Raw genomic sequence first — 57,185 nt, forward strand, 5'->3', positions numbered from 1 at the left:
AGGTGTCTACTTTTTTAGGGGCAATCCAGTAAGCTAGCCTCCATGGCATTCACCACAGCGTTACCGTGGTTGAGTGGATCACGGTACAAGGCAATCGGCCATGGAGGCAATGGGTGGTTACAGCGTATGGCGCTGCCCTAGCGCGGCCAAATAGCGCTGATAGGCCCCTTCATAGGCGGCCACACGCTCGGCATCAGGCTCCGCCAGCGAGGCCGCATCCAGATGCACCAGGCGCTCGCAGAGCGATGCTAGGCTAACGCCCTCGGGCTGTAGATCGCACCAGGCCGCTTGAATGGCTGCCCCTAGCGCGGCGGCATCGGTAATCTCGGGGCAAATCCCCTGGGTGTTGGTAATATCAGCGACCATTTGCCGCCACACCGGGCTTTTCGCCCCGCCGCCAATCAGTCGAATCTGGCTGGTGCCCGCGGCTAGCTCGCCTAGCAGCTCCAGCCCATAGCGTAGGCCAAAGGTCGCGCCCTCCATCACGCCTCGACAGAGGTTGGCCTGGGTCATATTCAGGCTGGTCAACCCGAGAAAATCGCCGGTGGCATCGGGCAGCATGGGCACCCGTTCGCCGTTGAAGAACGGCAGCACGGTGACGCCCTCGGCACCAATCGGGGCGCTGGCGACCTGTTCGCCAAAGGTAGCCAAGTCCAACCCAAACAGCTCACGCACGCGAGTCGTTGCCGAGGTCACGTTCATGGTACAGATCAGCGGCAGCCACCCCCCGTGGCTGGCGCAAAAATTCGCCACCATGGCGCTGTCACACACCACCGAATTAGGTGAGTAAGCACACACCGTGCCGGAAGTGCCCAAACTGAGCGTGACCAGCCCATGGGTAATATTGCCGGTGCCAATCGCCCCCATCATGTTGTCGCCACCGCCCGAGGAGACCACCCCGTTATCGCCTAGCCCCAGCTCCTGAGCCACTAACGGGCGCACGCGGCCAGCGGGTTCATGGGCGTCAATGATCCGAGGCAGTACACGGTCAGGGTCGAGCTCCGGCGCAATGGCAGCAAACACCTCTTTCTGCCAGCACTGGGCGCGGGTATCAAAGTAACCGGTGCCCGAGGCGTCGCCTGCCTCGGTAACCCGTTCGCCAGTCAGCCAGAAATTCAGGTAGTCATGGGGCAGCAAGAGCGTAGCAATACGCTGGTAGGCATCCGGTTGATGCTCGCGTAGCCAGGCCACTTTTGAGGCGGTATAGCCCGTTTGCAGCACCAGGCCCAGCTTCTCCAGGCAGCCCGCCTCGCCCCCCAGCGTTTCCACCAACGCGCTATTTTGAGCGCTGGTTTCGGTATCGCACCACAGCTTGGCGGGATACACCGGCACGCCATCGGCATCGAGTGCCACCATGCCGTGTTGCTGGCCAGACACACCAATACCGCGCACCTGCTTGGCATCGATCCCGGCGCGCTCAATCGCTTGAAAGAACGCGCCTTTGAGCGCCGCCAGCCACTCCGCGGGTGCCTGCTCCCGGCGGCCATGCTCCCCTTCATCCAGGCGGTGCGGGCGGCTGCCTTCGCCCAGAATGACGCCCCGTTCTACATCCACCACCACGACTTTGGTACTTTGCGTACCGCAATCCACCCCGATATACATCACAACGTTCCTTTGGACGCGACCAGAGCCTCAAGAGTAGCCCGTGCGCCTCGTTCATGCAGCGACTTCAGCGCCTCCAGGTAGGCGTTAAGGAAGCGAGGCTGGTCCACCAAGTCGCCAAACAGCTCGCGGTTTTCCACGAAGGCCGCTGGATGGGTGCGGTTATTGGCGGCAATGGCCATTAACGGCTCGCGCAAACGGTCCACGATCTCCATGGTCTGACCCTGCTCATTGACCCCTTCGGCGTAGCGTGCCCAGCTGGCCACCACGGCGGCGCTGCGCTCAATCTCACCACCCTGGGCAAGCTGCTGGCGAATCACCGGCAGTAACCATTTAGGAATGCGATCCGAGCTTTCGGCGCACAGCCGCGCCAAGGTGTCTCTGATTTGCGGGTTCGCAAAGCGTTCAATCAGCGTCAGCCGGTAGGTTTCTAAATCCACCCCCGGTACGGGGGGCAGCGTCGGTGTGCCCTCTTCGCGCATGTAGCCGAGCAAGAACTCGACAAACAGCGGGTCTTGGCACACTTCATGGGCGTAGCGGTAGCCCGCCAAATAGCCAAAGTAGGTCAGCGCCTGATGGCTGGCATTGAGCAGGCGCAGCTTCATGAGTTCGTACGGCTCGACATCCTCGACAACCTGCACGCCGACCTTCTCGAACGCCGGGCGGCCCAAGGGGAAGTGATCTTCCAGCACCCACTGGGTAAAGGGCTCGCACACCACGGGCCAGGCATCTTCAACGCCAAAGCGCTGGGAGAGCTCTTCGATATCCGTGGGCGCGGTCACCGGCGTGATGCGGTCCACCATGGCGTTGGGGAACGCCACCTCAGCGGCTAGCCAGTCGCCCAGCTCCGCACTGCGGGCGCGGGCATAGGCGCTGAACATGCGCTTGGCGACATCGCCGTTGCCTTGAATGTTATCGCAGGACATCACCGTAAACGGCGCAATACCCCGTGCCCGGCGGCGTACCAGGGCTTCCACCACCAAGCCAAAGCTGGTGGAGGGGCGCTCAGGGTGGGCGAGATCGTCGCGCACCTGGGGGGCGTCCAGGTTGAATTCTCCGCACACCGGATGAAAGTTGTAGCCGCCCTCCGTAACGGTGAGCGAGACAATTTTGATGGCAGGGTCGGCCATGGTTTCGATGACCGCCTCGGGGTCTTCCGGGGCAAACAGGTAGTTCACCATGCTGCCAATCACCCGAGGCTGATACTCACCGTCAGGGTGCTTGACCACGAGGGTGTAAAGGTAGTCTTGTGCGGCGAGGGCCTGCTGCATGCGTTTGTCGCCGGGCATGACCCCCACGCCTACAATGCCCCAATCCAGCGCTTCGCCTTGGTTCATCAGCGCATCTAAGTACATCGCCTGATGGGCACGATGAAAACCACCGACGCCAATATGGACGATGCCAGGCGTCACGGCCTGACGATCATAGGTCGGCGTCTCAACCGCCGCGCTGAGGGAACCCACATTGTGGTTATTAAGCTGGGTCATCGTCACTCTCCGGGTTATTGGCTGGGCAAGCGCGTCCTAGCGCCAGCGCTGGTCAGGTGGCACGCTGCTGGTTTTTACCAGCGCGGCGTTCAGCATGTCTTTTTGGTGGGTGCGCTCAAGCGCGCCGCTGTGGTCTTGGCCCATACAGAGCCAGCGGTTCACCAACCGCTCTACGAGCACGTCATCATCGACGTCGATCATTAGCGTCCAGTCGAACAGCGCGTGCAGTGAACGCCACGGATCTTGGTTCAATAGCAGATAATTGCCTTCCACAAGCACAATGCGATGCGCGGGGGTAATTAACCGCCCACCGGCACGGGCAAGGTCCAGCGGCCGATCAAAGACCGGCACAGCCACTGGCTTATCCGCCCGACGGATGCGCATTAAATCGTGATGCAAGCCCTCCACATCGAAGGTGTGCGGCGCACCTTTCACAGGCAGCTGTTCATCGCCTAGAACGGCGTTATCGAAGTGGTAGCCATCCATCGGCACCACTGCCGCGTGCCCTGGGCGCAGTTGATTAATCGCTTCACAGAGCAGCGCGCTGCGGTAGGATTTTCCGGCCCCCGGCGGCCCCGCCAGGGCAACCATAAAGCGCGACTTGCCTTCGGCGGCATCCAGCAGTTGGTGGCTTAACGAAACAAGATCAGGGCTCATGGGCGTCTTAGCTCATCCAGTTGCCGCCATCGACGTTGAGCGTCTGGGGGACGACGTAATCGCTATCCTGGCTGGCAAGAAACACAGCGGCGCCGGTGTGATCTTCCGGCAGCCCCATGCGGCCATAGGGCACCGCCTCGCCCACCAATCGCTTTTTCTCGCCCAGCGGGCGGTTCTCAAAACGGGCAAACAGTGCATCGACCTCTTCCCACATCGGGGTATCCACCACACCGGGGGCAATGCCGTTGACGTTAATGCGGTGTTTGATCAAATCGAGCCCGCAGGACTGGGTCAGGCTAATCACGGCGGCTTTGCTGGCGCAGTAAACACTCACTATCGGTTCGCCACGCCGGCCCGCCTGAGAGGCCATATTGATAATTTTGCCTCCCTGACCTTGAGCCACCATGGCGCGGGCCACGGCCTGCAGGGTGAAAAACATGCCTTTGGTGTTCACCGCAAACTGTTTGTCGAAGCTGGCCTGGGTCACTTCCAGAACCGGCGCCATATCGAACACCGCCGCGTTATTGACCAAAATATCAATGCCACCAAAGCGCTCGGTGACGCTCTCCACCATGGCATCGATAGAGCCTTGGTCGCACACGTTCAGCACCACGCCCCTGACCCGCTCGGCGCTGGCATCCTGCTGCAGCGTGGTGAGTGCGTCTTCGATGGCCTTGGCATCGATATCGGCCACCACGACACTGGCCCCTTCGGCCAAATAGCGCTGGACAATGGCGAGTCCGATGCCACGGGCACCGCCAGTAATCACGGCACGTTTATTGAGCAGTTTCATTGTTATCTTGTCCTTGCAGATGTAATTGCCACTCGTCCACTAAGGCGCGGAGCCCGCGCATATGAGGCAAAATTCGCCAAGCACCCGCCGCGAGCAGGCGGTTTGGCTGCTCGTCGTCGATATGGCTGGCGCCCAAAAACCAATCACCCGCATGCCGGCGGCATGGGCAGCGGTAACGCCCGCCACGCTATCCTCAACCACTAGGCAGCGGCTGGGCGGGCAGCCAAGCTCATGCGCCGCCAAGCGGTAAATCGCCGGGTCCGGTTTAGGGTTATCGACCTGCTCGGCCGTGAAAATCGGCACATCGCCCAACGCCTCTTCCAACTGCGTTGTTGCAAGCGATGCCAATCCGCGGCAGCGGCGACTGTTGGAGACCACGCCCTTAGGTAAATCGAGACTACTAACGGCGTCGTGAACCCCTGCAATCGCGGTAAGTTCTCGTGCCAGACGCGCTTCTATGGCGCTATCGACCCGCTCGGAGGCATCGGGCGGCAGATGAGGGCGGCTTAACTGCGCCAAGTGCTTAAGGATGTCGGCGGTCGTCATGCCCAGGGCTTGGCTGAGCAGCGTGGGAATATCCAGATCCGGCAGCCACTGCCCAAGGTGAGTTTCCAGGGTCTCTTCTGCCAGGGCTTCGCTATCCACCAGGACGCCGTCACAATCAAAAATCAGCGCTTTCATACCTGCGCCCCTGGCGCAGCAGGCTCAGTCGCCGCACGGTTATCCTGGCGGGTCAGGCTCGCCAGCGGGTGCTGTGACAGGCTCTCTAGCGCCAATCCTTGGGCGTCGAACAGGTGAGCACGCTCCGCGGCCAAGCCAAACTGCACGGTATCGTTCACCCGATAGGCCACGTCGCCATCGGCCATGATGGTGATCAGTAGCTCGCCCATCTGCACGTACAGCGAGTTCTGCCCGCCTAAGCGCTCCAACACTTTAATCTGCCCACTCAGCGGGCCGTTTTCATCCAGCTGTAGATGCTCAGGACGAATACCCAGCTCCAGCGCTTCATCGCTGGCGAGCTGTTCACCCGCCACAGGGATCGTGCAGGGCCGCCCGCCGGGCAGGCGCACGGTGACGCCATCATCGCCAATGGACTGCTGTTCGACGCTGAAGAAATTCATCTTGGGCGAGCCGATAAAGCCTGCCACAAAGCGGTTACGCGGGTGGTGGTAGAGCGCCATGGGCGAACCCACCTGCTCCACCACGCCATCGTGTAGTACGACGATTTTATCGGCCATGGTCATGGCTTCTATCTGGTCGTGGGTCACGTAAATCATCGTGGCATCCAGCTCTTCATGCAGCCGCGCCAGCTCGATACGCATCTGCACCCGCAACGCCGCGTCTAGGTTGGAGAGCGGCTCGTCGAACAGGAAGATGATGGGGTTGCGCACAATCGCTCGGCCAATCGCCACCCGCTGGCGCTGCCCGCCGGACAGCGCTTTGGGCTTGCGATCCAGCAGCGGCTCAAGCTGAAGGATCTTGGCAGCTTCCAGCACCTTGGCGCGGCGCTCCTCTTTGGGCACCCCAGCCAAGCGCATGCTGAAGCCCATGTTGCCCTCAACGGTCATGTGCGGGTACAGCGCGTAGCTTTGAAACACCATCGCCAAACCGCGGTCGGCGGGGCCCACCTCGTTCATGCGCTTGCCATCGATGAGAATATCGCCGTCGCTGGCGCTCTCCAGGCCCGCAATCATGCGCATCAGCGTGGATTTACCGCAGCCCGAGGGGCCAACGAACACCACGAACTCACGATCGTTAACGTCGAGATCAATGCCCTTGATGACCTTGGTGTCGCCAAACTGCTTAGTAATGTTCTTGAGTTGTAAGGTTGCCATGGGGAACTCCTTTACTTGACGGCGCCAAAGGTCAGGCCGCGCACCATTTGTTTTTGGGTCATCCAGCCGAGGATTAGGATGGGGGCGATGGCCATGGTAGATGCCGCCGACAGCTTGGCCCAGAACAGCCCTTCGGGGCTTGAGAACGAGGCAATGTAGGCGGTCAACGGCGCGGCTTTCGACGAGGTGAGGTTGAGACTCCAGAACGCTTCGTTCCAGCTCAAAATCACCGAGAGCAGCCCGGTCGACGCAATCCCTGGCAGGGTCAGCGGCAGTAGCAGGAAGAACACTTCCTGCAGAGTGGAGGCACCGTCCATCCGGCCCGCTTCGAGAATGTCTTTGGGCATATCTTTAAAGAAGGTGTAGAGCATCCACACCACGATGGGCAGGTTCATCAAGGTATAAATAATGATCAGCCCGGTACGGGTGTCCAGCAGCCCGACATCGCGGAAAATCAGGTAGATAGGCACCAGAACACCCACCGGCGGCAGCATTTTGGTGGAGAGCATCCACAGTAGCGTGCCCTTGGTGCGCTTAGTGGGCAAAAAAGCCATGGCATAGGCCGAAGGAATAGCGATGAGCAGCGCTAAAAACGTAGAGCCAAACGCCACCGCGATGCTGTTCAGCGCGAAACGGGCATAGCCCGAGCGTGCCTGCACCTCCTGATAGCTTTCCAGCGTGGGCGAAAAGATAAAGCGGGGGTCGGCTATCGCCGCCGACTCGGTTTTAAAACCGGTCAGCACCATCCACAGGATAGGGAAAAAGATAATCAGCGCGATCGACCAGCCCAACAGGGTCAATACCAGTTGCCGGATGGGCAACGAGCGAGTATGTGCTGGTGCGCTATTACGATGAGTTGTCATTGAAATGCTCCCAAGACGCCCTGGTGCCGGGGTCAGTCTTCTAAGTTCTTAGCGACCATACGGACAAGGAAAATCGCGACGATATGGGCAAAAATGATGGCAATTACCCCACCCGCCGAGGCCATGCCCACATCGAAATCCAGCAGCGCTTGGATGTAGATCAAATAAGCCAAGTTGGTGGTGGCGAGCCCAGGCCCTCCGGAGGTAGTGACAAAGATCTCGGCAAAAATCGTCAGCAGGAAGATCATTTCAATCATGATCACCACGCTAATCGCCCGCTTTAGGTGCGGTAGCGTGATAAAGAAGAAAATCGCCAGCGGCCCCGCGCCATCCATCCGTGCGGCTTCCACTTGGTCTTCATCCAGCGATTGCATCGCCGTCAGCAGAATCAGTAGCGCAAACGGCAGCCACTGCCACGAGACGATGATGATGATGGAGGTCAGCGGTAGCGATGAGAACCAGTCCAGCGCAGGAAGCCCCAGCGACTGTGCTAACCACGCCAACACCCCGTTAGAGGGGTGCATCATCATGTTTTTCCATACCAGCGCGCTCACCGTTGGCATGACAAAGAAGGGAGAGATCGCCAATACGCGGGCAATGCCCGGCCCGGCAAAATCCTGTTGAAACAGAACCGCTAAGAGCGTACCGCCCACCACGGTAATCACCAGCACCCACCCCACCAGCAGCAGCGTGGTGCCCATGGCCGACCATAGCGCGGGGTCGGTCAGCAGGTACTCATAGTTTTCCAGCCCGGCGAAGCCGGTCATCTCGGGCATCAGTAAGTTGTAACGCTGGAAAGAGAACCAGATGGTCATGCCTAGGGGCACAATCATCCAGAGCAGGAGCAGCGTTACGGCGGGCGCTTGAAGCGAAAGCGTTCTCAGCCCGCCGACCGTACGGCCAGAAGCACGTGTTCTATTCATGGAAATACCTGCAAGAAAACAGACCTGCGAGAACCACCGAAAACGCCTGCCCGTGGCCGGGCAGGCGCAGGAGTGCATTAACGTTCGATGTAGCCCGCCCGCTGCATCGTGCGCTCAGTAGCACGCTGGGCGCTATCTAGCGCCTGCTCAACCGACGTATCGCCGGTCAGCGCCGCCGCAATGGTTTGGCCTACCTGAGTGCCAATCGATTGGAACTCAGGAATACCCACAAACTGCACGCCCACATAGGGGTTCGGCTCCAGGCTAGAGTCGGCGGGGTCGGCCTCTTTAATGGCGTTAAGTACGAAGCCAGCAATCGGAGCAGCTGAGGTGTACTGCTCGTTAGCGTAGGTGGATTCACGAGTACCCGGCGGTACGCTGGTCCAGCCGTTAGTCTCACCGACAAGCTCGATATACTCTTCAGAAGTAGCCCAGGTAATGAACGCTTGAGCTGCCTCTTTATGCTCAGAGGAGGCTGGGATAGCCAGTGCCCAAGACCACAGCCAGTGGGAACCTTTGGGAGTTTCCGCGATGGGCGCGGGTGCAAAGCCAAGCGTACCGGCTACGTCGGATTCGCTCTCATCGTAGAGCTTGCCTGCCGCCGAGGTAGCATCGACCCACATGGCGCAGTTACCGCGTGAGAAGAGCGCGAGGTTCTCGTTAAAGCCGTTGGAGCTGGCGCCTGGCGGGCCGTAGTTGCTGAGCAGGTCTACGTAGAACGAAATCGCGTTATTCCACGCCTCAGAGTTCAGCTCCGGGTTCCACTGCTCATCAAACCAGCGGCCGCCGAAGGTGTTCACCAGCGTCGAGACAAAGGCCATGTTCTCGCCCCAGCCCGGCTTGCCTCGCAAACAGATACCCGCAAGGCCCTCTTCGCTACCATGGAGCTGTTCGGCCCAGTCACGCACCTGTGTTCCAGGTGGGCTGCTCGGGCATCTCAATACCAGCCTGCTCAAACAGATCGGTGCGGTAATACATCATCGAGCTTTCCGCATAGAACGGCAGGGCGTGCAGCGTGCCGTCCAGGCTTAAGCCGTCGCGTACCGATGCCAGCAGGTCGTCTTCGTTGTAGTCATCGGGCAGGCTGTCAGCGGCTCAACCCAGCCCCTTTCCGCCCAAATGGGCACTTCATAAGTGCCGATGGTCATCACGTCAAACTGCCCACCGCCGGTGGCAATATCCGTGGTCATGCGCTGACGCAGCACGTTCTCCTCAAGCACCACCCAGTCCAGCGTGATATCCGGGTGCGCTTGCTCAAAGGCATCGGTCAGGCTCTGCATAATGACCATGTCATTATTGTTCACCGTCGCGACGGTGAGCTCAGTTTGAGCCTGGGCTTGACCAGCCAGCGCAATGGCAGCCGCTAGGGTCGTGACGGGCAAATGACGCGCGAGACGCATACAGCACTCCTCTTGGCAAATATTGGCATTGTTGTTGCCTTGATCTTATTGATCATCAACCGAACAAATGATCGTATGCAAGCCAAAAAAAAGCAAAGCCTGGAGCGTTAGACTTTACGCTAATTTATTCAATTACTTGCATATTGCAGCTGCGAAGCCAGCGTTCATTCAATGGCTGCAACGATATGTCTGGCCGCAATTTCCTCGGTAATCAACCCCTTCAGCCAGCCACCGCGCAGCGCGGCTAAGATGGCAGGCGCTTTATCCCGGCCACCGGCAAGCCCCACCATGAGGCGCTTCCCAAAACGCTCCAGCGGCAGGCTGGTAACACGCCGGGTAATCGAGCAATCAATCACCTCCCCACGCCGATTCAGCGGCCACCCTAGTAGCTCCCCCACCGCTTCGCGGCCCAGCAGTTCATCCAGCTCGCTTTCGCTAATGAAGTGGTCTTGGAAAAGCGTGGCTTGGCGGTCAATACGACCAATCCCGATAAAGGCAGCCTCTGACTCTCTCGCCACATCGGCAATCGCTTTGAACAAGCGCTGTGAGAGCATGGCCTCTTTTTCCGCAAGCGACTCCGCCACCACGGGGGCAGGCAACAAAAAGCGTTCTCCACCGGTTTTATCCGCCAGCACCATTACCGCATCATAACGGTTAGCGGAGCCATCCCTTGCCACGTTGCCCACCAGCGAGACAAAGCGATGCTGTGGCCGCTCCACACGGCTTAGCGCTTCCACCGCTGCGCGCACCGAGCGCCCGGTACCCAGCGAGAGCGTCAGCGGCTCGCTGCGCTCCACCAGCCGCGCAATGCGTTCAGCTCCTGCCACGGCCAGATAGTACGCGCCGCTTTCGGGGGCTTGGGTGTCCGCAGGCACCACATCGCAGGAGGGGAGCTGAAAGCGCTCGCGCAACGCGCTGCCCAGCGCCATACAGGTTGAGATGGGGTGGTCGATATGCACTTTTACCAGCCCCTCTTGCCGCGCCAGCGCCAGCAAACGCTGCACGCCGGGCCTGGAAACGCCAAGCTGGGTGGCAATTTCGTCTTGTGTCATCCCACCCACATAGGACATCCAGGCAGCCCTCGCGGCTTGATCAAGCTTTACTTCAAACTTATCCATGGGTTGGTTCGCCGCTTATATTGAAAAACGTCATCATACAAAGCCTGCGCCAAGACCAGTAGTGTGCTATCCGCTAACATTGGCAGTACAGCGTTACGTCATTACCCAAGGGAGGCCTCTGATTATGTATAAGCTCGCATTTTTTGTTCCCATTGAAAGTGCTGAAAGCGTTAAAAACGCCGTATTTGAAACCGGCGCGGGGCGGATTGGCGATTACGAGCACACCTGCTTTCAAACGCGTGGTACTGGTCAGTTTCGTCCTCTCGATGGTGCAGAGCCACATATTGGTCAGATCGGTAAGCTGGAAACCGTTGAGGAGTTCAAAGTCGAGCTGGTCTGCGCCGACGAACATATTCAAGCTGCCATTGCCGCGCTCAAGCTGGCGCACCCTTATGAAGAAGTCGCCTACGACGTATGGCAGCTTGCCGACCTATAGAAAAAGCTAGGCGCTACCTACATAGCGCTCGCGATCTTCAGGCGTGATTTTGCTGATATGCAGCGGATACACAGCGTTTTCACGGTCGGCAAAGTAGTGGCGCAGCGTGCGCTCAATGGTAGGAAAAGCCAGCGCATCCCAAGGGATCTCGTGCTCCTCAAACAGCGCCACTTCCAAGCTCTCTGGCCCGGGGCCAAAGCCACCTATCAAGTCGGCAAAAAAATCATATACACTTGGTTGATATGCGGTAGATCAATCAGCGTGTATAGACCGCCTAAAGTGACCTCGGCAACCGCCTCTTCCCAGGTTTCTCGCGTGGCAGCCTGCTGGGTGGTTTCGGCGTTTTCCATATACCCCGCCGGTAACGTCCAGTAGCCTTTTCGGGGTGAGATTGCTCGCTTGCAGAGCAGCACTTTGGAGCCACTGACCGGCAGCGTGCCCGCCACAATGCGAGGGTTTTGGTAGTGGATCGTGCCACAGCCGTCGCATAAATAGCGGGGGCGGTCGTCACCTTCGGGAACGGCAAACCGGACTTTCTCACCACACTGACTACAAAAGTTCATCGCATTTTCTCTACGGCTGGTGGGTCGAGGCATCAACGTGCTTGACGATGCTCACCGTGGCTGGGTAAAAGAGAGCAAAGTAAATAGACTCCTATGTTAGAGAAACTGCGCAAACAGCTGCAACAGCATACCCCTCAACGGCTAGACCATGTAGCACTGCCGGAAGCTGCCGTGCTCATGCCGATTGTTGAGCGACCTGCCCCCACACTACTGTTTACTCGCCGGGCCAGCCACTTGAATACCCACCGTGGCCAAGTCGCTTTTCCTGGCGGTAAACGTGAACCGGGTGACGCTGATCTATACGCCACAGCGCTGCGGGAAGCAGAAGAAGAGATTGCGCTAGCCCCGGGGCTGGTACAACCCTTAGGGCGGCTGTCGGACGTGATTTCGCTGCACGGCATTCGCGTAACGCCCTGGGTGGGTATTATTCCTCCGGATCTACCGGTGGTGGCGGACCCAGCGGAGCTGGACGCCATTTTTGAAGTCCCTCTCAGCCACTTTTTAGATGACCAGCGCACCCATACCGACGTGATTACCGTCGATGGCGTTGCCCACTATGTGCCCAGCTATCAGGTAGATGGCCACATTATTTGGGGGCTGTCTGCGATGATGCTGGTCGAGCTGTTGGCGGAAGGGTTTGGTATGAACATTGACCTTTATCAGCGCCCACCCGGTGCTTTACGCCACTACCCCGAACGACGCACCCCCACAAGCAGTCGCTCGGCCACAGCCGAACGCGCGCCCGTTACGAGAATCACGAAATGATCGCTTTATCTGAACTGGACTCTCCCGCTCTTGACCCGCAAGCCCATTTGGAGCTGGTCGACGCGCTGGTGGAACAAGGTTGGTATGTGGGGAAAGGGGTGATCGACTCGGCTCTGTGTCAAGCGCTGCACCGCGAGATCCACCACCTCGCCGAACACGACGCGCTGGATGAGGCCGGCATCGGCCGAGGCCAGCAGCTCCACTTACGTAAAGATATCCGGGGTGATGCTATCCATTGGCTAGACCGAGAGAGCGACGCTCAGCGCCGCTACCTGGATGCTATGGCAGAGCTACAGCAGTCTCTCAACCAACCGCTATTTCTTGGCCTGTTTGAGTACGAAGCCCACTTTGCTCACTACCCTGCCGGAGCCTTCTACCAGCGCCACTTGGACAGCTTTCGCGGGCGGGCCAACCGCGTGATTTCCACCGTTGGCTACTTAAACCCCGACTGGCCGAGCGACGGCGGCGGTGAAATGGTGATTTACCATCCAGATGACCCAGCCCTGGAAGTGGCCCGCGTGGTGCCCGAAGCCGGTACGTTTGCCTGCTTTTTATCGGAAACCATTCCCCACGAAGTCCTGCCCACCCGCCAGCCTCGCGCTAGCATTGCGGGCTGGTTCCGCCGCAACGCATCAATGGGCGGCGTATTAGATCCTGCCCGCTAATTTATGAGCAATAAGAGAGAGGCAGCCCTCGCAGCAAAAGTGGCCACCTAAGAAGCGCGCAACGCCACACTCGAGGAGGAAAAGCGCCACTATCAGTGGCTAGCCGAGAGCAACACGGATCTGATCTCTCGCCACGCCCGAGACGGCGCGTTTTTGTATGCCCCTCTCAGGCCGCGCGGGAGCTGCTGGGCTATGAACCCGACGAGCTCATCGGTGTCTCCGCGTATCAGCTGTTTCACCCAGCCGATTTGAACGAACTGCTCAACAAGTCGCCACGGGTGTATTACCACGACGGTTTCTATCAGCAAACCTACCGTTTCCGCGCCAAAGCAGGCCATTATGTATGGTTTGAAACCACCAGCCGCACCCGGCGGGATGCCGAGACCGGCGAATTGATCGATATCCTGTGCGTCTCCCGAGACGTTGGGCGTCGCATTGAGGCCGGAGCGACTCGCGAGCGTTTGGCGCAGGTGGTTGAATCCACCACCGACTACGTGCTGTTTTTAGGGCCAAACAGGCGGGTATTCAGTGCTAACGAAGCCGCTCGCCGCTGCTTTGCCTTGCCAAACGAAGCGTCCACTGCGCTCAGGAGCTATACCAAGCCGAGTCGCTGCGGTTGTTAGTTGAGGTAGTATTTCCCGCCGTGGAGCGTTACGGCTCATGGAGTGGCGAGCTGGAAATGCGCACCGCAAGCGGAAGCGTGCCGGTGCTCAGTGTGGTACTGGCCCACCGCAGCCGGGGGGCCGAGCCTGCCCACTTTGCCTTGGTGAATCGCGATATTAGCGCCCGCAAAGCCGCCGAGGCCCAGGCGCGTCGCAACCAAGAGCAGATTGCCCATGCTAACCGGCTAGCCGCTGCGCGGGAGCTTGCCTCCAATATCGCCCACGAGCTGAATCAACCCTTAGGCGCTATTGCCAACTACACCAGCGGCGCGCTGTTAAAGTGCCAGCAGCCCACACTGCTCGCCAGCGAGCTACAGCTTCCGCTGGAGCGCATTGACGAGCAAGTACAGCGCCTCGCCCAGCGTCTGCGCCACCTGCGCAGCTTTGTACGTAAGCGTAGCCACCAAGTGCGACCGCTGGTGCTGGCGGACGTCATCGCGGCCGCCTGTCGGCTCTGTGAGTGGCAGTATCAGCAAGCATCGATTGAGCTAGTGGTACGCGTGCCCGATACGCTACCGCGTATCTACGCCGACCCAATTGCGCTGGAGCAGGTCATCGTGAACTTACTGTTGAACGCGCTGACCGCTAGCCGCCGAGTGAACGACGCCAAGGTTGTCTGCATGAGCGCCCGGCGAAGCGGCCAGCGCCAGATCACACTACGCGTTGAGGACGAGGGGCCGGGGGTGGAACAAGCGCACCAGCAAACGATTTTCGACGCCTTCTTTACCACCCGCGATGAAGGGCTCGGCATGGGGCTGGCCATTAGCCGCACTCTCATGGAAAGTATGGGAGGCGCCCTCTCCCTGCGCGCCGACAGCGCTAAAGGTGCCTGTTTTGACGTGTCACTGCGAACGGAGACCGATTGCCTAATGCCCTCGTCTACTCACACTTCACCACCTCCCAGCGTCATTGCGGTGGTCGACGACGATGACGCCCTGCGGGAATCGCTGGTGTGGCTGTTGGAATCGGTGGGGTTAACCACTCATGCCTTTGCCAGCGGTGATGCCTTTTAGCCACCGCCCATAACGCCTTTGGCGCACTGCTGTTAGATATTCGCATGCCGGGGATGAGCGGGCTGCAGGTGCAGCAGCAGCTAGTCGACCAGCACGCTTACCTGCCGATCATTATGATGACAGGGCACGGCGATGTGCCCATGGCGGTGGCGGCGCTGAAAAACGGTGCGTTTGAGTTTATCGAGAAGCCGTTTAATCATCAGCAGCTGATCGAAGTCGTGCAGCAGGCACTAAACAGTGCCGAACAGCAGCACCAGCGTCAGCAGGCGATAGCGCAGCTAAAAGCCTGCTTTGAGGCGCTGCGCCCGAAAGAGCAGCGCATTGTTGTTCACGTCGCAGAGGGGATGACGAACCGCGAGATCGCCGACCATATGGGTATTAGCGCCAAAACGGTTGAGGTATATCGGCTGCGTGCGATGAAGGCGATGGGGGCAGCTAATGTGGCGGAGCTGGTGCGCCAGGCAGTAGCGCTGTCATTGGTGCCTACGCTACTGCCTGTCTCCACTTAGGCAAGGGTTAGCTTAACGGCACAATCTGGCCGTTAGCCTCTTCTAACACGCGACTGACCTGCTCATAGTTCGCGCGACCTTCGCCTTCGTGCTCTTCGATCAGACTCACCACGCTCAAGAGCTTATCCATGCCAAACGCCTGATCATCGGTCGCCGTGAAGGCCTGAATGTAGACCTCGCCGTCGGCTCCCCAACCCAGCTTGATCGGCGCATCGATGATGTTCACCTGTGTGCCCACCGGCACGCGCCAGAACACCGACTCGATATCCTCAGGGTGCATGCGAATACAGCCACGGCTGGCGCGCATGCCGATACCGTCTGGTTGGTTCGTTCGTGAATCAAATAGCCGGGGATATCCAGCAAAATAGCGTATTGCCCCAACGGGTTATCAGGGCCAGGCGGGACCACGGCAGGAGGTGCGTCGCCGCGCTCGGCTGCCTCTCGGCGAATGGACTCAGGTGGATACCAGGCCGGATTTTCAAGGCGCATGGTGGTTTCGGTAATACCCAGCGGCGTATTGTAAGCGTCGCGCCCAATGCCGATAGGATAGGTTTCTACTCGGGGTGCTTCGCCATCCTCTACCTCGGGGTAGTAGTACATACGCAGCTCGGCAACGTTAATCACAATGCCGGTGCGGGGTTCATCGGGCAGAATAAATTGGCTGGGAATCGTCACTTCAGTGCCTTCGCCCGGCACCCAGATACTGGTATCAGGATTGGCCATGCGAATTTCTTCGTAGCCCACGTTGTGCTCCCGGGCAATGTCCAGCAGCGTATCCTCTTCGCTGGCGGTGACGGTATAGACCTCGCCCACCATATTGCCCGCGTCAGGCAGTAAAAAGTGTCCTTTCGGCAGCTCGGCTTCGCTAGCTAGCGCGCCCGTTGCCATTAGCCAAGTGCTTAGCGCCACCACACCGCTTGCTAAGTGCTGTTTAAACTGCTGAAACGGCATTACGTGTGCAATCAGGGTCATGCGTTCTCCTTTTTATGCGGCTCACGCTACGATTGGTGAGCCATGTTGGTACGAATATGCCCAGTAGCAGGCTACGGATCAACTCGCCAGACTGTCGCAGTAAGCTAAAAAGCAGCTTTCTCACATCGTTGATTTTAGTTAAGAATTCGCTATGTACGTTGCAAAACACGCTTCAACCCCTACCTTGAGAAGTGTCCTTGCACAGCGAAGTGCAGGGCCAACTCGGAGTACAAAGGAGTCGTCGTGCGTAACATCAGCCTGCCGTTACATTATCGCTATTAGGTTATTTAGGGATTAACAGGAGCACGGCTAGCCCTCTTCATCAACACGCAAGGAGCAATAACGATGAAACCGACTTTTCTCAGCACGCTGATTATTCCGGCTATGATGGCCACCGCAGGTATCGCCCAGGCCAATGAGAACAGCACGGGTATGGAAGCGTCTTACCTTACCCATGCGCCGGAAAACACTTTTCACTCTGATTCACTGACGGGCAACCAGGTTCGCAGTAGCGTTGAAAACGATGAAGATATTGGCACCATCAATGACCTGATTATCGATGAAGACGGCAAAATTAATGCCGTGGTCGTGGGTGTTGGTGGCTTCCTGGGGATGGGCGAAAAAAATGTCGCCATCGAATGGGAGTCACTTGAACTCACTAAAGATGAAAACGGTGAAGACTATGTGATTTCCGTTAACGCCTCTGAAGAAGCCCTGCAGGAAGCTCAAGAGTACAAGCGCGGCGATGACCTTACTACAGAGCGCGATACTGAGCTTAATAACAGCGAAGAGAACGTTAACGACAAGCCGGAGTAAGTTGCACTAATCAGCAAAAATCCACACAGTAAAAACTACGTAGTTTTTGCTCACAGAACAAGGGCCTTGCCAATCGGCAAGGCCCTTTTGATATAGCTTATTAAAACTGCAAGGCGCTGCCATGTAACAGCGCCTGACGTATTAACCTTTAAGCTTGGCTGACATGGTAATGTCAGCGTTGAGCACTTTAGATACCGGGCAGTTGTCCTTAGCGGTTTCAGCGGCTTCTTGGAAAGCAGCTTCGTCGGCACCACTGACGCTTGCTTCCACATCCAAATGGATGCTGGAAATATCAAAACCTGCGTCGCTTTGCGACAGCGTTACTCGCGCCTGGGTATCAATAGAATCGGCAGTGTAGCCTTTCTCACCCAGAATCATCGAAAGGGCCATGGAGAAACAGCTGGCGTGAGCCGCACCGATGAGCTCTTCGGGATTGGTACCCGGCGCGCCTTCAAAACGCTGCTTGAAAGAGTAGTCTGCATCCAGAACACCACTCTCTGTAGCAACCTTACCTTGCCCATCTTTAAGACCACCTTCCCAGTGTGCGCTTGCTTTACTATCCATTCTGTTCTCCTTTCCTAGGCTAGTTGGCTTATCACAGGGGAAACGCAGATATGCGTTCCGTGCCCACTCAGCGTAGCTGATTCTGTGCACTGATTCTATTGACGCTACTAAATCATGGCGACGTTGTCGCAATAACCGGTAGGGAAGGCTCAGCAGATGAGACCTGCAACGCATCAAGGGAGCGCTCTCCGCGCTCTTCAAAGGGGGCGCTGGCGTCAATCGTGAGTTCCACTCGACGGTTCGCCGCGCGTCCTTCAGGGGTATCGTTAGAAGCAAGCGGCCGGGTTTCGGCAAACCCTTGAATCAATAGCCGTTCTGGTGACATTTCGCCAGTCTCAGCCAGTACGTTCGCCACTGAAGCGGCACGCATCGCAGATAAGTCCCAATTACTGCGAAACTGAGCAGTGCGAATAGGTACGTTATCGGTGTGCCCATCAATAGACACTGTGCCGGTTAAATCACCCAGCAGTACGGCAAGCTCCTGTAACAGGCTGGAAAAAGCGGGGGTGACCGTGGCGGTCCCAGATCCAAAAGTGCCGTTTTCAGCAATCCGTACTACCACACGAAACTCATCAATCTCAATCTCTGCCACGCCGTCGGGCAGAGAAGACTCCAAAAGTGCCTCTACGCTGCTGGCAACCTGCAGGCTGCGCTGTCGCTGCTGGGTTTCCAGCATGTTCCGCATCGACTCAAGCTGTGGCTGCTGTTGCATCGTGCGCTGGCGTACTTCTTCAATCAAGGTGCGGTCCGGCGTTGCGGGAGAGAAGTGTTGCAGCGTCGCGCTGGTGCCCATCGGCACCTGCATGGCTTCGATATCCCGCTGCACCCCGAAGGCTTTTGAAAGCTCATCCGCCACGCGGCGAAACTTCTGGGCATCGATTTCAGCAAATGAGAGCAGCAGGACAAAAAAGCATAACAAAAGCGACATTAGATCGGCGTAGGTCACCATCCAGGCGGGAATATTGGTCTGTTTCTGCGCCATGGTTTATCCCTGTTTGCCTGCTGCGGTGCGCTCTTCACTGCCCTCTTCGCTACGGTGTTCGGGGGGAAGATAAATCGTTAGCATTTGCTAAAGCCCCCGAGGGTTCTTATCGCCTTTGATGGCCATGAGCGCATCAATCCACAGCTCCTGCATCTTGGCTTCCTGCCTCATTCGCACCCAAAGCTTGTCTGCTAGTGGAGTGGCAATCATGGTGGCAATCATCGCCCCATATAGTGTGGTCAGTAGCGCGACCGCCATAGCAGGACCAATGAGAGAAGGGTCGCCCATATTGGAGAGCATCTGTACAAGCCCCACCAGCGTACCAATCATCCCCATAGCAGGAGAAACTTCGCCAAGTGCAGAGAAGACTTGGCCACTCGCCTCGTTACGTTCCAGCGTTAATAGCCGTTCCTTCTCCATCATCTCTTTAATCATGTCAGCACTAAATCCATCAGCCAACATTTGCAGACCTTTTTTCAAAAACGGAGAGTTCACTTCCCGGCTCTCTAAGGCAATCATGCCTTCCCGGCGGGCAATCTTGGAGAGCTCCACCAGCTCTTCAATACTCTCTTGAATACTGGGTAACTGAAATTTAAACGCCCGCGCCGCCGCTTTAAACGCAAACTTAAACTGCGTGATGCTGAACTTAGCCAAAACGACAAAAAGGCTTCCGCCAACAACCAGCAGTAGCCCGGTAGCATTCATAAATACTTCGGGCGAGGTCCCCATAATGACAGAGGCACCTACCAGTACGGCAGCTCCTACCAAGCCAATCAGCGTTGCGAGATCCACGGCATTTCCTTAACGGGTCATCAAATGCAATTTTACGAATGTCAGGGACAGTAGAGACTCCTACCATAGGCCTCAATGTTAAATTAGTGCTATAACTAATATTGACAAACTCGCCTCCACTTCGTGTGCCCACTTCGCTTTTTGTCACTTTATCGCTAAGCTGACGACCACTTAACACTACGGTTATCTACGTAAGGACAGACCATGTCATCAGCCGATGCGCTGCGTCTTTTATTGCTTTCATCTTTATGGGGACTGTCGTTTATATTCATGCGCGTGGCAGCACCTGAGTTTGGCGCAGTGCCACTGGTGTTAGTGCGTATGGGCATTGGTGCCTTGCTGCTGGTGCCGCTGCTACTGAGCCTGCGCTCCTTGCGTCTGATCTGGCAGCACAAGGGGCCACTGTTGCTGCTGGGTATCGTTAACCATGTGCTGCCCTTCTCGCTCCTAGCGCTGGCAACCACGCGCCTAGAGGCGGGGTTTACGTCACTGTTAATGCCACTACGCCGATTTTCACCGCGCTGTTAGGGGCCGCCTTTTTTGCCACGCCGGTGCAGCGCCAGCAGTACGTGGGGGTAGCGCTAGCGCTGCTTGGCGTGTATGTGCTCTCAGCGAATCGGCTGGACTTCGGCTTAGGCGGCGACGGCTGGTTTATTATTGCCGTGTTAGGCGCCACGTTCTGTTATGGCATTGCGGGCAACTACTCTAAAACACGGCTGAGCCACTTGCCTACACGGGTGTTGGCGGCTGGCAGGAGCGCCATGTCGGCGCTGGTACTACTGATTCCCGGCGTGCTGCTATGGCCAAGCGAGCCTGTTAGCACGCTGGCTTGGGGAAATGCGCTGGCGCTGGCCATGCTCAGCACCACACTGGCGTTTCTGCTCTACTTTGGTTTGCTAGCAAGCGCTGGAGCCACCGCCACCTCGACGGTGACCTTCTTGGTACCCGTTAGCGCGCTGCTGTGGGGCTATTTGCTACTGGATGAAACGCTGAGCCTACAGGTCGTCACGGGCATGGTGATTACCCTGCTGGGAACCGCGATTGCTACTAAGCTGCTGCGATTCAGGCCTCGCGGGGCGTTGCCGACACCACGTCCCCCACACGAATAACGCTGCCATCCCCTGCTGCTAAGGTGGCATTTTGACCAAAATGCGCACCTTTTAAGTGGGGCTGGGTATTCAGCGCCAAGAGCGTTTTTAGTGGCTCGGCCTGGGTGGGAATAGTGCCCGTTCTCTGGCTAACAGTGGTGATTTTGCAGCGTTGGCAAGGTTTCCGCAGAGTTAGCTGGTATCCCTCTGCAGCCAGCGTTGCCCAGCGATCCTCTTCCCAAGCGTCATCACACTCCACCACGATGTTAGGACGAAAACGGTTCATGGGTACCGGCGTATGCCCAGTCTCTACCAGCGCTTGATTTAAGGCATCTAGCGAACCGGTGGTGGTGATCAAAAAGGGGTAGCCATCGGCAAAATAAGTGTGGGCTTCGCCACCTGCCAGAAAGTCCTCTTCCCCCGCACGGGTGAACGTGGTGGCAAAGCGCACTAGGCTGATGCCCTTGGCCTGCTCGCCAAAGGCGCGTCCCAGCCACTCGGACACCACTTCGCTCTCCGGCAGGGCTTTACAGTGATCGCCCCATACCGAGACCAGCCGTAAGTTGCCCTGGGGCTCTTCTAAGGAGATAGAAATACGCGCAACGGCGGGATGAGAAAGCACGAGGGAATCAGGGGTTAGTGCAACCGACACGGTGGCTAGGGCGGGCAATTGGCGCTGGGTGACAAAGCGCTGGTGGGAATCCACCAGCATCCAACGGCGGTCCCAGGCGAGGCCATGGGCATGAATTTCACTTTGGGTCACATCAATCCCCTGGAGGGATTTCACCGGATAAACCGTTAATTGAGTAATTTTCACAGCGGCCTCACGCGTTCTCGGGCATAGCAGGATAAAACGCTAGCCTAACGAGGTTATCGTAAGCAGCCAAACAGTTTTTAGGATGGGCGCTATAGCGTTTTACCCGCTTCGATACGATACCCCAAATCCACCACTTTCTGCTCCAGCGCTTGGCCACGGATCCGTGCCAGCAGGGCCTTTGCGGCGGCTTCACCAATTGCCTTACGGGGTGTGACAACGCTGGCAAGGCGGGGCGTCATTGCCTGACCAACATCGTGGCCGTGGAACCCGGCAATCGCCATCTGTTCCGGCACATGAATGCCCTGGCGCTGGCACTCAAAGTAAGCGCCCACGGCAACGTCATCATTGGTGCAGAAAATGCCGTCTGCTTCGGGGTAGTTACGCTGAATTTCCTGCATCAGTGCGGCGCCTCCGGTATAGGAGGAGCGCTGACTGCTCTGCAGCGTCACCGGGGCCAACCCCTGTGCTTGCATGGCTTGACGATAGCCCAGCTCACGCTGGCGGGTACGTTTATCCAAACGCACAGCCAAGTAGATAACTTGGCGACGACCACGCCGGATCATCTCGCTGACCATATCGTAGGCGGCGCGGACGTTATCGTAGCCCACCGCTTGCTGCAGCGGCGGGCGGGGAGTGTCCATGATCTCGACAATCGGAATGCCGGCGGTTTCCAGCATGCGCAGGCTACGCGGCGTATGGTCACGGTCGGACAGAATCACACCATCAACGTTATACGACAGCAGCGAGGCAAGGCTGCGCTCCTCCAGCTCCTGGCTGTAGCCGTAGTGGGAAAGCATTAGGTGGTAGCCTGCTGGCTCGGTATAGGCTTCGATACCAACTATGACATCAGCAAATACTTGGTTGGTCAGCGAGGGCACCAGCACACCGATTGAGTGGCTGGTAGCGCGGGATAACAGGTCTTGGGCGCGGTTGGGGATGTAGCCAATCTGTTCGGCGATACTAAAGATACGCTCACGAAGCCCTTCAGACACCGTTTCCGGGTCGCGCAAACAGCGGCTGACGGTCATTTTGGTAGCACCAACGCGATCAGCAATATCTTGTAATGTAGGGCGTTTTTTCTTCAATGGCGTTGCTGCCTTGTACGATGGGTGGCACCGGGGCCCTCCCAAAACGAATAGTAGAGCCCGTCGCCTATCCCTCCCTTTAGCCTAATGAGCGGCGCTGTTCGGGTACCAGCGTGGCGCTAAAACGCTCGACGATCACCGCCGGTGTTAGGCTGATGGAGAGCGTCACCGCCTCATCTGCTGCCGGTGGTTCTAGGTCGGCTAGCTGGCTGGCTAACATACTGTCGCCCTTAAAGAAGTGCCCGGCACGAGTTTCTAAGCGCTCGCGCAGCAGCCCATGCGTGCCTTCTAGGTAAAGAATACGCAAGGCGCTATCTCCTTCCCGAAGGCGGTCGCGGTAGCGCCGTTTCAGGCCAGAGCAGGCAATCACCACCGACTCATCCCGCGCCTTATACACGGCAAATAGCCCAGCCAGGGTTGCTAGCCAGTCGCGACGGTCATCGTCGTTCAGCGGTGTACCGCTGGCCATCTTGGCTACGTTGGCTGGCGAGTGGTGGTCATCGCCATCAATAAAGGTGGCTTCCATACTGGCCGCTAGCTGCTGACCAATATGCGACTTCCCCGAACCTGACACCCCCATGACGAGAATGCGATATGAGCCGTTATGATTTGAATCAGTCGTCACACGCGGCTCCTATCAGTTACCGCGCACGGCGGTGAGGTCGGGCAACCAAGTCACGATGCTTGGGAAGGCGATGAGCAGCACCAGCACCACAAGCAGCGCGGCATAATAAGGCAACATGGCCTTGACCAAAGACTCCATGGAGACTTTACCCACGCCACAGCCCACGTAAAGACAGGTGCCCACCGGCGGCGTGAGTAGCCCAATCCCCAGAATGAAGGCCATCAGCACGCCAAAGTAAGCGGCATCCACGCCGACCGATGCGACGATAGGGGCCAGCATGGGTGCCATGATCACCATGGCCGGCGTGAGGTCCATTACAAAGCCCGCCAGCAGCAACAGTGCCGCCACAATCAGCAGCAGAAGGAACGGCTCCTGGGTAATCGCCTGTACCTGACGTACCAACGTTTGCGGAACCATATTGATGGTCAAGAACCACGCAATAACGGTGGCAAAGGCCAACAGCATCATTACCATCCCGGTCAGCCTGGCGGTAAGAATCAGCATACCCATGAGTTCGCTGAGCTTGAACTCGCGGTAAACCAGCAGTGAAATCGCCAGCGAGTAAAGCAGTGCCGCGACCGCCGCTTCTGTGGCGGTGAACACGCCGCCAATAATACCGCCAATGACAATCACCGGTAACACCAGGGCCAGCCAGGCGTCTTTAAAGGCTTTCCACAGCACGTCCCAGCGGAACTGGCGCACGCCGCCGCCCTGCTTATTGGCCAGAATATAGGTGGTGACCATCAGGGCAGCGCCAATCAGTAGCCCAGGCACAATGCCGGAAATGAACAGGCGGCTGATGGAGGTTTCGGTGACGATGCCGTACAGAATCAGCGGAATAGAAGGCGGAATAATAATCCCGATCACCGATGAGACCGTATTGATGGCCGTGGCGTTGGCCGCGGTATAGCCCTGCTGCTTCATGGAAGGAATCATCAGCGAGCCGGTGGCCGCCGTATCGGCAACGGCAGAGCCGCTGATACCGCCGAAAAACATAGACCCGGTAATGGCCACTTGGCCCAGGCCGCCACGCATAAAGCCGACCAGCGCCCCCGCAAGCTCCATCAAACGACGCGCAATGCCGCCGTTACTCATTACTTCCCCAACCAAAATAAAGAACGGAATGGCCAACAGCGGGAAGCTGTTCACCCCACGAATAGACTGCTCAATCATGATCGAGAGCGGAATATCTGAGAGCACCGCCATGACCAGCGCCGCCACTCCCAAACCAAACGCGATGGGCAAGCCGATCACAATCGACACTAATAAAATGGCTAGGAAAATCCACAGCATGGTGATCACTCCCCTTGCGCGTCAGCCGACTGGCCGTGTGGTTGAACAATCACGCGTACGCTCATCCATACCCGCCAAAGCGAGACGGCGGCAATAAAGATGACGCACAGCACTAGGGAAAGACTCACGAGGCTCAAGGGCACGCCCATAATCGCAGAGCGCCCGCTGGAGCGTGACAGCACTTGATAGCCGCCAAATACCATGACCAACATCAGGCCAGTAATAATCAAGTGCTGCAGGCAGTAGAGCATATGCGCTAGACGTAGCGGCAAACGCCGCACCAGTGCGTCCACGGCAATATGCTCATAGCGAGCAAACGCAGCGGCCGCACCAATAAACACCAGCCAAATAAACAGCATGCGCGCCAGCTCATCGACCCAAGGCAGCGAGTGGTTAAATAGCGAACGGCCCACCACATTGCTGGACACCGCCACAATCAGCGCCACTAAAATGGCGCCGATCAAATACTCCATGCCAAGCGTTAACCAGCGAAACAGCGCGGGGCCTTGACGCGTTTCAGTATCAATTTCCAGCAGCTTGCGATTGGGGTCGTCTAAATAGACCGACGGATCTTCAATCGTAGGCGCTCTCAAAGAGGATTCAGCGTTGGGAGGTGTTGAGGAGGATGTCATAAGAACTCCAGGGGCACTGACAAGTCGGGCAGGCACAATGGCCTGCCCGATGGCGCGCTTAATGGTGCGTATTAGTTGCTAGCATCTTCAACGATCTGTTGAATTTCAGCGATCAGATCTTCGCCAATGCGCGGCGCCCACTCTTCATAAACGGGCTGCACGGCGTCTTGGAACGCGGCCAGTTGCTCATCGATCAAGCGAGTGATCTGCATACCGCGGGCTTCTAACTGCTCACGGGACCAGTCGTCATACTCAGCAGAGAGTTGAATTTCGTACTCGGCGGATTGACGCGCGGCTTCCAGCACCAGCTCTTGGTACTCGGGTGGCCATACGGTCCCAGGTACGCTCGGAAAGCATCATGATGAACGGTGTGTAGACGTGGCGGGTTTCGGGGCCGGAATCCTGAACTTCGTTGAAGTTAGAGGTCAGGATGGTGCTCCAGGGGTTTTCCTGGCCATCGACCACGCCCTGCTCTAGGGCAGAGAACAGCTCACCAAACGCCATCGGCGTGGGGTTAGCACCTAATGCTTCCCAAATCGCCAGGGGCACCGGGGTCTTCATGGTACGTACGCTCAAACCGCGAACATCCTGGCCTGCGACATGTTCTGGCGTTTCAACGGGGCGCGCGCTGTTAGAGAGCTGGCGGTAGCCGTTTTCAGAGAAAGTGAGGCCTTTAAGCCAGTGCCTTCAAAGCCATCTAGCATCTCTTGGGCAACGTCGCTCTGCATCACTGCAATGGCGGCTTCACGGCTGGGCAGCAGGAACGGTAGGTCGGACGCCGACAGCGCTTGCACATAGCCTGTGGTTGCGGAGCTAGATGGGTACGTCATATCCAGCGTGCCGGTCTGCAGCATTTCCATCATCTGAACATCGTCGCCCAACTGGCTGTTGGGGAACACGTTGACCGTGATACGGCCTTCGGTACGCTGCTCTAGAATCTCGCCAAAGTATTGGCTAGAGAGAAACTGCGGAGAGGTTTCAGAAAGGCCAATGCCCATGCGAAGCGTATGGCTCCCGTGGTCCGCCACGACATCCCCTTCAATGGCCGGCGGGTCGGAAAGCTCGGGGCTTTGGGCATGCGCCATGCCAAAAGTAAGGGTGGTTGCACCAACTAAGGTAAGCGTGTTGCGCCAAATCGCTGTCATGACGTTATCTCCAAACATTCATTGTTGTTGAGTGCTGAACTGCTAATTGCTAAGCGGTTATGAACGCTGCCGTGCTATCGCGCCTGTTACGTCGGAGTGTTGCCGGTAAAATCCAATAAGCGAAGGCTAGTGACCATTCGGCTGGGTGTCAAAGCAAAACTGCCAACTTACGACCAACGTCTAGGGATAGCCACTCACCGCCTAGCGCGCTACATTACCCGATATGCATCCTGTCCTGGAGTCCACATGCCTGCGTTAGACACTTGCAGCGAACTAGAGCTAGACCATCAGCTCTGCTTCGCCCTCTATTCAACATCGTTGATGATGACAAAAGTTTATAAACCGCTTTTGAAAAAGTTAGGGCTTACTTACCCGCAATACCTAGTCATGCTGGTACTTTGGCAAGAAGATGGCATTACTGCAGGGACGCTCAGTAAGCGCTTACTGACAGACCCTGGCTCGCTGACTCCTCTCCTAAAGCGTTTAGAAGCCGACCAGCTATTGCGCCGCCAGCGTAGCGTGCAAGATGAGCGCGTGGTGGAGCTATTTCTGACCGATAAAGGCCGTTCCCTGCGCGAGCAGGCGCGTCATATTCCCAGTTGTATGGTGAATGCCAGCGAGAAGTCTATGGAGGCCTTAACGCAGTTGAAAGAGGATTTGGTTCAACTGCGCGATAGCCTGCAAAAAGCCAAGTAGTGCGACTCTCGTCCGTGGCACTACAAACTTTCTGATCATCTAGCTTGCGCACAAAATAAAGCCGCACTAAATTAATAGCGAATGCGTAATTAACCTGATGTACCAGTCACTATCCAACCATAACGACTGAGCCCCATAAACAGGAGAGACTCAATGTCGATTGAAACGATTGCTTACCGCGCACATGCTCATGCCACGGGTGGCCGTGAAGGTTACGTCCCCATAAAGTAGGGATAACTCAGTAAGCTAGGCTAGGCGATTGCACTGTTTTTTTCTTACCTGATGAACAGCGAGGCTATGATGACCGATACGACCTATACACCACCGAGCGTATGGAAATGGGAGCCGGGCAACGGCGGTAAGTTTGCAAACATCAATCGTCCGGTAGCGGGCGCCACCCATGATAAAGCGCTGCCGGTAGGCAAACAGCCGCTACAGCTCTACTCCCTCGCCACGCCCAACGGTGTGAAAGTCACGGTAATGCTAGAAGAGCTGCTGGAAAAAGGTATTGAGGCAGCCGAGTACGATGCGCACCTGATTCAAATCGGCGAAGGCGACCAGTTTGGCAGCGGCTTCGTTGAGGCTAACCCTAACTCCAAGATCCCGGTGCTGGTGGATCACAGTATGAACCCGCCCCAACGGGTGTTTGAGTCAGGGGCTATTTTGCTCTATCTCGCCGAGAAATTCGGTGAATTTCTGCCTACAGACCCGGCCAAACGCACCGAGTGCCTCTCTTGGCTGTTCTGGCAAATGGGCAGCGCTCCCATACTGGGCGGCGGCTTTGGTCACTTCTACGCCTACGCGCCAGAGAAGTACCAGTACCCGATTGACCGCTACACCATGGAAGTCAAACGTCAGCTAGACGTACTGGATCGTCACTTGGCCGACAACCGCTTTATGGCAGGCGATGAGTACACCATTGCCGATATAGCGATTCACCCCTGGTACGGCGCGCTGGTGAAAAACCGCGTGTATGAGGCCGCTGAGTTCCTCGAGGCACACACCTATACGAATGTGCTGCGTTGGACCGAAGAGATTGATGCCCGCCCTGCGGTACAGCGGGGCCGCATGGTAAACCGCACCTGGGGCGAACCAAACGAGCCGCTTCACGAGCGCCACGACGCCAGCGACTTCACCGAGAAAACCGAAGATAAGCGTTAATTCGCGTATCAGGAAAACGTACGATGTTCGATCCGAAATACGCCCAGCTGATATTTTCATGCCTGATGGCACTGTTTATGTCATGCATTATGTCGCTGGTGATCACGCTGTATAACGTGGGGCTTGTGGAGGGGATTGTAGTGATTTGGCTCAAGGCGTGGCTGTTTGCCTTTGCCGTCGCGCTGCCGGTGATCAACTTGGTCGCCCCAATCGTGCGGCGTTTGGTGAAGCCACTGGTCAAGCAGCCGCACTAACGCCGCTCACGCATTGAGTCCCATTAACCAAACGGGGCCTGCTCATCGCAGGCCCCGTTTGTTATATCATGATGCGTTAAAACTGATAGCGCACGTTGGCCGTAACGCTGCGACGGTCGCCGTAGCCACAGTCACCGCCGTCATAGCGGCACCAGGAGACATACTCTTCGTCGGTGGCGTTTTTCAGATCCACCGAGAAATCCCACTCGCCCATAGTGTAACCCACCATCGCATCTACAGCGTGCTGGAAGGCACCACCGGCGCGCCGCCAGAGCCAACGTTGTCGCCGACATAACGAACACCCGCCCCAACACGCCAGTTATTTCCCACATACAGGCGGTTCCACCAGGAAGCCTGCTCTTCGGCCACATACGGCAAGCGAATACCGGTGCCGTCGTTAGTGGCGTTTAAGTTGGTATACGCCACTTGGGTTTCAAACTGCTGCCAGCGCTTATTTACCCTGTAGCTCCCAGCCATCGACCACGGCACCCACTTGCTCGACGCCGCCCGGAGTAACGCCATCGCTAATGCGGTTTTGCTGAGTAATATCAAAGTACGCCGCGCTCACGGCCAGGGATTGATCTGGAGATACGTACTTAAAGCCAATCTCCTCCTGGTCGCCGGTGGTGGGCTTCAAGGGGCTTGGGTTGGCCGTACCATCGGTGCCCAGGTTCATGGCGAACGCTTCGGAGTAGCTGACATAGGGTGAGAAGCCGTTATCAAAGCGGTACATCAGCCCCAGCCGGCCGGTGGTCTCACCTTCATCACTGACCGTATCTGGGCCAGATAGCGCCAGCGTGCGGTTCTCTGCCCAGTCACGGCGCAGGCCCGCTGAGACGACCACAGGGCCTACTTCGATATGATCCGCCAGAAACACGCCGACTTGTTCAATCTCATTATCCGGGCGGTCAGTGGGGTTCAGCGAATCCAGCTGAAGATTGCCATACTGAGGGTTATAGACGTTGAACTGCCCGCCACCATTGGCCACCGAACTATAGTTATCCTGAGACCAGCGAGCGTCCTGACGGTCAATACCTGCCACCAGCGTATGTTGGGTATTGCCGAGCGCAAACTCGCCTTCCAGGCGCGCATCCATATTGAGAATGCGCGTTTGAGCATCGGCCATAAAGATGGTCCGATTCACATTGCCGTTAGCATCGGGCACGCTGGGGATATCCACCCAGTGCTCGCGGGTTTCGGTGCTGGAATCGGTATAGCGGGCGGTGGCAGCAAACGCCCAGCTGTCGTTGAGCTGGTGATCAACAAACAGCGTTGTTTCGGTCTTTTCCCGGTCGTAGCGGTCCCAACCCGGCTCGCCAACAAATCGCTCCGAGCCAATAAAGCCCAGTGAACCCGGCGCTAACGTGCCTGCCTGGGGAAGAAACTGCGCCGATACCTGACCTTTGTTTTCCTGGCGGTTCAGTAGCAGCGTAATGTTGGTGGCGTCGCTGGGGCGCCACGTAAACGATGGCGCAAACAGGTAGCCATCATCTTCAACGTGATCGACTTGGGTATCGCTATCGCGGGTTAACGCCACTAAGCGATAAAGAAACTCGCCCTCTTCATCGGCCGCCCCGGTCACGTCCAACGCCAGCTGCTTGCGGTCGTAGGAGCCGTACTGCGCCCAAACCTCACCGCTGCGCTCCTCTTGGGGTAGTTTAGAGACGCCGTTGATGATGCCGCCCAAATCAGCTTGGCCATACAGCATGGAAGATGGCCCGCGTAACACCTCCACACTCTCCAGCGCGTAGACGTTGGTGCGCACGGTGTTGTAGGAGCCATACACTTGGCGCAAACCATCCAAATAGCGGCCTGCATCTAGCCCGCGCACTTTAGCGCTGTCGCCACGAGTGTCGAATCCGAAGTTGCCCGCGTACACGCCGGGGGTATACAGCAGCGCATCTTGAATGTTTTTGGCACCGCTCTCCTGAATAAACTCTTGGTCGATCACTGACATGGAGTAAGGCTGTTCGGCCAGCGGCACATCCAGCTTGCCTACTGAGGGCTCCCGCTCAGCATCGCTGTACCCATAAAGACCGGCCGATTCAGCGGTGACTTCAACCGTATCCAGATTGACGCTGCTCTCTTGTGCATAAACTACCGGCACAGCAGCAGCCGAGGCTAAGGCAACCGCGACGCTCAGCGTGCGCAGGCGAAAGGTAGGTACAGGTTTCATCGTGAAAGATCCCAGAGCGAATATTAATGTTAATGATAGTAGTTTTTATTCGCGAAAATATAGGAGGCTATACAAAGGATGTCAACGGAGGCGAAAGGTGAGTTGAGTCGGACAGGAAGATGCGTTAATGCAAATATTTCTCAAAAAATGACTGCCTGCCGAAGGTCGGCAGGCAGTACAAGGGGCTCTTCGCTTGCGAGGGGGCTGACATTACTGCAGGCGAGAGTTATTCAACGCGTAGTTCCACACCCGGTAAAAGTAGAAAATATAGCCAAGCCCCAGGGTCAGAACTGAGAACACCATCCACAGAATAATATGGCCAACATTGCTGAAGATATTGATATCGCAAACCATTTTCCGCTCTACGCCGGTTGCGTTATCCACCACGCTGGTGCGGTTGATCACGAAGCGAGCGAAGGAGTAAGGAAAGAAAAACAGCGCAATGCCAAAGGTAATAATGGTGAGCAACACCCAGATGAGCAGGTGGCCAATAATATCTAGAATCGAGAGGTCAGCTTTAATGTTCACAGGTCGCCCTTACGCGTTAAGAAAGGGGCGAAGATTACCACTGTGCTCGCTGCCCGTGAACGGCCAGCAGGTGAAGCCTGCGCTTTAAGGGCCGCCCACCCCTGCTAAGCTGGATTCACCTTTTCCTTCCCCGCGCTTTACCACACTTAGCGAACCGTCGGTTTCCAGCACCACCGCCTGAGCAGCCTCTAAACGTAAAAGCCCGCTGCTGCGTACGGCAGAACGCACTTCACCCTGCGTTACCCGCGCCTTCCTTAGCGACGCTTGCAATAACTCCCCGTCATACAGCAGCAGTATCGGTTCCCCCGTGACGAGCCGCTTTACCCAGCTGACACGCACGCTCAGCCACGTAATGATGAACTGCAGGGAAATCAACAGCCCTAGTGCCAGCGCACCCTCTGCCAACGCCACGTCTTTCGATAGCAGTACGGTGGCAAGCGTAGAACCCAAAGCCACGGTCACAATAAGATCAAAGGCGTTCATTTTGGATAGCGTGCGATTACCCGAGATACGTAAAAACACGATCAGCACCGTGTAAGCAAGTAACCACACCACCAGGGAACGGGCCAAACTTTCCCAACCGCTAAAAAAGACCATTTCCATTGGCGCTCACCCCTGAGTGACGAAAGACAGATGCCTTCCACCACCCAAGGTAGCAACCATAGTGCCTGGGTGCGATGCTATCCGCTGGATTTAGGCTTCATCAAAAATTAAAATTGCTTGGTAAGCGTCAACGCACCAAATTTATCCTGTTCATCCTGGCCATCGAACTCGCGGGTGCGCGGCACGGCTGCGAAGGTTACCTGCCACTCTTCCCAAGCCAATGCCAGCCCGGTAGAAACATCAGCCACCCACTCGTTACGGTCTACTGAGTGACTATTTCTAAAGGTGTTGCCATCCAGCGTCAGGTTCTGTGCCATGTAATATCCCTCCACGTTTGCGAACAGGTACCACTGCCAGCCACTGCTGCCATTTAGCTGATGGCGGCTGCCAGGATTAGGCGTTAACGTAGGAATACCCTGGGCATCGTCGCCCCAACGAACGCTGTAACCAGCGCTGGCATAGGTATACAGGTTGCCAAGCGCCATCCCGACACCGGGGCCGTGGGAAAACTGTTTACTTGCCAGAGGCGTGTCATACCACCACTGGCGGCGCATGGTCAGGTTGACGATTGCCTCATCGCCCAATTGGTTTTGCCAACCGCGCGGCCGGTCACTATCGGTAACACGGTGAACCTCCCGCTGAATGCTATCCGCCTGGGAGGAAGGGCCTACCAAGCCAACATCCAAATGCAGGTCGGTGGCCTGCTGCCAACGGCCCATCGGCTTATCTTCATAAAGCGACACACCGCCATACACTAACCCCGCGTAAGGGCGGTCATCCTCAATCAGCTCGCGGCGCTCAATCACATTAGGCGTATAAATTTGATGCACTAGGCGGTAGGAGGCGCGATCAGCTTGACTGATGATACTATCCGGCAACGCAGCCGCTAAACGCTGGGGCCAGCTTTGTGGTTCGGGGGTAAACATCCAATTCAACTCGAAGCCACTGGTAAAGTGGCCATCATCACTGCTGGCAAGTCCATCGTTTGCATGCTTAATGGAAAGCGAACTATCGTCGGCCAACGCAATAGCGGGCAGTAAGCTGAACGGTAATACAAACGGCAGCACGGCTTTGCAAAAGATGGCTTTAGAAGATTCATCTCTGCGATGAAGAGCAGACGGCGTCATGGCTCATTCCTTGAGTTGAGAGCTGGGCAGGTGGCAGCCTATTAGCGGGGGGGGCAACCAACATTGCTGATTGTATGTAAACATGCAAATAGATAGCAAGCTACTTTATGTAATGCATGTCACACGCAATGCCTACCCACCCTGAGGTACTTCCTTGTTATAACGAACTGGCAACCAGTCCGTTATTTAACGCTAGCACATGAATACCTATCGCTCCCGTAATAGCCACTGCGGGGTGATCTCGTGCTGGCCGTTTTCATCAGTGATAAACAGCGAACCGTCACTAATCATGACGGCCCAGTTAATCGCCCTCGGTAGGCCTGCTGCCACGGTGGCCAGCGCCTCTTGCGGCAATCCAGCGACGTGCACATTTTTCAAGGAAGCGACGGCGGGCAGCACTTTGCTTTCCCAAATATCCACGCGGCCATACGCCAGCAGCGAGACCCGCTCAGCGCGGCGCGAACACCAGGTTAAGCGCTCGGCGTCGGGCAAACCGACCTCTATCCAGTGCAGCACTCGGCCATCCAGGCTTTTTTCCCAAAGCGCAGGCTCATCAACATCAGACAGCCCCCGCCCGAATGCCAGCGATTCGCTGTACCAGAGGATATAAGCAATCAGCCGGGAGCACAGACGCTCTTCTGTTTCAGAAGGGTGGCGGGCTACCGTGAACCGCAACGTTTCATAGACGTTGCGGTCCAGGTCGGTCAGGTTAACGTCGACTTTATAAGGGGTCGCACTTAGCGCCATAACATGAATCTCAACATTCTCTAGTGATATGCGCGCCAGTGTAGCGGATTTGTGTGATCACCGCGCAGCCATCCACGCGCTGCGCACTACCCTATCGCGCGTTCGTCACTCAGCAGGGTGGCATGCTTCACTGTTTCTTCTTCATGCATCGGCTCACGCCATGTCTCTTTCAGCGCAGCCTCGTACCACTCCTGCATGGCGGGTAGGGCTAACAGGCGCTGCACATAAGCGAGGGAGGCTTCACTCAGCGGCAGGTTGAAGGTTTGTATCCGAAACGCCACCGGGGAGTAAAACGCATCCACCGCGGTAAAGCGCTCACCTGCCAGAAACGGGCCGCCAAAACCCGCAAGCCCCTCCTGCCACAGCGCATCTAAACGCGCCAAGTTGCCGTTAAGCCCAGGAGAGAGTTCATTCATCGCCACGCGCACGCCACAGTTCATGGAACACTCATCCCGCAACGCGCCAAAGCCGCTATGCATCTCGGCACTGGCGGAGCGCGCCCAGGCCCGCGCCTCACGCGCTTGCGGCCATACGTTCGGGTGTGTTTCCGCTACGTACTCTACAATCGCCAGCGAGTCCCACACGGCAACATTGTGATCGTTATCCACCAGGCACGGCACTAAGCCAGACGGCGAAAAGCGCTTAAACGTGGTGTGACTTTCCCCGAACCCACCTTCAAAAGGCATTAAATGCTCGTTAAAGGGGATCTCCAGCGCTTTGAGCAGCACCCAAGGGCGAAGTGACCAGGAAGAGTAGTTCTTGTTAGCGATATACAGATCAAACATGCCGCGCTCCTTACGGTGAACATCACAGTGACTGGCCCTACCGTGCTGCCTGGACCAACGTATTACTTCCGAGCCCCATTAATACGCCTCCGCCAATCCGTTGAATCAACCGGGAAGAGCCATGAGACGTTTGCAGCCATGCGCGAAGCGGGCTGGCCAATAGCACCACCACCACATCCGCTGACGAGAACAGCACGTTGGTGGCAATGCCTAACCAAAGCAATTGCCATGCGACCGGCATGGCAATATCGGGCTGCACAAATTGCGGCAGAAACGCCACGAAGAAAAGCGCCGTTTTAGGGTTAAGCACTTCCACCAGAAAGCTATCGCGCAGTACCCGCTTGGTTGAAGCGAGCGGGAGTTCGTCACTGCTCGTGCGAATGCCTTGTTGCCATAAACGCACGCCCATCCAGAGCAAATAGAGTCCACCGATGATTTTCATCGCGAGATAGGCAGGTGGAATGGCCGCAAACAGCAGCGCTAACCCCAGTGCGGCGGCGATAACATGCACATAGCAACCAAGATGCACCCCAGCCACCGCCAACCAGCCCGCCCGTCGGCCACGTCCCAGCGTTTGTGCTGCGGTGTATAACATCGCAGGCCCGGGTAAATAGGCAAACCCCAGCGCGGCAAGAAGAAAGGCGGCCCACTGCATCGCGGTCACTCCGGCATAGTAAGAAATAGTAAGCCTGAGAATAAAATAAGGGGTGACGCGTGCGCCACCCCTCAAATAAGTAAAACTCGAAAAAAGAGAGCTTAGAAAAAAGAGAGCTTAGAAATTGGGTTTGCGCTTCTCGACAAAGGCGCTCATGCCCTCTTTCTGCTCCTGGCCTGCAAAGCAGAAGGCGAACAGGCTGGTTTCCAGCGCCAGGGCGCTATCGAGGTCCTGATCCATGCCGTCATGCACGGCCTGCTTGGCGCCGCGTACCGACTGCGGCCCGTTACCCTTCAGCTGCTTGGTAAGCTCTTCAACATAGCTTTCAAGCTCGGCCTGGGGCATTACCCGGTTGACCAGGCCAATGCGCAGCGCTTCCTGAGCATCGATCTTGCGCCCGGTCGTCACCAGGTCGATGGCCATGGCGGGACCGACTCGGCGCGGCAAACGCTGGGTGCCGCGAAAGCCGGGAATGACGCCTAGCAGGACTTCCGGCTGGCCGAAGATGGCGTTGTCGCTGGCGACGGCCCAGTCGCAGGCCAGCGCCAGTTCGCAGCCGCCGCCAAGGCAAAACCCGGACACCAGCGCGACCACCGGCACGGGCAGTGTTTCCAGGCGCTTGATGGTACGCAGTGCCTGGCTGGCAAATGCGCGGGCCTCTTCGGGGGTTTTATCACGCATTTCAGTGATGTCTGCCCCGGCCACAAAGGATTTTTCCCCAGCGCCGGTAATCAATACCGCCCGCAGGTTGGGGTGCGCTTCAAGCTCGACTAAATGCGCTTCCAAAGCGCTGAGCACGTCGCTATTCAGCGCGTTCAGGGCTTTGGGGCGATTAATGGTCAGGCGCACTACACCGTCGTTATCAACCTTCTCGATCACTGCGTCGCTCATGATGGCTCCTTGATTGTTATTGCGCTTGTAAGTGATGACCACTCAACCCTAGCGAACGCTTGGTTGGGTGGCAATCACTTCTTTTGTCGCGCTTCAATCCGGTAGTTGGCTACTCGTAGATATAGAACCCACGGCCGCTCTTACGGCCCAGATAGCCTGCGGCCACCATGCGCTTGAGCAGCGGGCAGGGGCGGTACTTGGGATCGCCAAAACCTTCCTGGAGCACATCCATGATCGCCAAGCACACGTCCAGGCCAATCAAATCCGCCAGCGCCAGCGGCCCCATGGGGTGGGCGGCACCCAGTTTCATGGCGTCATCGATGGCTTCCGGCGTGGCGGTGCCTTCCTGCACGATAAACGCGGCCTCGTTGATCATCGGCACCAGCAAACGGTTCACGGCAAAGCCCGGCGCATCGCCCACCGGCACTGCGGTTTTGCCCAGCGCCTTGGTCAGCGCTTCGATGCGCTCTACGGTGGCATCCGAAGTTTGCTCGGCGCGGATCACCTCGACCAACTTGAGTACCGGCACCGGGTTGAAGAAGTGCATGCCTACCACCCGCTCAGGGCGCTCGCAGACCGCCGCCAGACGAGTCAGTGATAGAGACGACGTGTTCGACGCCAAAATAGCGTCGCTACTTAAATGGCTAAGATCCCGAAACAGCTTCTCTTTCAATGCGGGCTGCTCCGGGGCAGCTTCGATGATCACGCTGCAGTCGCTGAGCGCATCTAGCGCCGTGGTGGTAGAGAGTCGAGCCAGTGCTTCTTGCTTGCCCTCTTCGCTCATCTTCTCTTTGGCAACAAGCTTCTCGAGCCCTTTATCGATGGCATTTTTGGCGCGGGTGAGCTGCTCGTCGGCGACATCGTACAGCCGAACGTTAAAGCCACTGGCAGCCACCACTTGGGCAATGCCCTGCCCCATGGTGCCTGCGCCTACCACGCCAATCCGTTGTTCGCTCATTGCTGCTCCCCTGACTGGTGCTGTTTGGCTTCTTCGCGCAGCACGAATTTTTGAATTTTGCGCGTCGATGTTTTGGGCAGCTCGCTAAAAATCACCGTCTTAGGCACTTTAAAGCTCGCGAGATGCTCACGGCAGTGGGCGATAATATCCGCCTCGGTGACCTCGCCGTAGCCAATTTTTAACTTAACAAACGCACAGGGCGTTTCGGCCCCACTTTTCGTCCGGCTTCGCGACGACCGCCGCCTCTTCAACCGCCGGATGGCTGTAAATGGCATCTTCCACTTCGATGGTGGAGATATTTTCACCGCCGGAGATGATGATATCTTTCGAGCGGTCTTTAATCTCGATATAGCCGTCGGCGTGCCATACCGCCAAGTCGCCCGTGTGGTACCAGCCGCCCTTCAGCGCTTTTTCCGTCGCCTCGGCGTTTTTGAGATATCCCTTCATCACGTTGTTGCCGCGCATCAGGATTTCGCCGATGGTTTGGCCATCCTTGGCAACGGGTTCCAGCGTGACTGGATCGGCGACGCAGAGCGCTTCCAGCATGTGGTAGCGCACCCCTTGGCGGGCCTTGATTTTGGCACGGGCCTCCAGTGGCAGCTCGTTCCACGCCTCGCGCCAAGCACAGACCGTGACCGGGCCGTACACCTCGGTAAGCCCGTAAACGTGGGTCACTTCGATGCCCAGCTTTTCCACCCCTGCAATCACCGAGGCGGGCGGCGCGGCACCGGCGGTGGTCCTTTTACCGGATGATCAAACACCCGCTTTTGATCGGCTGGCAGGTTCACCAACCCATTGAGCACAATCGGCGCGCCGCTAAAGTGGGTGACGCCCTCTTCGGCAATAAGGTCGGTGATGCGTTTGGGATCGACTTTGCGCAGGCACACGCTAACGCCCGCATTGGCGGCAATGGTCCAGGGGAAGCACCAGCCGTTGCAGTGGAACATCGGCAGCGTCCACAGATACACCGGATGGTGGGGCATGGCCCACTCGAGAATATTACTCACCGCGTTCAGGTAAGCACCGCGATGGTGATACACCACGCCCTTGGGCTTGCCGGTGGTGCCGGAGGTGTAGTTCAGCGAAATCGCCTGCCACTCGTCGTCGGGCAGCCGATAGGCGTAATCAGCGTCGCCCTCGGCCAGCAGCGCTTCGTACTCCAGCTCGCCAATGCCTTGGGTGTCGCCCAAAAACTCTGGGTCGGCTACATCGATGATCAGCGGCTTGCTTTCCAACTTGGCAACCGCCGCTTGAATCACCTCGGCAAACTCAGGATCCACCAGAATCACCTTGGCTTCACCGTGGGCCAGCATATAGCTAGTGGCGTCGGCATCGAGGCGAATATTGAGCGTATTCAGCACGCAGCCCGCCAGCGGCACGCCGAAGTGGGCCTCGAACATCGCGGGAATATTGGGCAGCATGGCGGCCACCGTTTGCCCGGGTTGAATGCCGCGCTTTTCCAGCGCTGAGGCTAGCTGGCGGCAGCGTGTCCAGGTCTCTGCCCAGGTGCGGCGCGTTGCGCCATGCACGACCGCGGGGTAATCCGGATAAATAGCCGCCGAGCGCTCAATAAACGTGAGCGGTGAGAGCGCCACATGGTTGGCAGCGGTCGGCGGTAAGTCTTGTTCAAAGATGGAGGTCATGATCGGTTCCTGCACTCTCGGTTTTATTATTGACGATTTTATTATGAGCGACGCTCGCGAATAGGCGATGCCTAATGAACACCGCCGCCCTTAAGGCGGCGGGGACGTTAGTAGGCGGCGCTATCAAACTGGCCAAAACAGTGCCCACCAGCCTCAATCACGGCATGCTGGGCGCGGCCAACCGGCAGCCATTGGTGAATGGCAAACTCGGCGCTGCACAGTTTGGCGCGGTAAAACGGCTCATCGCTGCCGTCTTTTAACGCCTGTTGGGCATGCAGCGCCGCGATGCCCATTTGCCAAGCGCACAGTACGTGCCCGGCAAGGTTCAACAGCGGCGTGGCGTACGCCTGTACGGCATCGGGGCCGTGTTCAGGGTCGCTGCCCTGCTCCAGTACCAAGGCCATGGCGGCGGGGAGGTCGTCAGCGCCCGCCGCGAGCGCACTGCCCATGCTGGCCAGCGACGCTTCACCCCGCAGCGCTTCGGCCGTTTTATGCACATCATCGATCAGCGCAGAGAGTGCCGCACCCCCGTCTCGCTGCAGTTTTCGGCCGGCCAAGTCCAGCGCTTGAATGCCGTTGGTGCCTTCATAGATAGGCGCAATGCGCGCATCCCGCAATAGCTGGGCCGCTCCGGTCTCTTCCACGTAGCCCATGCCGCCGTGCACCTGCACGCCCATAGAGGCAATATCCACCGCTTGGTCGGTCGAGAAGCTCTTCACAATCGGGATCAATACATCGGCGCAGGCCTGAGCGGCTTGGCGTTCGGCGTCGCTCTCTGCACGGCGAGCGATATCTAACTGCCCGGCACAGTAGAGCGCCAGGGCACGCAGCGCATCGGTACGGGCACGCATAGAGAGCAGCATCCGGCGCACGTCAAAGTGGTCGCTGATCGTGCATTCGCTGCCGCCCCGCTGTTTGGGGGAGCGGCCCTGGGTACGGTCGTGGGCGTAGGCAAAGGCGTGTTGGCAGGCGCGTTCGGCCACGCCAATTCCTTGTATGCCCACTTTATGGCGCGCCTCGTTCATCATGGTAAACATGTGGTTCAGGCCGCGGCCTTCCTCGCCTACGAGGTAGCCCACGGCACCGCCGTTTTCCCCAAAGCTCAGCGTACAGGTGGGCGAGCCGTGAATGCCGAGCTTATGCTCGATGGAGGCGCAGGTGACGTCATTTCGCTCGCCGAGCGTGCCGTCGTCGTTCACCAGAAATTTGGGAACCAGGAACAGTGAAATGCCCTTATTACCTTCCGGGGCATCGGGCTTACGGGCAAGGACGAGGTGAATGATGTTCTCGGCGGCGTCGTGTTCGCCCCAGGTGATGTAGATCTTTTGGCCGCTAATGCGGTAGCGCTCGCCTTCAGGAACGGCTTTGGTGCGCACTTTGGAGAGGTCCGACCCCGCTTGGGGTTCGGTGAGGTTCATGGTGCCAGTCCAGGAGCCTTCGACCAGTTTAGGTAGGTAGGTCGCTTTTAAGGCATCGCTGCCGTGATGGGCCAGCGCCTCAATGGCACCGGCGGTGAGCATCGGGCATAGCCCTAACGCCATGTTCGCGCCGTGGAGCATTTCCTGTACCGCGCTGGCCACCACTTCGGGTAGGTTCTGCCCGCCCAGCTCTTCAGACACGCCAATACCGTTCCAGCCGCCTTCAACATAGGCGTGATAGGCGGCGGCAAAGCCTTCAGGAGTGGTGACGCTGCCATCAGTATGGCGCTTAGCCCCCTGGCGGTCGCCCGTGCTGTTGAGCGGGCCCCAGACATCGCCCGCCAGTTTCGCAGCCTCTTCCAGCACAGCCTCGACGAGATCAGGCGTCGCCTCTTCAAACCCCGGCAACGCCAAGGAGCGGTGCGCTAACATCTCTTCGAGCACAAAGCGCAGATCGCGGACCGGCGCGGCGTAGTAATTCATGGCAAAACCTCAGGCAAATGCGGTGAAATAGTAAAAACACTATCGCCGATAGTAGTTTCCCTACTTCTTCCACACCATTAGCCCAAGGTCTCACCTGTTAACCGTCTTAGCGGCTTAATTGCGCACCTCAGTTTCCACATCGTCGTAGTAGGTAATGTGGCTTTCATCTTCCTGGGGCGGCCCCACCACCGGCTCGGCCACGTCTACCTCAGGCACTACGTCCGAAAGGCCTTCCAGGTGCTCGTGTTCAAGCGCCCCTTGTACCAGCTCCTCTGTCACCACCAGTTCGGCACCGGCGGCGGTCATCGGGGTTGTGGGTGTAAAGGGTGCCACCGGCACCGGTGCCGGACGCACGCTACGCCGCCAGCCGAAGAACAGTACGAAGAACAGGCTTAGCGCACCAAACGCCCAGAACAGGCCCGCATCGCCCATGGCGGTCATCACCGGCGAGATCATCAGCGGGCTGATGGTGGCACCAATCGAGTTAATCAACAGAAGGCCCTGGCTCATGCGCACCAAGGCACCAGCAGGCGCGCGGTCGGCGGCATGGCTAACGGCCACCGGGTAAAGCCCGAACACGCCTCCTCCCAGTAAAAAGAGCAGCACGGCGAGCAGCGGCGTGGAGAGCGGCAACCACAGCATGGCCGCTGAAATCACTACGCAGAAGGCGCTGATACCAATCAGCACCATTTGGCGATCATGGCGATCCGACCAGCGGCCAATGGGGTACTGCAGCAACATCGCGCCAAGGACGAGCACGGCCATCATCTGGCCTACCTCGTTTACGCTCATACCAATGCGCTGTAGATAAAGCGGCAGCAGCGTATAAGCAGCGGCCACCACCATGCCAGAACCTAGACTGCCCATCACGCCGGTGGGTGTCATGGTAATCAAGCGGAGAGGCGGTAGCGGTTCGGCGTGTTCGATCAGCGGCGACACGCGGGGAATCATCGCCATCGGCAGTACCGAGAGCGACGCCAACAGGCCAATTACCATAAAGGGCGCGGTGTCGCCCATGGCGCTGGTGACACCGAGCATGAGCTGCCCCAACACACCGGCGGCATAAAGAGAGATCATATAAAGCGCCAGCAGACGGCCGCGCACTTTCTGGTCGCCCGCTGTGAGCAGCCAGCTTTCAATGACCAGATAAACACCCACCGTGGCCCAGCCGCCAATCAACCGCAGCGCAAACCATGCCCAGGGTTCAAAGAAAAGGCCTTGCAGCAGTACCGTCACTGCGACCAGCGAGGCAAAGCTGCCGTAAGCGCGGATATGGCCGATGCGCAGCAGCAGGCGGTCATTGACCATGGCACCCAGGGCTAGGCCGATGAAATAGGCTGACGAGACTATCCCGATCACCGTCGCCGATTCACCTGCTGCGTCTAAGCGCACGGTAATCAGCGTGGCGAGAAAGCCATTGCCAATCCCAAGAATAAACAGCCCTAGTAGGGGCGCTAGCGCCATGGCCAGCAGTTGCCGCGACATGCGTACCTCACCTGCTCAATGGATGAATCGTTGCCGTTAACACGCCATCACATCAAACAGGCAAGAAAACGGGCGCGCAATTATTGCTTCCATAGGCGCAAAGTCAATGCTTTTTCGCCCTTATGGCAAGCAGATTAGTGTTTTCTAAAAATTACCACGTCGTTGCCAGTAAATTCGACTGTTTAAACCCTGTTCAGCCGCCCACCAACGGAAGGTCGCTTCACTAAAAAAGCAGACGTGGGTTGGGTCGTTAATATAGTGCCAGCGGGCGAAGGCTTCTTGGCTAGTGACCCGCTTGGTCATCAGCCCAAGATAGCCTCCGGGTAGCAGTTGCGCGACCCGCTGGTTCAGCACCTCGCCCGGTGCCGCCAAGTGCTCCACTACTTCGGTGGCGGTAATGAAATCATACTGGCGGTTCAGGTGCGCATCATGGGGCGCGTAAAAGATGTCATACACATCTATATCAAAGCCCGCTTCCTCAAACATCACCGAGAGCGTTGGCCCAGGGCCGCAGCCAAAATCCAGCCCTCTTTGCGCCAGGAGCTAGCTTTGCTGCTAACGGATTAAATAAACGCCCCAAAAAGCGCCGATATCCCGTATCCTGCGGCGAGTTTGGTGCTGGTCGTACTCGGCTTTTTCAGCGGCAGCGGTTAAATGCTGCTCGCTAGGCACAAACACTAGCGCACACGTGGCACACTGGTAGTAATCACGGCGACGGTCTTGGTGGTACAGCGCAGGCTCCTGCGCGTGGCATAGCGGACAGCGTCGCATCATCGTATTCTCTGGTTTTTACGTTTGTATTAAGGAAAGAGGCATGCTCTCAGGTCTGGATCATCTTGTGGTTACCGTGACCGATATGGGTCGCGCAGTGGATTTTTACTCTCGCGTACTGGGCCTGGATGTGCGTTATCGGGACGCACAGGGCGTTGACTTGATGCTGGGTGACACGGCCCTGCGCTTGCACCAAACCGACACCGATATCGCGCCGATCTCAGCCACGCCGACACCGGGCAGCCTGGACTTATGCTTGCGCTGCCAGCTGCCGTTGGATGAATTCAAGCAGCACCTGGATGCCTTAGCCATTGAGGTAGAGCTTGGCCCCGTGGCCCGCCAGGGTGCCAGCGGCCCGATTGAGTCGCTTTACCTGCGCGACCCCGATGGCAACCTACTGGAAATCTGCCGCCCGGCAGCGCGTTAAGCGCTCAACCCTAGGCGTGGGTGGCCTGCGGGTGATAAGTCACACCGCCCACGCTATCATAGCGCGCAGAAAAGGTGTCCGCTGGATGCTCGAATTGAACTGAATAGAGAAGGTACGCCCATGCGCGATGACGCCCAATTGGAAGGCGAAGTGGTCAACCACCACGCTTCGTCGGAAGAGACCTCCCCCGCCCCAGACACTACCATGGCCATGGTGATTTAACGCTCTCTACCTAGCAAGCTTTGTGTTGGGTTTTACGTCACTGATCGGCGTGATTATTGCTTATGTCTACCGCGGCAAAGGTCCAGTATGGCTAGATGAGCACTACCGCTATCAGATCCGCACCTTCTGGATTGGTCTGCTCTACGGCAGTAATGCTATGCTGCTTACCCTGATTCTTGTTGGCTTCCCCATGCTGTTGGCGCTGGTCGTGTGGTTTATTGTGCGCTGCGTAAAGGGCTTTAAAGGGCTGCAGGAGAAGCGCGCGCCCTCCAATGTCGATAGCTGGCTGCTGTAACCCATGACCGAACAGGCAACTCCCCCAGCATCGCGCTTTCAAGCCCGTGCCATTTCTACACTGTGGCGCACGCTTTCTCGCTGGCCAGTGCGCGGGCTGTGGCACATCGCGGCCTTCGTTGGGCCCCAGGTCTATCGCTTTAGCAAGCGCGAGCGCCAGGTGACAGAGATCAACCTGGAAGTGGTGTATCCCAATACACCTGCCAACCAGCGCAAATCCCTGGCCAAACAAAGCCTTCAGCACTCCACCGCGACGATGTTAGAACTCGGCCACGCCTGGATGGCCCCGCCCGAGAAGGTAGAAACCAGCGTTTTAGCGGTACATGGCCGCGACAAGCTGGATAACGCTCGGGCTGAAGGGCGCGGCGTGATCGTGCTGGCCCCCCATTTTGGCAACTGGGAAGTGCTGAACTTTTGGCTCTCCAGCCACTTTCCGTTTACCGCCATGTACGAACCGCCCAAAATCGCTGACTTAGAGCCGATTATCCGCCATGGCCGCGAGCGCATGGGCGCGAAGCTAGTACCCACTAACTCACGGGGCGTAGCGGCACTGCTCAAAGCGCTGAAGCGTAGCGAGGCCATTGGTATTTTGCCGGACCAAGAGCCGGACTGGGGTAGCGGCGTGTTTGCGCCGTTCTATGGCCGCGATGCCTATACCGCGACGCTGTTACCCAAACTGGTGGCGCGCACACAGGCACGGGTGGTCACCGGTGTGGCCCTTCGTATTCCTGGCAAAGGCTTCGAGATCCACTTCCTAGATGCTGACGAGCGGGTGTATAGCGCTGATGATACAGAGTCAGCTACCGGCGTGAATGCCAGCGTTGAAGCCTCCATTGCCCTGGACCCGGCGCAGTATCAGTGGGAGTACAAACGCTACCGCAAAGTGGTGGAAGAGCAGCAAGGGCTGCCTAACGCCAACGATTTCCGTCTCTATTAAGTGAGGATGGGCATGACTGAGCAGTACCTCTCCAAACAGGATACGCGTCCCACGCAAATTATTTATGCCCTCTATTTAGCAGGGCTAGTCACGGCTAATGTCACGCTATTGATCGGTGTGATTATCGCCTATGTCTATCGCAAAGAAGCAGCGCCTTGGCTACAGGCCCACTACCGCTACCTCATCCGCACGTTCTGGATCGGCAGCCTCTACTTTATCGTCACGTTTACCCTGAGCCTGATCTTTATCGGTACGCTGCTCTGGCCGCTGCTGGTGGTATGGCTAGGCGTGCGCTGCATTATCGGTTGGGTGGCGGTGCGTAAAGGCCAGCCACCGGCACGGCCCGGTAGCTGGCTCTGGTAAGTGCGCTCAATTACTCGTCGCTGTGGCGAGCGTACACGTCATCCAACCGCTCGATATCATCCTCGCCCAGGTAGCTACCAGACTGCACTTCGATCAGCTCCAGCGGGATTTTGCCCGGGTTCTCCAAACGGTGCAGCGCGCCAATGGGGATGTAAGTGGACTGGTTCTCGCTGACCAAAAACGTGCGTTCACCCACCGTCACCTTAGCCGTGCCGCTGACCACCACCCAGTGCTCGGCACGGTGGTGGTGGCGCTGCAGCGAAAGCCGCGCCCCAGGGCGCACGGTAATATGCTTCACTTGGTAGCGCTCGCCGCTGTCCATGGCTTGAAAGCTGCCCCAAGGGCGATGGACCTGCGGCGAGGTATGCGGCTCGCTGCGCCCGGCCTGGGTCAGCGCCGCGACAAGCTGCTTAACGCCCTGCACCTTGTCGCGATGGGCCACCAGTACACTGTCCGACGTTTCCACCACGATCAGGTCTTCCACGCCAAGTGTGGCCACCAATCGGTGGTTCGCTACCACTAACGAGCGCTGAGTATCGCTCAACACCCCATCCCCGGTGACCACATTGCCCGCTGCATCAGGCGTATGGGTCGCCATCAGCGCATCGAAGCTGCCTATATCGCTCCATTGGGCATCCAAAGGCACCACGGCCGCTTGGGAAGCAGTGCTCCATGACCGCGTAATCGATCGATTCGCTGGGGCAGCGCTGGAACGCCTGCTCGTCCAAGCGCAGAAAATCCAAGTCACGGTGGGCGCGGGCTACGGCTTCTTGGCAGGCGGCCAGCATGTCTGGCTGAAGCCGTTCAAGTTCCGCCAAATAGCGGGAGGCGCGCAGCAAGAACATGCCGCTATTCCAGAGCGTATCGCCCTGCTCAAGCAATGCTTTGGCGCGCTCTAGCGCGGGTTTTTCGATGAACGCCTCCAGATGGTGCCCTGCCCCCAGCGCATTGCCACAGGCAATGTAGCCGTAGCCGGTTTCTGGGTGCGTCGGCACCACGCCAAAGGTGACCAAATAGCCCTGCTCCGCGAGCGGTTCAGCACGCTGCACGCTATCGGTAAACGCTAGCGCATCGCCTATCACGTGGTCTGCAGGTAACACCAGCAGCAGCGGGTCTTCGCCCGATTGCCTTGCCAGCAGTGCCGCGCAGGCAATCGCCGGGGCGGTATTGCGCCCTGCTGGCTCTAGTACAATCTGGCCCTCTTGCTGAACTTCGCGAAGTTGCTCGGCCATTAAGAACCGGTGCGAGTGGTGGCCCATCAGCATGGGTGGTAGCGTCGCAAACCCCTCCAGCCGTGCGAGGGTCTGCTGAAGCAAACTCTGCGCGCCGGTTAAACGTAAAAACTGTTTGGGCATCTGCTCGCGGGAAAGCGGCCAAAGCCGGGTGCCGCTGCCACCGCTCAGAATAACCGGTTGAATCATGGTGTCGTCCTTGGTGATGGTGCTGAAGGGCCAAAGTCCTGCTGCAGCCAGTGGCGCAGCTGGCTCATACGCGGCGCATCCTGCGGGCGAGCCAGAGGGGGCAACATGCCATCCACAAAGCCGCGCTGTTTAAACTTTGCCAGTAGCGCCGGGTCGCCGCTGATAATGTGCACCGGCACGGCGGCGCTGGCATCCTCGCCGGTAATCAGCGGTGCGGGCTGGTGGTCACCCAGCACAATCAACAGCGTCTGCTCATCGGCCACGCGCTCAGCCCAGCGCCCTGTCACGCTAACAGAGTAGTCCACCGACCACGCGTAATGGTCACGGATGCGCTCCAAATCTCGCCAGATCACCTCGGGTGGGTCGCCTGCGTTCTCCCAGGGCGCATAGATACTGCCGTCGCCTACCAGCGACCAGTTCTCCAATACTGGTAACACCGGCGTCCAGGGCGCATGGCTGGAGATCAGCGCTAGCTGCGCAAACAGCGGTGAATTACCCAGTAGCTCTCGCTGGGTGTAGTCCAGCGTAAATTGATCCGGCATGGTCACCCAGTTAAGCGGCGGCCCCGCGTAGGGAATATCCTTGGCAGCTGCGATCTCGTCAAAGCCATAAGCGCGGCCTTCGGGCCATGCCAGAGTAATCGCAGGCATCACGCTCAGCGTGCGCTGGCCGGTCGCACGAAAGTCATCAATCAACGTCGAGTGGCCGCTATCCAGCATCAGCCGGTACCACAGCTGATTGGCGATCCAGCGTCCGCTAAGCGTGGTGGCATGGGCCAGCCACGACTGCCCACCGCGTATGGGGGATTCCACCAGCCCCGACACCACGTGCAGGTCGTTTTCTGCTAATCGGCGATTAATATCTTCCAAAGTCAGCAGCAGCGTTCGGTTATAGCGCGGGTCGTTGAGCGCAGAGACACCATAAGATTCAATAAACGTCAGCAGCACGTTACGCCCCGCCAACCCAGGCAGCGCCTGAACCGCCAGCGGATTTTCTTCCAGCTGTTCAGTAAAGGCTTGCCGAGCGCGATGGGTTTCCACCACCTGCTCCCACTGAAAACGTGCGGTATTCACCATGGGAGGCGGTGTATTGGGAACCAAGCGGCTACCGTGGAACTCTAACAAGGCTAAACACATCGCCAGCCCTAGTACTGCAAGCGCCAATTTCCCCGACCAGCGGCCGAGCCTCAAGTGAGTGGCGGGCAGCAGCAATCGCAACAGTCCCCAAAGCAGCATAAGCAGCAGCACGCCGCCAAACAGCATCCGGCAAACCGCTGCGAGTTGGCCTACATTACCTACAAGTAAGTGGTAAATAGAGCGCACCAGCGGTACATCCAGGTAGAGGTTAAGCGGCCTTCCAAAGGCAGTGTAAGTCGCAGCTTCACCGAGATTTGCTGCCGTTGCCAGTGCCATGATGCTTACCACGCCCACCCCTACCACACGCCGCCAAAAACCCGGAGGTAACAGCAGTATGGCTGGGGCTATAACCCATGCTTCCCAAGCGATCAGTGGCGAGCCCAGCGTGCCAGAACGCCACCATAAGGGAAGGATAAGCAGCAGGTTAAGCGCGCTGGCCGTTAATAGAATACGGAGCATTGAGACCTCATGGACTACTAGCGGTGAACAGAATATCAGCGGCATAACCGGCAAGCGGCACACGCGCCTCGCTGCGTTTAAATTGCCATTTTTTAACCTAACTTGTTAAGCGTATAGTTTTTGTTCAAATATTTCACACAATGACGTGTTGTTAACTCTCTTATTGGTAACGAAAGGAACTCGCCCATGGGTTGTCGTACTGCTGCAAAATGGATGTTGTCATTAGGTTGGTTACTCGCCCTTCCTGCTTCAGCCAGCGAAGATGCTGTATTTCAACAGGTACTAGAACGTGCCAAACAGTTAGCTGCTTCCCCCTATCAAGCGCCCGAGGCAAATCTGCCTGAAGCCCTGCAGGCGTTAAATTACGACGGTTACCGGAAAATACGCTTTAACCCAGAGCGCGCCTACTGGCGCGATGAAAGCCCTTTTAGCCTGCAGCTATTTGATAGCGGGTTTCTATTCCAAACACCGGTGACGCTGAACTTGGTAGAAGCAGGCAAGGAAACACCGCTCGACTTCACCGCCGATGACTTTCGTTACGACGGCGAGGCAAGCACTCTGCTTGAGCATGATTTAAGCGGCAGCGGCCACGCCGGGTTTAGGCTCCACTACCCAATTAACAACTCCGACTACGCCGATGAGTTCGCGGTGTTTTTAGGCGCCAGCTACTTTCGTTTGGTTGGTCAGCATCAGGCCTACGGGTTATCCACCCGTGGGCTGGCGATCAACACGGCCTCCTCCCAAGGCGAAGAGTTTCCTGCCTTTCGTGAATTTTGGCTGGTCACACCTGACAACGACACCGAGAGTGTCACGCTGATGGCACTGATGGATAGCCCGTCGCTCAGCGGTGCCTACCGCTTTACCCTCACCCCCGGCGAACAAACCGAAGCCGAGGTGGAAGCCGAAATTTTTGCCCGCAGCGATGTGGAGAAAGTAGGCATTGCGCCGCTCACCAGCATGTTCACCTATGGCGAAGCCTCGGCCCAGCGGCCAGACGACTTCCGCCCCCAGGTGCATGACTCGGACGGCCTGTTAATGCATACCGGTAGCGGCGAATGGATTTGGCGGCCGCTGAGAAACCCCACAGCGGTGAGGGTCTCAAGCTTTGCCGACGATGCGCCCCAGGGGTTTGGCCTGATGCAGCGAGAGCGCGACTTCGACCGCTACCTTGACCTGGAAGCCAACTACCACCGCCGCCCCAGCCAGTGGGTAGAGCCGCTGGAAGCCTGGGGCCAGGGCCGCGTGGAGCTAGTGGAAATCCCCACGCCAGATGAAACCAACGACACCATCGTGGCCTGCTGGGTATCCGACGACACGCTAAGTGCCGGTGAATCCCAGCACCTGCACTACCGCACCTACACCCTTAACGAACAGCCCGAAGAGCACACCCTTGGGCAGGTGATTCGCACCCGTCAAGGCACCGCCGCCGTGCCGGGTGAAACGAATTCCTCCTCAGCGAACCAGCGCCAGTTTGCGGTCGATTTTGCCGGAGGCGAATTGGATAACCTCGCCCCAGAGGCCAAATTAGCGCTGGATATCAGCGTGCTCAATGGCGAAGCGCTGCTGCCCCAGGTAAAAGTGCTGCCCGATAACGGAAGACGGGCCACGTTCAGACTACCGCCCAGCAGTCAGCCCAACGATACCCGCCTGCGTCTGATGCATGACGGTGAGCCGGTCACAGAAACCTGGAACTATGTGTGGTATCCCGATGCGTAATGCACCCACGTTCACGCCGTCTATTCCATGGCTCAACGCCCGCCGGGCCCTGCTCGCCACGCTGGTCATTGGCTCCAGCATCGCCGGCTGTCTAGCGATGGCTCAAGTCGTCAGCAACTTAGCGCTAGGCTGGCAAATCACCATGCTTACGCTGTTCGGGCTGACGTTTAGCTGGATTGCGCTGGCGTTTTGGGGAGCCATTTGCGGCTTTGTGATCTGCGCGCTGCGCCTAGATCCGTTAAGCCTTAAACGCTTAACCGCCGAGCGCCCCACTACCAGCCGCTTGGTCAGCCGTACGGCGCTGGTCATGCCTATTTACGCCGAGCCGCCCATTCCTACCATTGCTGGCCTAGAGGCCACTTGCCCCTCGCTACTACAGCAGCCCACTCCTCAAGGTGACGACACCGCCAACGTTATGCGTCAGCATTTTGAAGTTTTTATCCTCAGCGATACTCAGGATGCTGCCCACGCTGAAGAAGAAGCTGCCCACGTGGCCGCGCTGCAGCAGCGCATGGCAGGCCAGCTCGCGATCCACTACCGCCGCCGCCCCAATAACCACGGACGTAAAGCGGGCAATATTGCCGATTTTTGTCGGCGCTGGGGGCGCCGCTACGACTATATGGTAGTGCTGGATGCTGACAGCCTGATGAGCGGTGACACGCTGCTGCACATGGTGCATCAAATGCAGCGCTACCCCACCGTGGGGCTCATTCAAACCGTGCCCATTCCCGTGGGGCAACGCACGCTGTTTGGCCGTTTTACCCAGCTCGCCTCGGCACTCTATAGCCCCATGCTGGCAGCGGGCCAAAGTTTCTGGCAGGGCGATGCTGCTAACTACTGGGGGCACAATGCGATTATTCGCACCCGCGCCTTTATGGCCCACGCGGGGCTACCTACGCTGCCGGGCAACCCACCGCTGGGAGGCGAACTGCTAAGCCACGATTTTGTGGAAGCCGCGCTACTTAACCGCGGCGGCTGGCAGGTACTGCTGGACACCTCCGCCACGGCGGCCATGTCGCGGCGCAACCCCCATGCCAGCGCCTCGCGTAACAGTTTTGAAGCCATGCCCAGCAACCTGCTCGACTTTGCCAAACGCGACCGCCGCTGGCTGCAAGGCAACTTACAACACTTACGCCTGCTAGCTGGCGTGGGCTTCCACCCTATCAGCCGCCTGCACTTCTTTTTTGGCGCCTTTGCCTATCTTTCATCACTGGTATGGCTTGGACTTTTACTGTGTCCCAGCTTGATGGTGGGCTACCACGCCATTGACGACGCAGCCGAACCACTGCTGCCCCAGGCGCTCTCCCTGTGGCTACTAAGTACCACCTTGGGGATGCTGATTGCGCCTAAGCTGCTGGGCTTACTGTTAATCTTCTGCCAATGTCCCCACGCCTTTGGCGGACGCTTTAAACTGGTGGTCAGCACACTATTGGAAATGGTGTTTGCCGCCTTAATTGCCCCGTTGATGATGGCGTGGCATAGCCTATTTATTATTAACGTGTTGATCGGCCGCGCCATCGACTGGCAAACCCAACACCGGGGCGAACGCTCGTTAAGCTGGCGAGAAACCTGGCGGCATACGGGGTGGATGACCCTATGCGGTGTGCTATGGGCAGGAACCATGGTGCTTTTTTCACCCTCCGCGTTTGGCTGGCTAACGCCCGCCTGGCTCGGGCTAGTGGCCGCCGCGCCGCTGGTTAAATACTCCAGCAGTGGCACCTGGGGCGGCGTCATCAGCCACCGTTTTGGCCTGTTACATACCCCCAGCATTAGTTTGAAACCGGTGCTTTTACAGGATTTTGCGAATCTAATGGCGCGTAGCCCTCAAATATTAACGCAGACGCCCTCTGCTATGCTGGTCATGCCACCAGCGGAACTGCTGGGGGAGATGCCTTGCCAACTGCTTAAGCCCGCCAAAGCCCCCCATGAGCCGCCTGCCCCCCGCGCTAAGGAGCCTCACTAATGCCCTCTTCGACGCTACAGCAGCTGCGCAGCGCCAGCTGGGCTAGCCCGCTCGCTGTTTATTTACTGGCGGCCTGGGCGTCAGCGAAGTTTACAGCGGCTCTACCAGCCCTTTTTAGCAAGGGCGATATTGCATTTGATATTGGTGCTCACCTAGGCGACCGCAGCGCGGCCTTTCAAGCGCTGGGCGCCCAGGTAATAGCCTTAGAGCCTCAACCAGCGCTCGCCAAATGGTTCCAACGGCTTTTAAAAAGCCCGCATATCTCACTGCTGCCGATGGCCGTTGGCCCCGAGCCAGGCTATGCGGATATTGCCATTAGTGTGGGCAACCCGACCCTCTCCACCCTAGCAACCGAGTGGCGTAGCCTAGTGGGCGAGCGAAACCCCGGTTTTCAACGGGTGCGCTGGGAGCAAACCCTGCGGGTGGAGATGACCACCCTGGATGCCTTGATTGAGCGCTTTGGCGAACCACGCTTTATCAAAATCGACGTAGAAGGGTTTGAAGCCGAGGTGCTGCAGGGGCTTAGCCATCCGGTGGCCGCGCTCTCGGTTGAATTTGTCGCCGGAATGCTGGAGGTCAGCCACGCCTGCCTAGCACAGATAAACCGGCTAGGCGACTACCGCTTTAACGCCATTGCCGGAGAGCAGCGCCAGTTCCGGTTTGCTACGTGGCAAACGCCGAATGCCATGGCAGCATGGCTTGCTGAAGGCGCAGGGAATCTCGCGTCAGGCGATATCTACGCCTGCCGCAGCGACCACCCGCTGCTGGCGGCGCCACTCGCCAACCACTAGCCACTTACTGAACAACCCACTCAGCTAGCGAGATTGTCATGGTTTATCACTGGCAGCACCTGACCGCCCCCCAACTACGCACCCTTGCCCAGCGCGACCCGGTGGCGGTGATTACCCTAGGGGCCATTGAACAGCATGGCACTCATCTGCCGCTAGGCACCGACCTAATCATCGGCGAGGGCTTGCAGGCGGCGATGCTCAAACAGTTAGAGAAGCAGGACGCTAGCGTGGATGTTGTGTGTCTGCCCGCTATCGCGGTGGGTGCCAGCGATGAGCATGCCAGTTTTGCCGGCACGCTGAGCCTGCCCGCGCCGCTGCCGATCGCTACATTGGAAGCCTACGGCGAGAGCATTGCCCGTGCAGGGATTCACAAGCTCATGCTGATTAATAGCCACGGGGGGAATAAATCGGTGATGGATTTAGCTGCGCTCACGCTTCGGCGGCGCTGCCACATGCGCGTGGTCAAAGCGACCTACACGCGGCTGCCCCCCTTGGCAGGCGCGATGAACGCCGATGAGCTGCGCTACGGGCTGCACGGCGGGCTGCTGGAAACTTCCATGCTGCAGCACTTAGCGCCGCAACTGGTGACGTTTGAAGGCTATACCCCCGCCGCCCCCGCCACACCACCGGAGGGCGCTTTGGTAAGCCCGGAAGGCAGCGCTGCTTTCGCTTGGCTAGGGGAAGATTTAAGCCACCACGGCGTAGCGGGGGATGCTAGCCAAGCCAACGCCGCCCTCGGTAAACGGCTTGTTCACCACTATGCTGCACAACTTGCCCAGGTGGTAGCAGAAACGGCCAAGCTGCCGCCGCTGGAGCCATCAGCGGCCGCAGGTAAACGTTAGCGACTGCGGCTTTCTAGCACTTCATCCAAAAAGTGGCCCGCCCGGTTGGCTTTGGCGCTCAGGTAGCGATGGTTATGGTCGGTCACGCTGCCATACAGCGCCTGGCGGGATACCACCTCAATACCGCCTTCGCGCAACGCGGCCATTTTCAGCGGGTTGTTGGTGAGTAGCTGTACCTGATCAATACTCAGAGCGTTCAGCATGTCCACCGCCACCGCGTACTGGCGTTCGTCGTCGCCAAAGCCCAGTACCTGGTCGGCATCCACCGTATCCAGGCCGCTATCCTGCAGCGTATAGGCACGCAGCTTATTGGCTAAGCCAATTCCCCGCCCCTCTTGGGCAAGGTAGAGCAGTACACCGCCCCCCATCGCCTGATATCGGCCACGGCATTACGCAGCTGTTCGCCGCAGTCACAGCGCAGGCTGCCAAACAGGTCGCCGGTTAAGCAGGCGGAGTGCATACGCAGCGGCACGGGGCCTTCCAGGCTATCGAGTTCACCGATCACCACGGCAACGTGCTCGCGTAGGCCATCCGGTTCACGGAACAGCACAAAGCGGCTATTGGGGGCATCCTCAAGCGGAATATTAGCCTCGCTCACCCGTTTCAGCATGCCCGGCGCGCCAGCCAAACACGCCAGCGCCTCTTCAGCCTTCACTTCCAACAGCCGCCCTTGGGCAATTTGCTCGGCCACCTCCTCCTGTGCCCGTTCGCTGACCACCGCAGTCAGCGCTGCCGGAATCAGTAGCGCCCGTCGCATTAGCGCTACCGCACTACGCTCTGCCGCCCCGGCGGGCTTCAAGCCGCTGAGTAGCGCGCTAGGCTTAGTGGCTGCATTTGCTACCGCTAGCTGGTTTAGCTCGTGTTCACTCACATGCTCTGGTAGTGGCAGGCAGGCGGCCTCGGCGGTGAGCGACATGCCCATGGCCTCCAGGCGGTGGCGCGTGAGTACCAGCGTGGGGCGCGCACCGGAGAGGCGTGCCAGGGCATCTACCGAGCGGCTGCCTTCCAACGCTTGCACCAGAAGGCGCTGCTCACCGCTGTTAATAACCACCGGCAAACCACGGCGAATATCGAAAATAGCGCGTTCAATGTGATACATGTAGGCCTCCAGGTTGCCTAGTGATGTGGGCAAAGGTCGCTTGCGTTGGGCCGCACAGCCCCGCATGATCTGTGGTTATTTTCAGTGTGGAGGCGTCATGCCCGACTCCCGTAGCCCCCAGCAATACTCCCCCATCGATAGTGATACGGCGTGGGCGTGGCTGACAGCCCAGTGTGCAGGCGCGTCCGGTGCTACCGGTATATCCCTTGCCAGCGATGGCCAGTGGCACTCGCCGCAGGCGGTAACGCCCCAGGCCCAGGCGCTGTTGGACTGCCTGACGCCGCTGGCGACCCGCCCCACCTGGGTCGTCGCCCAGCTGGGGCAGAGCCTTGATGGGCGAATCGCCACGGAAAGCGGCCATTCCCACTACATCAACGGCGCGGAAAGCTTGGTACACCTGCATCGGCTGCGTGCCTTGGCCGACGCGGTGATAGTGGGTGCAGGCACCGCCGCCGCCGATAACCCCCAGCTCACCGTGCGCCATGTGAGCGGCTGCCACCCGACCCGCGTGGTGCTCGACCCGCGTGGTCGCGTGCCCAGCGATATCGCGCTGTTCACCAACGGCGACGTGAAAACGCTGCACCTTACCGGGCCAGAGGTCGCGCCTTTGGCCAGCAGCGCTGAGCACTGCGTACTGCCCCTGAACGCTAGCGGGCAGTTCAGCCCCGCCGATGTGATTGCCCTGCTGGCAGCGCGCGGGCTGAAGCGTGTACTGGTGGAAGGCGGCGGTATCACTATTTCCCAATTTATTGAGGCTAACAGCGTAGACCGCCTGCACCTGATGGTGGCACCGCTGCTGATTGGCTCCGGCAGGCCGGGCCTGCAAATGACGCCCATCGAGACCCTGGAGAGCGCGCTGCGCCCTACGATGCGCTCGTTCCGGTGCGGCGACGACACGCTGTTCGATGTGGAGCTGCGGGCTTTCTAAACCACCCGACGATGGTGGCCCAGAAAACGCGGGACCGCGCCCAGGCGTGGCGCGGGCACGTTTACCTAGCGCCACCCAAATGCCCGGTAAGCTAGAGAGCAGTACCAGCACGCCATACGCCAGCGAGATGGCGACCCCCTGGGCGGCGGGTAACCCCACCAGCACCCAAATACCGGCAGCGGCGCCTTCGCGCAGCCCCCACCCCGCAATCGAGAGCGGCACCAGCATGGCTAACAGCAGCACTGGTGCTAGCGCCAGCACCTCAAGGGCAGGCATCTCGCTGCCAATGGCCCGGGCGGCGCACACCATCACTAGGCCATAGCTGAGCACAATCGTCAGCGAGGAGGCTAACTGCAGCGGCCATACGCCCCGCTGCAACAGCCCCCGGCGAATATCTCGGCCCAGCGCATTGCACCAGGCGGGTAGCGTGACTCCATGCCCACGACGCAACCACTCACCTAGCGCCACCAGCGCCAACAGCACAGCCACAAAGCTGGCAGCCAGCGTGAGTAGTAGGGGCACGCCTAGCGCAGCATGCCAGAGTGGCGACGTAAACAGCGCCGCTAGCGTGAGTAGCGCCACCGCCATTTGCCCGGACGCTCGCTCAATCACCACCGCACGCCAAGCGCTGCCTTTGGAAGCTGCCTGACGAGCGTGACGGTGGGCGCGCCCTGCATCTCCCAATACGCCCCCCGGCAGTAGCTGGTTGACCAGCAGCGCTAGGTAGTATTCGCGCAGGGCATAGCTAAAGCGTAGCGGGACATCCACCAAACCAGCGGTGAGCTTCCAGCGCCAAGCGCTGAGCGCTACCTGCAGCACACTGATGGCAAGCGCCGCTACCACCCATACCGGGGCTAGACGCTTCACCTCCGCCAGAATGGCCGCTGGTTTTACCCATAAGGCCACCACCGCCAGCAGCGCAAGGCTGATTAAGCCGCGCTGCACCCACGGCTGCCGCAGAAAACGCCACGCAGGCATGGGCTAGCCCTTCGCCGCTGGTAACGCCAGCAGATCGTAATGGCCTACCCAAACACCCGCTTGCCCGCGCTCCACGGCATCCAGGCGTGCAGTGCGCCATCGGCAATACGGGTGGCAGCTTCAGGGGCCTGCTCAGTAGCCGCCTCTGCCCAACCGTTTATCAGCGAGCTAACCAACGGCTGCTGCTCATGGCTGCCCGCCACAAGCTGCCAAGGTGAAGGCGCCTCCTCTACCATGTAACCGTGCTGCTGCAACGCGTTCACCAACGCACCGTGGGCAGCGCCGCCAAGCGCCTCGCCCAAGCCTTTATCCCGCTGCTGGTGGGCGTTAAACAGGCCCAGCACAAAGCGGTCTTCCGGGTCGTCGATGGGCTGCTGCTCGGCGTCTACAAAGTACCACTCGCCGGTGACGCTTAAGCTCACCATCAGCGCCTGCGGACGCTTTGCACACTGCGCGGCCAGCGCGTCTATCCACTGTTGGGAGACCAGATCCAACAGCGCCGAGGCGCTCACGACATCCACGTCTTTTAACGCCGGATGGTCGAGATTGGACAACGAGGCGCAGTGGGTTTCCACTTTCAGCGGCTGCCCCGCGGCATCGTGCAGTGGTCGCGCCCGTGCTCGCGCCTCTTGCAACAAGGCGGCATCGTGATCAAACAGCGCCCAGCGTTGAGCGCTAGAGAGCCGTGGCGCTAAAAACTGCATATTGCTGCCCCGCCCGCAGCCTAGATCGGCCAATGCGGCAGGCGCAGAACGGGCCGCTAGCCAATCGTTTAGGCGGCTAACCAGCCCTTCACTACGGGCGTGGCTATCCACCGCTTCACGTAGTGAAAGCCAGCTGGCGGCAAACTGGCTGCCCGCCGAGAGTTCGGTCGAGCTTTCGTCGTTCAATGCTTTGGCAAACTCGACGCCCGCCGCTTGCCAGTCGTTTAGCTCACCACGGGCCACCGCCACACCGGCACGCAGCTCCGTGCGCAGCGCCTCGTTGGTGCAGAAATTGGCAATCGCGGCACTTAACGCCTCAACATCGCCCGGGGCAACGCTAATACCCGCACCTTCCGGCAGGGTATCGCGCAGCGCGCCACCGGTGGTGGTAATCACCGGCAGGCCGTGGGCCAAGGCTTCGG

General features: G+C 58.3%; 53 protein-coding genes and 10 pseudogenes (1 of these 63 running past the window's edge). 20 read left to right on the plus strand and 43 right to left on the minus strand.

Annotated elements, in window-relative coordinates; all coding sequences use genetic code 11:
* Positions 1-117: 117 nt before the first annotated feature.
* The 10 genes and pseudogenes from xylB to B4967_RS00935 all read right to left on the minus strand — a co-directional run bounded on the left by xylB (position 118) and on the right by B4967_RS00935 (position 10,678).
* A complete protein-coding gene (gene xylB / locus B4967_RS00890) occupies positions 118-1,602 on the minus strand; it encodes a xylulokinase (RefSeq protein ID WP_083023038.1) in 1,485 nt (494 codons plus the stop codon).
* Positions 1,602-3,089, minus strand: coding sequence for a mannitol dehydrogenase family protein (locus tag B4967_RS00895; RefSeq protein ID WP_083023040.1), 1,488 nt, complete (start codon positions 3,087-3,089; stop codon positions 1,602-1,604). The genes xylB and B4967_RS00895 overlap by 1 nt, the downstream gene beginning before the upstream one ends.
* 36 nt (positions 3,090-3,125) lie before the next feature.
* Complete coding sequence (locus tag B4967_RS00900) at positions 3,126-3,746, minus strand: nucleoside/nucleotide kinase family protein (RefSeq protein ID WP_083023042.1); 621 nt, start codon at positions 3,744-3,746, stop codon at positions 3,126-3,128.
* 7 nt (positions 3,747-3,753) lie between these two features.
* Positions 3,754-4,539, minus strand: coding sequence for an L-iditol 2-dehydrogenase (locus B4967_RS00905; protein WP_083023043.1), 786 nt, complete (start codon positions 4,537-4,539; stop codon positions 3,754-3,756).
* Between the two features lie 39 nt (positions 4,540-4,578).
* Positions 4,579-5,220, minus strand: coding sequence for an HAD family hydrolase (locus tag B4967_RS00910; protein ID WP_340638658.1), 642 nt, complete (start codon positions 5,218-5,220; stop codon positions 4,579-4,581).
* Entirely contained in the window at positions 5,217-6,374 is a 1,158-nt protein-coding gene (locus B4967_RS00915; protein WP_083023045.1) for an ABC transporter ATP-binding protein, read from the minus strand. Before B4967_RS00915 ends, B4967_RS00910 begins: the two co-directional genes overlap by 4 nt.
* Positions 6,375-6,385: 11 nt before the next feature.
* Entirely contained in the window at positions 6,386-7,237 is an 852-nt protein-coding gene (locus tag B4967_RS00920) for a carbohydrate ABC transporter permease (RefSeq protein WP_083023047.1), read from the minus strand.
* Between the two features lie 32 nt (positions 7,238-7,269).
* The gene (locus tag B4967_RS00925; protein WP_083023048.1) at positions 7,270-8,160 is read right to left on the minus strand and encodes a carbohydrate ABC transporter permease; all 891 of its coding nucleotides are present in this window, start codon (positions 8,158-8,160) and stop codon (positions 7,270-7,272) included.
* 77 nt (positions 8,161-8,237) lie between these two features.
* Positions 8,238-9,560: pseudogene (locus B4967_RS00930) on the minus strand (ABC transporter substrate-binding protein).
* Positions 9,561-9,724: 164 nt separating this feature from the next.
* The gene (locus B4967_RS00935; RefSeq protein ID WP_083023050.1) at positions 9,725-10,678 is read right to left on the minus strand and encodes a sugar-binding transcriptional regulator; all 954 of its coding nucleotides are present in this window, start codon (positions 10,676-10,678) and stop codon (positions 9,725-9,727) included.
* A 124-nt stretch (positions 10,679-10,802) separates the two neighbouring features.
* On the opposite strand from B4967_RS00935, the gene B4967_RS00940 reads away from it, so the two are divergent.
* Positions 10,803-11,114 (plus strand): YqfO family protein, encoded by a 312-nt coding sequence (locus B4967_RS00940; RefSeq protein ID WP_044627897.1) that lies wholly within the window; start codon positions 10,803-10,805, stop codon positions 11,112-11,114.
* Between the two features lie 6 nt (positions 11,115-11,120).
* Here the strand turns inward: B4967_RS00940 and B4967_RS00945 are convergent.
* A pseudogene (locus tag B4967_RS00945) lies at positions 11,121-11,677 on the minus strand (NUDIX hydrolase).
* Positions 11,678-11,770: 93 nt separating this feature from the next.
* Between B4967_RS00945 and B4967_RS00950 the strand changes: the two are divergent.
* From B4967_RS00950 to B4967_RS00965, 5 genes are all read left to right on the plus strand, one after another.
* Positions 11,771-12,442: a CoA pyrophosphatase gene (locus tag B4967_RS00950; protein ID WP_083023052.1), complete on the plus strand. Its 672-nt coding sequence runs from the start codon at positions 11,771-11,773 to the stop codon at positions 12,440-12,442.
* A complete protein-coding gene (locus B4967_RS00955) occupies positions 12,439-13,107 on the plus strand; it encodes a 2OG-Fe(II) oxygenase (protein WP_083023054.1) in 669 nt (222 codons plus the stop codon). The genes B4967_RS00950 and B4967_RS00955 overlap by 4 nt, the downstream gene beginning before the upstream one ends.
* 95 nt (positions 13,108-13,202) lie before the next feature.
* Positions 13,203-13,730: a PAS domain-containing protein gene (locus B4967_RS18530; RefSeq protein ID WP_243470252.1), complete on the plus strand. Its 528-nt coding sequence runs from the start codon at positions 13,203-13,205 to the stop codon at positions 13,728-13,730.
* Positions 13,724-14,782: a sensor histidine kinase gene (locus tag B4967_RS18535; RefSeq protein ID WP_243470253.1), complete on the plus strand. Its 1,059-nt coding sequence runs from the start codon at positions 13,724-13,726 to the stop codon at positions 14,780-14,782. Before B4967_RS18530 ends, B4967_RS18535 begins: the two co-directional genes overlap by 7 nt.
* 44 nt (positions 14,783-14,826) lie before the next feature.
* Complete coding sequence (locus B4967_RS00965) at positions 14,827-15,291, plus strand: response regulator transcription factor (RefSeq protein WP_243470254.1); 465 nt, start codon at positions 14,827-14,829, stop codon at positions 15,289-15,291.
* A gap of 7 nt (positions 15,292-15,298) precedes the next feature.
* Here B4967_RS00965 and B4967_RS00970 read toward each other — a convergent pair.
* Positions 15,299-16,242: pseudogene (locus B4967_RS00970) on the minus strand (L,D-transpeptidase family protein).
* A 366-nt stretch (positions 16,243-16,608) separates the two neighbouring features.
* Here B4967_RS00970 and B4967_RS00975 point away from each other — a divergent pair.
* Entirely contained in the window at positions 16,609-17,079 is a 471-nt protein-coding gene (locus B4967_RS00975) for a PRC-barrel domain-containing protein (protein WP_083023055.1), read from the plus strand.
* 141 nt (positions 17,080-17,220) lie between these two features.
* Here the strand turns inward: B4967_RS00975 and B4967_RS00980 are convergent, their stop codons facing one another.
* The 3 genes from B4967_RS00980 to B4967_RS00990 form a co-directional block, all read right to left on the minus strand.
* A complete protein-coding gene (locus B4967_RS00980) occupies positions 17,221-17,643 on the minus strand; it encodes an OsmC family protein (protein WP_083023057.1) in 423 nt (140 codons plus the stop codon).
* Between the two features lie 112 nt (positions 17,644-17,755).
* The gene (locus tag B4967_RS00985) at positions 17,756-18,625 is read right to left on the minus strand and encodes a flagellar motor protein MotB (protein WP_083023060.1); all 870 of its coding nucleotides are present in this window, start codon (positions 18,623-18,625) and stop codon (positions 17,756-17,758) included.
* A gap of 87 nt (positions 18,626-18,712) precedes the next feature.
* Positions 18,713-19,417, minus strand: coding sequence for a MotA/TolQ/ExbB proton channel family protein (locus B4967_RS00990; protein ID WP_083023062.1), 705 nt, complete (start codon positions 19,415-19,417; stop codon positions 18,713-18,715).
* A gap of 204 nt (positions 19,418-19,621) precedes the next feature.
* Here B4967_RS00990 and B4967_RS20590 point away from each other — a divergent pair.
* Positions 19,622-20,526 (plus strand): annotated as a pseudogene (locus tag B4967_RS20590) (DMT family transporter).
* Here the strand turns inward: B4967_RS20590 and B4967_RS01000 are convergent.
* The 7 genes and pseudogenes from B4967_RS01000 to B4967_RS21155 form a co-directional block, all read right to left on the minus strand.
* Positions 20,480-21,322 (minus strand): MOSC domain-containing protein, encoded by an 843-nt coding sequence (locus B4967_RS01000; RefSeq protein ID WP_083023064.1) that lies wholly within the window; start codon positions 21,320-21,322, stop codon positions 20,480-20,482. The pseudogene B4967_RS20590 and the gene B4967_RS01000 overlap by 47 nt on opposite strands.
* A gap of 89 nt (positions 21,323-21,411) precedes the next feature.
* A complete protein-coding gene (gene gntR / locus B4967_RS01005) occupies positions 21,412-22,407 on the minus strand; it encodes a gluconate operon transcriptional repressor GntR (RefSeq protein ID WP_083023065.1) in 996 nt (331 codons plus the stop codon).
* 79 nt (positions 22,408-22,486) lie between these two features.
* Positions 22,487-22,987, minus strand: coding sequence for a gluconokinase (locus B4967_RS01010; protein ID WP_083023115.1), 501 nt, complete (start codon positions 22,985-22,987; stop codon positions 22,487-22,489).
* 57 nt (positions 22,988-23,044) lie between these two features.
* A complete protein-coding gene (locus B4967_RS01015; protein ID WP_083023116.1) occupies positions 23,045-24,325 on the minus strand; it encodes a TRAP transporter large permease in 1,281 nt (426 codons plus the stop codon).
* A 5-nt stretch (positions 24,326-24,330) separates the two neighbouring features.
* A complete protein-coding gene (locus tag B4967_RS01020) occupies positions 24,331-24,957 on the minus strand; it encodes a TRAP transporter small permease (protein ID WP_083023067.1) in 627 nt (208 codons plus the stop codon).
* 71 nt (positions 24,958-25,028) lie between these two features.
* Positions 25,029-25,262, minus strand: a complete 234-nt coding sequence (locus B4967_RS19975) for a type 2 periplasmic-binding domain-containing protein (RefSeq protein WP_279384624.1) — start codon at positions 25,260-25,262, stop codon at positions 25,029-25,031.
* A pseudogene (locus B4967_RS21155) lies at positions 25,210-26,120 on the minus strand (DctP family TRAP transporter solute-binding subunit). Before B4967_RS21155 ends, B4967_RS19975 begins: the two are co-directional and overlap by 53 nt.
* Positions 26,121-26,348: 228 nt before the next feature.
* Between B4967_RS21155 and B4967_RS01030 the strand changes: the two are divergent.
* From B4967_RS01030 to B4967_RS01040, 3 genes are all read left to right on the plus strand, one after another.
* Positions 26,349-26,798 carry a MarR family winged helix-turn-helix transcriptional regulator gene (locus tag B4967_RS01030; protein WP_062359330.1) on the plus strand — a complete coding sequence of 150 codons (450 nt, stop codon included), beginning with the start codon at positions 26,349-26,351 and terminating at the stop codon, positions 26,796-26,798.
* 300 nt (positions 26,799-27,098) lie between these two features.
* Entirely contained in the window at positions 27,099-27,959 is an 861-nt protein-coding gene (yghU, locus tag B4967_RS01035; RefSeq protein WP_083023118.1) for a glutathione-dependent disulfide-bond oxidoreductase, read from the plus strand.
* A 23-nt stretch (positions 27,960-27,982) separates the two neighbouring features.
* Positions 27,983-28,213, plus strand: coding sequence for a DUF2798 domain-containing protein (locus tag B4967_RS01040; protein ID WP_044627909.1), 231 nt, complete (start codon positions 27,983-27,985; stop codon positions 28,211-28,213).
* 76 nt (positions 28,214-28,289) lie between these two features.
* On the opposite strand, the gene B4967_RS18550 is transcribed toward B4967_RS01040, so the two are convergent.
* From B4967_RS18550 to B4967_RS20600, 16 genes and pseudogenes are all read right to left on the minus strand, one after another.
* A complete protein-coding gene (locus B4967_RS18550; protein ID WP_243470257.1) occupies positions 28,290-28,427 on the minus strand; it encodes a hypothetical protein in 138 nt (45 codons plus the stop codon).
* A gap of 20 nt (positions 28,428-28,447) precedes the next feature.
* The gene (locus B4967_RS18555) at positions 28,448-28,690 is read right to left on the minus strand and encodes a hypothetical protein (RefSeq protein WP_243470258.1); all 243 of its coding nucleotides are present in this window, start codon (positions 28,688-28,690) and stop codon (positions 28,448-28,450) included.
* The gene (locus B4967_RS01045) at positions 28,665-30,389 is read right to left on the minus strand and encodes a TonB-dependent siderophore receptor (RefSeq protein WP_243470259.1); all 1,725 of its coding nucleotides are present in this window, start codon (positions 30,387-30,389) and stop codon (positions 28,665-28,667) included. Before B4967_RS01045 ends, B4967_RS18555 begins: the two co-directional genes overlap by 26 nt.
* 210 nt (positions 30,390-30,599) lie before the next feature.
* Complete coding sequence (locus B4967_RS01050) at positions 30,600-30,917, minus strand: DUF6693 family protein (RefSeq protein ID WP_083023068.1); 318 nt, start codon at positions 30,915-30,917, stop codon at positions 30,600-30,602.
* An 84-nt stretch (positions 30,918-31,001) separates the two neighbouring features.
* Positions 31,002-31,520, minus strand: coding sequence for a DUF421 domain-containing protein (locus tag B4967_RS01055; protein WP_083023070.1), 519 nt, complete (start codon positions 31,518-31,520; stop codon positions 31,002-31,004).
* A gap of 107 nt (positions 31,521-31,627) precedes the next feature.
* Positions 31,628-32,647, minus strand: coding sequence for a lipid A deacylase LpxR family protein (locus B4967_RS01060; protein WP_083023071.1), 1,020 nt, complete (start codon positions 32,645-32,647; stop codon positions 31,628-31,630).
* 207 nt (positions 32,648-32,854) lie between these two features.
* Positions 32,855-33,394, minus strand: a complete 540-nt coding sequence (locus B4967_RS01065) for a YaeQ family protein (protein WP_044627913.1) — start codon at positions 33,392-33,394, stop codon at positions 32,855-32,857.
* 86 nt (positions 33,395-33,480) lie between these two features.
* The gene (locus B4967_RS01070) at positions 33,481-34,179 is read right to left on the minus strand and encodes a glutathione S-transferase family protein (RefSeq protein WP_083023073.1); all 699 of its coding nucleotides are present in this window, start codon (positions 34,177-34,179) and stop codon (positions 33,481-33,483) included.
* Positions 34,180-34,216: 37 nt separating this feature from the next.
* Entirely contained in the window at positions 34,217-34,834 is a 618-nt protein-coding gene (locus tag B4967_RS01075) for a LysE family translocator (RefSeq protein ID WP_074210907.1), read from the minus strand.
* A gap of 117 nt (positions 34,835-34,951) precedes the next feature.
* The gene (locus tag B4967_RS01080; protein WP_083023075.1) at positions 34,952-35,725 is read right to left on the minus strand and encodes an enoyl-CoA hydratase-related protein; all 774 of its coding nucleotides are present in this window, start codon (positions 35,723-35,725) and stop codon (positions 34,952-34,954) included.
* A 109-nt stretch (positions 35,726-35,834) separates the two neighbouring features.
* Positions 35,835-36,731 (minus strand): 3-hydroxybutyryl-CoA dehydrogenase, encoded by an 897-nt coding sequence (locus tag B4967_RS01085; protein ID WP_243470265.1) that lies wholly within the window; start codon positions 36,729-36,731, stop codon positions 35,835-35,837.
* Positions 36,680-38,326: pseudogene (locus B4967_RS01090) on the minus strand (acyl-CoA synthetase). Before B4967_RS01090 ends, B4967_RS01085 begins: the two are co-directional and overlap by 52 nt.
* A gap of 107 nt (positions 38,327-38,433) precedes the next feature.
* On the minus strand, positions 38,434-40,227 hold the full coding sequence (locus tag B4967_RS01095; protein ID WP_083023079.1) for an acyl-CoA dehydrogenase: 1,794 nt from the start codon (positions 40,225-40,227) through the stop codon (positions 38,434-38,436).
* 114 nt (positions 40,228-40,341) lie between these two features.
* On the minus strand, positions 40,342-41,712 hold the full coding sequence (locus B4967_RS01100) for an MFS transporter (RefSeq protein WP_083023081.1): 1,371 nt from the start codon (positions 41,710-41,712) through the stop codon (positions 40,342-40,344).
* 144 nt (positions 41,713-41,856) lie between these two features.
* Positions 41,857-42,198, minus strand: coding sequence for a class I SAM-dependent methyltransferase (locus tag B4967_RS20595; RefSeq protein ID WP_340638660.1), 342 nt, complete (start codon positions 42,196-42,198; stop codon positions 41,857-41,859).
* A 69-nt stretch (positions 42,199-42,267) separates the two neighbouring features.
* Positions 42,268-42,486, minus strand: a complete 219-nt coding sequence (locus tag B4967_RS20600) for a hypothetical protein (protein WP_340638661.1) — start codon at positions 42,484-42,486, stop codon at positions 42,268-42,270.
* 40 nt (positions 42,487-42,526) lie between these two features.
* Between B4967_RS20600 and B4967_RS01110 the strand changes: the two genes are divergently transcribed.
* The 4 genes and pseudogenes from B4967_RS01110 (at position 42,527) to B4967_RS01125 (ending at position 44,726) form a co-directional block, all read left to right on the plus strand.
* Positions 42,527-42,910: a VOC family protein gene (locus tag B4967_RS01110; protein ID WP_083023083.1), complete on the plus strand. Its 384-nt coding sequence runs from the start codon at positions 42,527-42,529 to the stop codon at positions 42,908-42,910.
* Between the two features lie 120 nt (positions 42,911-43,030).
* Positions 43,031-43,427 (plus strand): annotated as a pseudogene (locus B4967_RS01115) (DUF4870 family protein).
* 3 nt (positions 43,428-43,430) lie between these two features.
* Positions 43,431-44,363 carry a lysophospholipid acyltransferase family protein gene (locus B4967_RS01120; RefSeq protein ID WP_083023085.1) on the plus strand — a complete coding sequence of 311 codons (933 nt, stop codon included), beginning with the start codon at positions 43,431-43,433 and terminating at the stop codon, positions 44,361-44,363.
* A 12-nt stretch (positions 44,364-44,375) separates the two neighbouring features.
* Positions 44,376-44,726 carry a DUF4870 family protein gene (locus tag B4967_RS01125; protein ID WP_083023086.1) on the plus strand — a complete coding sequence of 117 codons (351 nt, stop codon included), beginning with the start codon at positions 44,376-44,378 and terminating at the stop codon, positions 44,724-44,726.
* Positions 44,727-44,736: 10 nt separating this feature from the next.
* Here B4967_RS01125 and B4967_RS01130 read toward each other — a convergent pair.
* Together B4967_RS01130 and B4967_RS01135 are read right to left on the minus strand one after the other, a co-directional pair.
* Positions 44,737-46,147: pseudogene (locus tag B4967_RS01130) on the minus strand (mannose-1-phosphate guanylyltransferase/mannose-6-phosphate isomerase).
* Positions 46,144-47,742, minus strand: a complete 1,599-nt coding sequence (locus tag B4967_RS01135; protein WP_083023088.1) for an alkaline phosphatase family protein — start codon at positions 47,740-47,742, stop codon at positions 46,144-46,146. The pseudogene B4967_RS01130 and the gene B4967_RS01135 overlap by 4 nt, the downstream one beginning before the upstream one ends.
* A gap of 186 nt (positions 47,743-47,928) precedes the next feature.
* Here B4967_RS01135 and B4967_RS01140 point away from each other — a divergent pair, with 186 nt between their 5' ends.
* The 4 genes from B4967_RS01140 to B4967_RS01155 are packed head-to-tail and all read left to right on the plus strand — an operon-like array spanning position 47,929 to position 53,054.
* Positions 47,929-49,458 carry an OpgD/OpgG family glucan biosynthesis protein gene (locus tag B4967_RS01140; protein ID WP_083023090.1) on the plus strand — a complete coding sequence of 510 codons (1,530 nt, stop codon included), beginning with the start codon at positions 47,929-47,931 and terminating at the stop codon, positions 49,456-49,458.
* The gene (gene mdoH / locus B4967_RS01145) at positions 49,451-51,421 is read left to right on the plus strand and encodes a glucans biosynthesis glucosyltransferase MdoH (protein WP_083023091.1); all 1,971 of its coding nucleotides are present in this window, start codon (positions 49,451-49,453) and stop codon (positions 51,419-51,421) included. Before B4967_RS01140 ends, mdoH begins: the two co-directional genes overlap by 8 nt.
* Positions 51,421-52,212, plus strand: coding sequence for an FkbM family methyltransferase (locus tag B4967_RS01150; protein WP_243470260.1), 792 nt, complete (start codon positions 51,421-51,423; stop codon positions 52,210-52,212). The genes mdoH and B4967_RS01150 overlap by 1 nt, the downstream gene beginning before the upstream one ends.
* Before the next feature lie 38 nt (positions 52,213-52,250).
* Complete coding sequence (locus B4967_RS01155) at positions 52,251-53,054, plus strand: creatininase family protein (protein WP_083023093.1); 804 nt, start codon at positions 52,251-52,253, stop codon at positions 53,052-53,054.
* Here the strand turns inward: B4967_RS01155 and ribA are convergent.
* Positions 53,051-54,153 (minus strand): annotated as a pseudogene (gene ribA, locus B4967_RS01160) (GTP cyclohydrolase II RibA). The gene B4967_RS01155 and the pseudogene ribA sit on opposite strands and share 4 nt — an antisense overlap.
* A gap of 97 nt (positions 54,154-54,250) precedes the next feature.
* On the opposite strand from ribA, the gene B4967_RS18565 reads away from it, so the two are divergent.
* On the plus strand, positions 54,251-55,081 hold the full coding sequence (locus B4967_RS18565) for a RibD family protein (RefSeq protein WP_083023120.1): 831 nt from the start codon (positions 54,251-54,253) through the stop codon (positions 55,079-55,081).
* Between the two features lie 108 nt (positions 55,082-55,189).
* Here the strand turns inward: B4967_RS18565 and B4967_RS18570 are convergent.
* Positions 55,190-56,059: pseudogene (locus B4967_RS18570) on the minus strand (lysylphosphatidylglycerol synthase transmembrane domain-containing protein); the annotation flags it as partial.
* 44 nt (positions 56,060-56,103) lie between these two features.
* Positions 56,104-57,185 carry the 3' portion of a glycosyltransferase gene (locus tag B4967_RS01175; RefSeq protein WP_243470263.1) on the minus strand. The gene runs 811 nt beyond the window's last position, so 1,082 of the gene's 1,893 nt are visible here — the last part of the coding sequence; its start codon lies off the right edge, out of view — the gene reads right to left on this strand; it ends in the stop codon at positions 56,104-56,106.

The organism is Vreelandella lionensis, assembly GCF_002087295.1.
Classification (GTDB): Bacteria; Pseudomonadota; Gammaproteobacteria; order Pseudomonadales; family Halomonadaceae; genus Vreelandella; species Vreelandella lionensis.

Coding starts and splice junctions, on each gene's coding strand:
- B4967_RS00905 (WP_083023043.1), bottom strand. CDS start 4,539: ATGAAACTGCTCAATAAACGTGCCGTGATTACTGGCGGTGCCCGTGGC.
- B4967_RS18565 (WP_083023120.1), top strand. CDS start 54,251: ATGCCCGACTCCCGTAGCCCCCAGCAATACTCCCCCATCGATAGTGAT.
- B4967_RS01040 (WP_044627909.1), top strand. CDS start 27,983: ATGTTCGATCCGAAATACGCCCAGCTGATATTTTCATGCCTGATGGCA.
- B4967_RS01140 (WP_083023090.1), top strand. CDS start 47,929: ATGGGTTGTCGTACTGCTGCAAAATGGATGTTGTCATTAGGTTGGTTA.
- B4967_RS01120 (WP_083023085.1), top strand. CDS start 43,431: ATGACCGAACAGGCAACTCCCCCAGCATCGCGCTTTCAAGCCCGTGCC.
- B4967_RS18550 (WP_243470257.1), bottom strand. CDS start 28,427: ATGGGCGAGTGGGATTTCTCGGTGGATCTGAAAAACGCCACCGACGAA.
- B4967_RS01060 (WP_083023071.1), bottom strand. CDS start 32,647: ATGACGCCGTCTGCTCTTCATCGCAGAGATGAATCTTCTAAAGCCATC.
- B4967_RS00915 (WP_083023045.1), bottom strand. CDS start 6,374: ATGGCAACCTTACAACTCAAGAACATTACTAAGCAGTTTGGCGACACC.
- B4967_RS01125 (WP_083023086.1), top strand. CDS start 44,376: ATGACTGAGCAGTACCTCTCCAAACAGGATACGCGTCCCACGCAAATT.
- B4967_RS01110 (WP_083023083.1), top strand. CDS start 42,527: ATGCTCTCAGGTCTGGATCATCTTGTGGTTACCGTGACCGATATGGGT.
- yghU (WP_083023118.1), top strand. CDS start 27,099: ATGACCGATACGACCTATACACCACCGAGCGTATGGAAATGGGAGCCG.
- B4967_RS00980 (WP_083023057.1), bottom strand. CDS start 17,643: ATGGATAGTAAAGCAAGCGCACACTGGGAAGGTGGTCTTAAAGATGGG.
- B4967_RS00975 (WP_083023055.1), top strand. CDS start 16,609: ATGAAACCGACTTTTCTCAGCACGCTGATTATTCCGGCTATGATGGCC.
- B4967_RS00895 (WP_083023040.1), bottom strand. CDS start 3,089: ATGACCCAGCTTAATAACCACAATGTGGGTTCCCTCAGCGCGGCGGTT.
- B4967_RS00900 (WP_083023042.1), bottom strand. CDS start 3,746: ATGAGCCCTGATCTTGTTTCGTTAAGCCACCAACTGCTGGATGCCGCC.
- B4967_RS00985 (WP_083023060.1), bottom strand. CDS start 18,625: ATGGCGCAGAAACAGACCAATATTCCCGCCTGGATGGTGACCTACGCC.
- B4967_RS01095 (WP_083023079.1), bottom strand. CDS start 40,227: ATGAATTACTACGCCGCGCCGGTCCGCGATCTGCGCTTTGTGCTCGAA.
- B4967_RS20600 (WP_340638661.1), bottom strand. CDS start 42,486: ATGATGCGACGCTGTCCGCTATGCCACGCGCAGGAGCCTGCGCTGTAC.
- B4967_RS01135 (WP_083023088.1), bottom strand. CDS start 47,742: ATGCTCCGTATTCTATTAACGGCCAGCGCGCTTAACCTGCTGCTTATC.
- B4967_RS00910 (WP_340638658.1), bottom strand. CDS start 5,220: ATGAAAGCGCTGATTTTTGATTGTGACGGCGTCCTGGTGGATAGCGAA.
- B4967_RS01150 (WP_243470260.1), top strand. CDS start 51,421: ATGCCCTCTTCGACGCTACAGCAGCTGCGCAGCGCCAGCTGGGCTAGC.
- B4967_RS00950 (WP_083023052.1), top strand. CDS start 11,771: ATGTTAGAGAAACTGCGCAAACAGCTGCAACAGCATACCCCTCAACGG.
- B4967_RS01155 (WP_083023093.1), top strand. CDS start 52,251: ATGGTTTATCACTGGCAGCACCTGACCGCCCCCCAACTACGCACCCTT.
- B4967_RS01080 (WP_083023075.1), bottom strand. CDS start 35,725: ATGAGCGACGCAGTGATCGAGAAGGTTGATAACGACGGTGTAGTGCGC.
- B4967_RS00925 (WP_083023048.1), bottom strand. CDS start 8,160: ATGAATAGAACACGTGCTTCTGGCCGTACGGTCGGCGGGCTGAGAACG.
- B4967_RS01100 (WP_083023081.1), bottom strand. CDS start 41,712: ATGTCGCGGCAACTGCTGGCCATGGCGCTAGCGCCCCTACTAGGGCTG.
- B4967_RS01045 (WP_243470259.1), bottom strand. CDS start 30,389: ATGAAACCTGTACCTACCTTTCGCCTGCGCACGCTGAGCGTCGCGGTT.
- B4967_RS01010 (WP_083023115.1), bottom strand. CDS start 22,987: ATGGGGGTGTCAGGTTCGGGGAAGTCGCATATTGGTCAGCAGCTAGCG.
- B4967_RS01015 (WP_083023116.1), bottom strand. CDS start 24,325: ATGCTGTGGATTTTCCTAGCCATTTTATTAGTGTCGATTGTGATCGGC.
- B4967_RS01020 (WP_083023067.1), bottom strand. CDS start 24,957: ATGACATCCTCCTCAACACCTCCCAACGCTGAATCCTCTTTGAGAGCG.
- mdoH (WP_083023091.1), top strand. CDS start 49,451: ATGCGTAATGCACCCACGTTCACGCCGTCTATTCCATGGCTCAACGCC.
- B4967_RS01065 (WP_044627913.1), bottom strand. CDS start 33,394: ATGGCGCTAAGTGCGACCCCTTATAAAGTCGACGTTAACCTGACCGAC.
- B4967_RS18555 (WP_243470258.1), bottom strand. CDS start 28,690: ATGGCTGGGAGCTACAGGGTAAATAAGCGCTGGCAGCAGTTTGAAACC.
- B4967_RS01075 (WP_074210907.1), bottom strand. CDS start 34,834: ATGCAGTGGGCCGCCTTTCTTCTTGCCGCGCTGGGGTTTGCCTATTTA.
- B4967_RS20595 (WP_340638660.1), bottom strand. CDS start 42,198: ATGTTTGAGGAAGCGGGCTTTGATATAGATGTGTATGACATCTTTTAC.
- B4967_RS00935 (WP_083023050.1), bottom strand. CDS start 10,678: ATGGATAAGTTTGAAGTAAAGCTTGATCAAGCCGCGAGGGCTGCCTGG.
- B4967_RS00955 (WP_083023054.1), top strand. CDS start 12,439: ATGATCGCTTTATCTGAACTGGACTCTCCCGCTCTTGACCCGCAAGCC.
- B4967_RS00965 (WP_243470254.1), top strand. CDS start 14,827: ATGCCGGGGATGAGCGGGCTGCAGGTGCAGCAGCAGCTAGTCGACCAG.
- B4967_RS01070 (WP_083023073.1), bottom strand. CDS start 34,179: ATGTTTGATCTGTATATCGCTAACAAGAACTACTCTTCCTGGTCACTT.
- B4967_RS00920 (WP_083023047.1), bottom strand. CDS start 7,237: ATGACAACTCATCGTAATAGCGCACCAGCACATACTCGCTCGTTGCCC.
- xylB (WP_083023038.1), bottom strand. CDS start 1,602: ATGTATATCGGGGTGGATTGCGGTACGCAAAGTACCAAAGTCGTGGTG.
- B4967_RS01030 (WP_062359330.1), top strand. CDS start 26,349: ATGCCTGCGTTAGACACTTGCAGCGAACTAGAGCTAGACCATCAGCTC.
- B4967_RS01055 (WP_083023070.1), bottom strand. CDS start 31,520: ATGGAAATGGTCTTTTTTAGCGGTTGGGAAAGTTTGGCCCGTTCCCTG.
- B4967_RS00940 (WP_044627897.1), top strand. CDS start 10,803: ATGTATAAGCTCGCATTTTTTGTTCCCATTGAAAGTGCTGAAAGCGTT.